At 62.1% G+C, this 55,991-nt stretch carries 56 protein-coding genes, 2 tRNA genes and 1 riboswitch (1 of these 59 running past the window's edge); of the genes, 35 read left to right on the top strand and 23 right to left on the bottom strand.

Translation table 11 applies throughout. The annotated features are described in order from the left end of the window. Positions 1-1,267: the 3' portion of a PqiB family protein gene (locus tag EGJ27_RS12815; protein ID WP_125831107.1), read on the top strand. Its footprint begins 1,043 nt before the window's first position; 1,267 of the gene's 2,310 nt are visible here — the last part of the coding sequence; its start codon lies beyond the left edge, outside the window; it ends in the stop codon at positions 1,265-1,267. 30 nt (positions 1,268-1,297) lie between these two features. Then, positions 1,298-1,642, top strand: coding sequence for a hypothetical protein (locus tag EGJ27_RS12810; RefSeq protein ID WP_125831106.1), 345 nt, complete (start codon positions 1,298-1,300; stop codon positions 1,640-1,642). 42 nt (positions 1,643-1,684) lie between these two features. Here EGJ27_RS12810 and EGJ27_RS12805 read toward each other — a convergent pair whose 3' ends face one another. Next, positions 1,685-3,106: a sugar porter family MFS transporter gene (locus tag EGJ27_RS12805; protein ID WP_125831105.1), complete on the bottom strand. Its 1,422-nt coding sequence runs from the start codon at positions 3,104-3,106 to the stop codon at positions 1,685-1,687. A gap of 269 nt (positions 3,107-3,375) precedes the next feature. On the opposite strand from EGJ27_RS12805, the gene EGJ27_RS12800 reads away from it, so the two are divergent. Next, entirely contained in the window at positions 3,376-4,611 is a 1,236-nt protein-coding gene (locus EGJ27_RS12800; protein WP_125831104.1) for a M20/M25/M40 family metallo-hydrolase, read from the top strand. An 86-nt stretch (positions 4,612-4,697) separates the two neighbouring features. Here the strand turns inward: EGJ27_RS12800 and EGJ27_RS12795 are convergent, their stop codons facing one another. The 4 genes from EGJ27_RS12795 to EGJ27_RS12780 all read right to left on the bottom strand — a co-directional run bounded on the left by EGJ27_RS12795 (position 4,698) and on the right by EGJ27_RS12780 (position 9,493). Next, entirely contained in the window at positions 4,698-5,861 is a 1,164-nt protein-coding gene (locus EGJ27_RS12795) for a GGDEF domain-containing protein (RefSeq protein ID WP_125831103.1), read from the bottom strand. 258 nt (positions 5,862-6,119) lie between these two features. Further along, a complete protein-coding gene (locus EGJ27_RS12790) occupies positions 6,120-6,842 on the bottom strand; it encodes a pirin family protein (protein WP_125831102.1) in 723 nt (240 codons plus the stop codon). A 135-nt stretch (positions 6,843-6,977) separates the two neighbouring features. Further along, positions 6,978-8,405, bottom strand: a complete 1,428-nt coding sequence (locus EGJ27_RS12785) for a mechanosensitive ion channel family protein (RefSeq protein ID WP_125831101.1) — start codon at positions 8,403-8,405, stop codon at positions 6,978-6,980. Between the two features lie 68 nt (positions 8,406-8,473). Further along, a complete protein-coding gene (locus EGJ27_RS12780) occupies positions 8,474-9,493 on the bottom strand; it encodes an alpha/beta hydrolase (RefSeq protein WP_125831100.1) in 1,020 nt (339 codons plus the stop codon). Between the two features lie 141 nt (positions 9,494-9,634). Here EGJ27_RS12780 and EGJ27_RS12775 point away from each other — a divergent pair, with 141 nt between their 5' ends. Continuing rightward, entirely contained in the window at positions 9,635-10,543 is a 909-nt protein-coding gene (locus EGJ27_RS12775) for a LysR family transcriptional regulator (RefSeq protein WP_125831099.1), read from the top strand. 22 nt (positions 10,544-10,565) lie between these two features. Here EGJ27_RS12775 and EGJ27_RS12770 read toward each other — a convergent pair whose 3' ends face one another. After that, on the bottom strand, positions 10,566-11,861 hold the full coding sequence (locus EGJ27_RS12770) for an OprD family porin (protein ID WP_125831098.1): 1,296 nt from the start codon (positions 11,859-11,861) through the stop codon (positions 10,566-10,568). 122 nt (positions 11,862-11,983) lie between these two features. Between EGJ27_RS12770 and EGJ27_RS12765 the strand changes: the two genes are divergently transcribed. After that, positions 11,984-12,277, top strand: coding sequence for a SelT/SelW/SelH family protein (locus tag EGJ27_RS12765; RefSeq protein ID WP_125831097.1), 294 nt, complete (start codon positions 11,984-11,986; stop codon positions 12,275-12,277). On the opposite strand, the gene EGJ27_RS12760 is transcribed toward EGJ27_RS12765, so the two are convergent. Next, a complete protein-coding gene (locus EGJ27_RS12760) occupies positions 12,274-13,155 on the bottom strand; it encodes a DMT family transporter (RefSeq protein WP_125831096.1) in 882 nt (293 codons plus the stop codon). The two genes, EGJ27_RS12765 and EGJ27_RS12760, sit on opposite strands and share 4 nt — an antisense overlap. Positions 13,156-13,395: 240 nt before the next feature. Between EGJ27_RS12760 and EGJ27_RS12755 the strand changes: the two genes are divergently transcribed. After that, positions 13,396-14,229, top strand: a complete 834-nt coding sequence (locus EGJ27_RS12755; RefSeq protein WP_125831095.1) for a UDP-2,3-diacylglucosamine diphosphatase — start codon at positions 13,396-13,398, stop codon at positions 14,227-14,229. Here the strand turns inward: EGJ27_RS12755 and EGJ27_RS12750 are convergent, their stop codons facing one another. Together EGJ27_RS12750 and EGJ27_RS12745 are read right to left on the bottom strand one after the other, a co-directional pair. Further along, positions 14,230-14,541, bottom strand: coding sequence for a DUF962 domain-containing protein (locus EGJ27_RS12750; protein WP_125831094.1), 312 nt, complete (start codon positions 14,539-14,541; stop codon positions 14,230-14,232). It lies immediately after the preceding gene. Positions 14,542-14,591: 50 nt separating this feature from the next. Continuing rightward, complete coding sequence (locus EGJ27_RS12745; RefSeq protein ID WP_125831135.1) at positions 14,592-16,046, bottom strand: TrkH family potassium uptake protein; 1,455 nt, start codon at positions 16,044-16,046, stop codon at positions 14,592-14,594. Between the two features lie 176 nt (positions 16,047-16,222). Here EGJ27_RS12745 and EGJ27_RS12740 point away from each other — a divergent pair, with 176 nt between their 5' ends. Then, entirely contained in the window at positions 16,223-16,783 is a 561-nt protein-coding gene (locus tag EGJ27_RS12740) for a nitroreductase family protein (RefSeq protein ID WP_125831093.1), read from the top strand. Here EGJ27_RS12740 and EGJ27_RS12735 read toward each other — a convergent pair whose 3' ends face one another. The 6 genes from EGJ27_RS12735 to EGJ27_RS12710 all read right to left on the bottom strand — a co-directional run bounded on the left by EGJ27_RS12735 (position 16,784) and on the right by EGJ27_RS12710 (position 21,079). After that, entirely contained in the window at positions 16,784-18,127 is a 1,344-nt protein-coding gene (locus EGJ27_RS12735; RefSeq protein ID WP_125831092.1) for a HAMP domain-containing sensor histidine kinase, read from the bottom strand. Between the two features lie 76 nt (positions 18,128-18,203). After that, positions 18,204-18,662: a Spy/CpxP family protein refolding chaperone gene (locus tag EGJ27_RS12730; RefSeq protein WP_125831091.1), complete on the bottom strand. Its 459-nt coding sequence runs from the start codon at positions 18,660-18,662 to the stop codon at positions 18,204-18,206. A 279-nt stretch (positions 18,663-18,941) separates the two neighbouring features. Continuing rightward, positions 18,942-19,619 carry a response regulator transcription factor gene (locus tag EGJ27_RS12725; protein ID WP_125831090.1) on the bottom strand — a complete coding sequence of 226 codons (678 nt, stop codon included), beginning with the start codon at positions 19,617-19,619 and terminating at the stop codon, positions 18,942-18,944. 7 nt (positions 19,620-19,626) lie between these two features. Then, a complete protein-coding gene (locus EGJ27_RS12720) occupies positions 19,627-20,040 on the bottom strand; it encodes a translation initiation factor 2 (protein WP_125831089.1) in 414 nt (137 codons plus the stop codon). A gap of 138 nt (positions 20,041-20,178) precedes the next feature. After that, positions 20,179-20,478, bottom strand: coding sequence for a YciI family protein (locus tag EGJ27_RS12715; RefSeq protein ID WP_125831088.1), 300 nt, complete (start codon positions 20,476-20,478; stop codon positions 20,179-20,181). A gap of 1 nt (position 20,479) precedes the next feature. After that, positions 20,480-21,079 carry a septation protein A gene (locus EGJ27_RS12710; RefSeq protein ID WP_125831087.1) on the bottom strand — a complete coding sequence of 200 codons (600 nt, stop codon included), beginning with the start codon at positions 21,077-21,079 and terminating at the stop codon, positions 20,480-20,482. 67 nt (positions 21,080-21,146) lie between these two features. On the opposite strand from EGJ27_RS12710, the gene EGJ27_RS12705 reads away from it, so the two are divergent. The 8 genes from EGJ27_RS12705 to arfB all read left to right on the top strand — a co-directional run bounded on the left by EGJ27_RS12705 (position 21,147) and on the right by arfB (position 28,029). Continuing rightward, complete coding sequence (locus EGJ27_RS12705) at positions 21,147-22,010, top strand: PHP domain-containing protein (protein ID WP_125831086.1); 864 nt, start codon at positions 21,147-21,149, stop codon at positions 22,008-22,010. Between the two features lie 13 nt (positions 22,011-22,023). Then, a complete protein-coding gene (locus EGJ27_RS12700; protein ID WP_125831085.1) occupies positions 22,024-22,653 on the top strand; it encodes an L-threonylcarbamoyladenylate synthase in 630 nt (209 codons plus the stop codon). A 119-nt stretch (positions 22,654-22,772) separates the two neighbouring features. Next, positions 22,773-23,471, top strand: a complete 699-nt coding sequence (locus EGJ27_RS12695) for a ScpA family protein (RefSeq protein ID WP_177523017.1) — start codon at positions 22,773-22,775, stop codon at positions 23,469-23,471. 15 nt (positions 23,472-23,486) lie between these two features. Then, positions 23,487-24,242, top strand: a complete 756-nt coding sequence (gene scpB, locus EGJ27_RS12690; RefSeq protein WP_125831083.1) for an SMC-Scp complex subunit ScpB — start codon at positions 23,487-23,489, stop codon at positions 24,240-24,242. Positions 24,243-24,399: 157 nt separating this feature from the next. Beyond that, positions 24,400-24,591, top strand: coding sequence for a DUF1289 domain-containing protein (locus EGJ27_RS12685; RefSeq protein ID WP_125831082.1), 192 nt, complete (start codon positions 24,400-24,402; stop codon positions 24,589-24,591). A 185-nt stretch (positions 24,592-24,776) separates the two neighbouring features. Then, positions 24,777-26,003, top strand: a complete 1,227-nt coding sequence (gene rluB, locus EGJ27_RS12680) for a 23S rRNA pseudouridine(2605) synthase RluB (RefSeq protein WP_125831081.1) — start codon at positions 24,777-24,779, stop codon at positions 26,001-26,003. Positions 26,004-26,201: 198 nt separating this feature from the next. Next, entirely contained in the window at positions 26,202-27,581 is a 1,380-nt protein-coding gene (locus EGJ27_RS12675) for an amino acid permease (protein WP_125831080.1), read from the top strand. Positions 27,582-27,615: 34 nt separating this feature from the next. Beyond that, complete coding sequence (gene arfB / locus EGJ27_RS12670) at positions 27,616-28,029, top strand: alternative ribosome rescue aminoacyl-tRNA hydrolase ArfB (protein ID WP_125831079.1); 414 nt, start codon at positions 27,616-27,618, stop codon at positions 28,027-28,029. A 114-nt stretch (positions 28,030-28,143) separates the two neighbouring features. On the opposite strand, the gene EGJ27_RS12665 is transcribed toward arfB, so the two are convergent. The 7 genes from EGJ27_RS12665 to EGJ27_RS12640 form a co-directional block, all read right to left on the bottom strand. Beyond that, positions 28,144-29,346 (bottom strand): MFS transporter, encoded by a 1,203-nt coding sequence (locus EGJ27_RS12665; protein ID WP_125831078.1) that lies wholly within the window; start codon positions 29,344-29,346, stop codon positions 28,144-28,146. 154 nt (positions 29,347-29,500) lie between these two features. Then, positions 29,501-29,680: a hypothetical protein gene (locus tag EGJ27_RS12660; protein WP_125831077.1), complete on the bottom strand. Its 180-nt coding sequence runs from the start codon at positions 29,678-29,680 to the stop codon at positions 29,501-29,503. A gap of 93 nt (positions 29,681-29,773) precedes the next feature. Beyond that, positions 29,774-29,905, bottom strand: a complete 132-nt coding sequence (locus EGJ27_RS25065; protein ID WP_256672790.1) for a hypothetical protein — start codon at positions 29,903-29,905, stop codon at positions 29,774-29,776. 164 nt (positions 29,906-30,069) lie between these two features. Next, positions 30,070-31,266 carry an amino acid aminotransferase gene (locus EGJ27_RS12655; RefSeq protein ID WP_125831076.1) on the bottom strand — a complete coding sequence of 399 codons (1,197 nt, stop codon included), beginning with the start codon at positions 31,264-31,266 and terminating at the stop codon, positions 30,070-30,072. After that, positions 31,266-31,625 carry a 4a-hydroxytetrahydrobiopterin dehydratase gene (locus tag EGJ27_RS12650; RefSeq protein ID WP_125831075.1) on the bottom strand — a complete coding sequence of 120 codons (360 nt, stop codon included), beginning with the start codon at positions 31,623-31,625 and terminating at the stop codon, positions 31,266-31,268. The genes EGJ27_RS12655 and EGJ27_RS12650 overlap by 1 nt, the downstream gene beginning before the upstream one ends. Positions 31,626-31,641: 16 nt before the next feature. After that, positions 31,642-32,439 (bottom strand): phenylalanine 4-monooxygenase, encoded by a 798-nt coding sequence (gene phhA, locus EGJ27_RS12645; RefSeq protein ID WP_125831074.1) that lies wholly within the window; start codon positions 32,437-32,439, stop codon positions 31,642-31,644. A 243-nt stretch (positions 32,440-32,682) separates the two neighbouring features. Next, positions 32,683-32,949: a DUF2790 domain-containing protein gene (locus tag EGJ27_RS12640; protein ID WP_125831073.1), complete on the bottom strand. Its 267-nt coding sequence runs from the start codon at positions 32,947-32,949 to the stop codon at positions 32,683-32,685. Between the two features lie 322 nt (positions 32,950-33,271). Between EGJ27_RS12640 and acs the strand changes: the two genes are divergently transcribed. The 14 genes from acs to astE all read left to right on the top strand — a co-directional run bounded on the left by acs (position 33,272) and on the right by astE (position 49,047). Beyond that, positions 33,272-35,227 (top strand): acetate--CoA ligase, encoded by a 1,956-nt coding sequence (gene acs, locus EGJ27_RS12635; protein WP_125831072.1) that lies wholly within the window; start codon positions 33,272-33,274, stop codon positions 35,225-35,227. 523 nt (positions 35,228-35,750) lie between these two features. Then, positions 35,751-36,527 (top strand): ABC transporter substrate-binding protein, encoded by a 777-nt coding sequence (locus EGJ27_RS12630; RefSeq protein WP_125831071.1) that lies wholly within the window; start codon positions 35,751-35,753, stop codon positions 36,525-36,527. Between the two features lie 82 nt (positions 36,528-36,609). Next, entirely contained in the window at positions 36,610-37,299 is a 690-nt protein-coding gene (locus EGJ27_RS12625) for an ABC transporter permease (RefSeq protein WP_125831070.1), read from the top strand. Then, complete coding sequence (locus tag EGJ27_RS12620; protein WP_125831069.1) at positions 37,296-37,994, top strand: ABC transporter permease; 699 nt, start codon at positions 37,296-37,298, stop codon at positions 37,992-37,994. The genes EGJ27_RS12625 and EGJ27_RS12620 overlap by 4 nt, the downstream gene beginning before the upstream one ends. 1 nt (position 37,995) lies before the next feature. After that, positions 37,996-39,108 carry a succinylglutamate desuccinylase/aspartoacylase family protein gene (locus EGJ27_RS12615; RefSeq protein ID WP_125831068.1) on the top strand — a complete coding sequence of 371 codons (1,113 nt, stop codon included), beginning with the start codon at positions 37,996-37,998 and terminating at the stop codon, positions 39,106-39,108. Between the two features lie 22 nt (positions 39,109-39,130). Continuing rightward, positions 39,131-39,895 (top strand): ABC transporter ATP-binding protein, encoded by a 765-nt coding sequence (locus EGJ27_RS12610; RefSeq protein WP_125831067.1) that lies wholly within the window; start codon positions 39,131-39,133, stop codon positions 39,893-39,895. 134 nt (positions 39,896-40,029) lie between these two features. Continuing rightward, complete coding sequence (argR, locus tag EGJ27_RS12605; RefSeq protein WP_125831066.1) at positions 40,030-41,022, top strand: transcriptional regulator ArgR; 993 nt, start codon at positions 40,030-40,032, stop codon at positions 41,020-41,022. 326 nt (positions 41,023-41,348) lie between these two features. Continuing rightward, a complete protein-coding gene (locus EGJ27_RS12595; protein ID WP_125831065.1) occupies positions 41,349-42,566 on the top strand; it encodes an aspartate aminotransferase family protein in 1,218 nt (405 codons plus the stop codon). A 130-nt stretch (positions 42,567-42,696) separates the two neighbouring features. Beyond that, the gene (aruF, locus tag EGJ27_RS12590) at positions 42,697-43,728 is read left to right on the top strand and encodes an arginine/ornithine succinyltransferase subunit alpha (RefSeq protein ID WP_125831064.1); all 1,032 of its coding nucleotides are present in this window, start codon (positions 42,697-42,699) and stop codon (positions 43,726-43,728) included. A gap of 63 nt (positions 43,729-43,791) precedes the next feature. Then, positions 43,792-44,817, top strand: coding sequence for an arginine N-succinyltransferase (astA, locus tag EGJ27_RS12585; protein WP_125831063.1), 1,026 nt, complete (start codon positions 43,792-43,794; stop codon positions 44,815-44,817). Further along, complete coding sequence (gene astD / locus EGJ27_RS12580) at positions 44,817-46,283, top strand: succinylglutamate-semialdehyde dehydrogenase (RefSeq protein WP_125831062.1); 1,467 nt, start codon at positions 44,817-44,819, stop codon at positions 46,281-46,283. The genes astA and astD overlap by 1 nt, the downstream gene beginning before the upstream one ends. Before the next feature lie 51 nt (positions 46,284-46,334). Continuing rightward, positions 46,335-47,681 carry an N-succinylarginine dihydrolase gene (gene astB / locus EGJ27_RS12575; protein WP_125831061.1) on the top strand — a complete coding sequence of 449 codons (1,347 nt, stop codon included), beginning with the start codon at positions 46,335-46,337 and terminating at the stop codon, positions 47,679-47,681. Between the two features lie 54 nt (positions 47,682-47,735). Then, complete coding sequence (locus EGJ27_RS12570; protein WP_125831060.1) at positions 47,736-48,023, top strand: topoisomerase II; 288 nt, start codon at positions 47,736-47,738, stop codon at positions 48,021-48,023. Positions 48,024-48,048: 25 nt separating this feature from the next. Continuing rightward, positions 48,049-49,047 (top strand): succinylglutamate desuccinylase, encoded by a 999-nt coding sequence (gene astE / locus EGJ27_RS12565; RefSeq protein WP_125831059.1) that lies wholly within the window; start codon positions 48,049-48,051, stop codon positions 49,045-49,047. Between the two features lie 132 nt (positions 49,048-49,179). Here the strand turns inward: astE and EGJ27_RS12560 are convergent, their stop codons facing one another. After that, a complete protein-coding gene (locus EGJ27_RS12560) occupies positions 49,180-49,692 on the bottom strand; it encodes a 6,7-dimethyl-8-ribityllumazine synthase (RefSeq protein WP_125831058.1) in 513 nt (170 codons plus the stop codon). Positions 49,693-49,816: 124 nt separating this feature from the next. Further along, positions 49,817-49,981, bottom strand: a riboswitch (FMN riboswitch). Positions 49,982-50,195: 214 nt separating this feature from the next. Here EGJ27_RS12560 and ltaE point away from each other — a divergent pair. The 6 genes from ltaE (at position 50,196) to EGJ27_RS12530 (ending at position 55,990) form a co-directional block, all read left to right on the top strand. Then, complete coding sequence (gene ltaE / locus EGJ27_RS12555; protein WP_125831057.1) at positions 50,196-51,200, top strand: low-specificity L-threonine aldolase; 1,005 nt, start codon at positions 50,196-50,198, stop codon at positions 51,198-51,200. A gap of 144 nt (positions 51,201-51,344) precedes the next feature. Continuing rightward, positions 51,345-53,969 carry an alanine--tRNA ligase gene (gene alaS / locus EGJ27_RS12550; protein WP_125831056.1) on the top strand — a complete coding sequence of 875 codons (2,625 nt, stop codon included), beginning with the start codon at positions 51,345-51,347 and terminating at the stop codon, positions 53,967-53,969. A 91-nt stretch (positions 53,970-54,060) separates the two neighbouring features. After that, positions 54,061-55,293, top strand: a complete 1,233-nt coding sequence (locus EGJ27_RS12545; RefSeq protein ID WP_125831055.1) for an aspartate kinase — start codon at positions 54,061-54,063, stop codon at positions 55,291-55,293. 171 nt (positions 55,294-55,464) lie between these two features. Continuing rightward, entirely contained in the window at positions 55,465-55,653 is a 189-nt protein-coding gene (gene csrA, locus EGJ27_RS12540) for a carbon storage regulator CsrA (protein WP_125831054.1), read from the top strand. A gap of 62 nt (positions 55,654-55,715) precedes the next feature. Continuing rightward, positions 55,716-55,806, top strand: a tRNA-Ser gene (locus EGJ27_RS12535). 110 nt (positions 55,807-55,916) lie between these two features. After that, positions 55,917-55,990: transfer RNA gene (locus tag EGJ27_RS12530), tRNA-Arg, on the top strand. The last annotated feature ends 1 nt before the right edge of the window (position 55,991 follow it).

Below are 55,991 nucleotides of genomic sequence, written 5' to 3'. Positions count from 1 at the left end.
GCCGAGCATTTCCCTGGCGGGCATCAGCGGCCTGGAAGCGCTGGTCAAAGGCAATTACATCGCGGTACGGCCCGGCAAGAAAGGCGCGCCGCCGGCCCGGGATTTCGTCGCCCGCGCCAAGCCGCCGCCGCTGGACCCGCGCGCGCCGGGCCTGCACCTGGTGCTGTACGCCGGCGCGCTGGGCTCGCTGGAGGTCGGCAGTCCCGTGCTCTACAAGCAGATCAAGGTCGGCTCGGTGCAGAGTTATCAGCTGAGCCGGGACCGCAGTCAGGTCGCGTTCGGCGTCCACATCGAGCCGGACTACGCGACCCTGGTGAACAGCTCGACGCGTTTCTGGAATGCCAGCGGCGTCACCCTCACCGGCGGGCTGTCCGGTATCAAGCTCAAGAGTGAATCGCTGCAAAGCCTGCTGGCCGGCGGCATCAGTTTTGAAACGCCGGACCCGACCGCCAGAACGTCAGCCCGCAAGGTGCAGCGCTTCAACCTGTTCGCCGACCGCGAGAGTGCCATGAAGCCCGGAATGCTCATCGACATTCACTTGCCCGATGGCGAAGGGCTGCGCCCCGGCGCGCCGATTCGCTACAAGGGGCTGGATATCGGCAGCGTCGAGAAGATGGAGTTGACGGCCAATTCCGCCGGCGTGGTGCTCAAGGCGCGCATTACCGAAGGGGCCGAGCGGGTGGCGCGGGCGGGGACGCAGTTCTGGGTGGTCAAGCCGCAACTGGGGCTGACCCGCGCCGCCAACCTGGAAACCGTACTCACCGGGCGTTACGTGCAGGTCATGCCTGCGCCGCGGCCCGGCGCGGTGCAGACCACGTTCAACGTGTTGCCCGCGCCGCCCGCGCTCGATGAGCCGGAGCCGGGTCTGAACCTGATCCTCAGCGCCGCGCGACGCCGCTCCATCAAGCCCGGCGTGGCGGTGACCTACCGGGAAATACCGGTGGGCAAGGTCACGCGGGTCGAGCTGGGTTCCACGGCCGACCGTGTGCTGATCCACATCGTGATCGAACCGCGCTACGCCGTGCTGGTGCGCACCGGCAGCCGCTTCTGGCACGCCAGCGGGTTCGGCTTCGATTGGGGACTGACCAAAGGCGCGAGCATTCGCACCGAATCGGTCGAATCGTTGCTTGAAGGCGGCATTGCCTTCGCCACGCCCGACACGCCGCAGATGGGCAAGCCTGCCCAGCCACGGCAGATCTTCGCCCTGATGGACGAGGCCGAAGACGAATGGCTGGGCTGGGCACCCAGAATCCAGCTCGCCCCGTGAGCATCGGGCCGTCACCCACAGGTCAAGTCGATGAAGAAGTGGTGGAAGCAGTACCTCGCCTTGCTGGACCAGGACCTCAGCGCCAAGGTGTTCGACAACATCAAGAACCTGCTGGTCTGCGCGCTGCTGTTCGCCGCTGGAACCAGTGCATTGCACGGCGAACATTCGGTGTTTCTCGGCCTGCTCGACGTGCGCGTTACCGGTTGGGGGCTGATCGTCATTTCGGCGATCCTGATGCTGCTCAACATCAGCGACGGCTTGCACCGCGTGGCCCGGCTGCGTTACCACACGGTGATTCAGGTCGGGGTGGGTATTGCCTACCTGATCATCGCCTTGAGAATCGTCGAGATCGTGTGGAGTTTTCGTGCGCAATGAAGGGGGCGGCCCTTGCCGGCGCCGACCCCTTCGAGGCGGGATCTACAGCTCTTTCTTGAGGTGCTTTTCGATCTGTTCGAGGGTCTTGCCCTTGGTCTCGGGCAGGCACAGGAACACGAACACCAGCGAGCCGACGTTGATCGCCGCGAAGATGAAGAAGGTGGTGTTACCGATGGTATCGGCGGCAATCGGAAACGAGAAGGCAACCGCCGCGTTGAACAGCCACTGGGCCGACACCGCGATACCGGTCAGCAGACCACGGACCTGCATCGGGAACAGTTCGGACATCAGCAGCCAGTAGACCGGCGCGATGCACGCTTGCATGAACAGCAGGAAGACCAGAATGCAGGCCAGGGCGGCATAGCTCTGGGTCAGATTCTGCGGCATGAATTCCAGCACGCCACCCAACGCGGCTTGCATCAGGACGACCATGACCAGACCGGTCATCAACAGATGGCGGCGGCCGTAACGGCCAATGGCCCAGATGCCCAGCAGCGTCGCCAGGACCGACACCACGCCGTTGCCGATGGTGGCGGTCAGCGCAGCATTGGTGCCCATGCCGGTGGTCTTAAGGATGATCGGCGTGTAGTACATGAACGCATTCACGCCAGTGAACTGCGCGGTGAAGCCCAGCCCGATGCCGATCAGCAGCAGCTTGATGACCCAGCTCTGACGCAGCAGATCCCTGGCTTTCGGGCGATGGCGCGCCTGTTCGTCCTGCGCCTTCATCTCATCGATTTCACGCTGCGCATCGGCTTTGCTTTCGCGCAGCTGTTCGAGCACTTCGTGGGCCTCGTCGAACCGGCCCTTGGCCGCCAGCCAGCGCGGGGAAGCCGGTACGAAGAAGGTCCCGACAAACAGCAACACACCCGGCACCATCGCGATGGCCAGCATGTAACGCCAGATGCCATTGGTGTGGAGTAGCGCGGCCATTACGGCGCTGAGCACGTAGGCGAGCAACTGGCCGCTGACGATCATCAGCTCATTGCGGCTGACCAGTCGCGCACGACGTGAAGGACCGGCGATCTCGGAGATGAACACCGGCACGGTGGCCGAGCCGCCGCCCACCGCGATACCCAGCAGCAAGCGCGCGGCGATCATGAAATCGACACCCGGCGCCATGGCGGTGCCCAGTGCGCCCGCCACGAACAGGATCGACAGCAGACGCAGCGTCAGACGCCGGCCGTAGCGGTCGGAAATGTAGCCGCTGGCCAGCGAGCCAAACGCCGCGCCGACAATCAGTGACGCAGTAATCAGGCCTTCACTGAACGGGTTGAGGCCCAAACCACCCTGATCGATCGGCAAGGTCATGAACGGCAGGGCGCCGGCGATGATCCCGGTGTCGTAGCCGAACGCCAGCGCACCCATGGTTGCAACGAGGACGGAGATGAAAATCAGACGGCGCGCCGAAGCGCGTTGCCGACCGTGATGGTCGATTTTGGATGAGGTAATGCTTGCAGACATGAACTGTAACCCTTCTCACGGAACTAGCGTCGTGCCAGTACACGGAACTGATGCGTTAGGGCCATGTGCGGCGTGCTAGTTCCCTTGCGTGCAAACATATTGAGCATTGTTTTCTGCGATGCAGGGTGTCTGGCACTGTGGATGCAAGGTGTCTGGAATGGGCTTGGCCGGGCTGTCAAGCCTGCCGTTCACCGGACCGGCGGTGGCGCCGGGCGCCGCATTCGAGTAAAGATGCAGGCTCCACCTCGCATAGATCTGAAGGAACCAGCATGCCTATTCGACGTTTTCCCCTCGTCACTGCAATTGCCTTTTCCGTTCTATCCACCACGGCTTTTGCCGCCGATCCGGCACCTGATGGCTTGCTGAAGCAGGCCGAGGCCGAACAGAAGTCCTACCTCGCCACCGTCAAACAACTGGTGGACGTGGACACCGGCACCGGCCAGGCTCCGGGCCTGCAAACCGTGAGTGCGATGCTGGTGGATCGGCTGAAAGCGCTGGGTGCGCAGGTCACCACAACACCGGCCAGCCCATCGGCAGGCGATAACATTGTGGGTACGTTCAAAGGCACCGGCACCCGGTCTTTCCTGCTGATGGTTCACTACGACACGGTGTTCGGGCCGGGAACGGCTGCCAGGCGTCCGTTCAAAGTCGAGGGCGAGCGTGCCTACGGGCCGGGTGTGGCCGACGCCAAGGGTGGCGTGGCGATGATTCTGCATTCGCTGAAGTTGCTTGAAGATCAGAAATTCAAAGGCTTCGGCACGCTGACCGTTCTGTTCAATCCGGATGAGGAAACCGGTTCCAGCGGCTCGAAGAAAATCATCGCCGAACTCGCTCGCCAGCACGACTACGTGTTCTCGTACGAGCCGCCGGACAAAGACGCCGTCACCGTCGCCACCAACGGCATCAATGGCGTGATGCTCGATGTGAAGGGCAAGTCTTCCCATGCCGGCTCCGCACCTGAAGCCGGACGCAACGCGGCCATGGAACTGGCCCATCAAATGTTGCAACTCAAGGACCTGGGCGACCCGGCCAAAGGCACGACGGTCAACTGGACGCTGGTCAAGGCGGGAGAAAAGCGCAACATCATCCCGTCCAGCGCCTCGGCCGAGGCGGACATGCGCTATTCGGACCTGACCGAAAGCGACCGCGTTCTGGCCGATGCACAACGCATCGTGGAACAGAAACTCATCGATGGCACCGAAGTCAGCGTGCGTCTGGAAAAGGGTCGCCCACCGCTGGCCAGGAACCCCGGCTCCGACCAGTTGGCCAAGACCGCGCAAGCGATCTACGGCAAGATCGGCCGCAGCATCGAGCCCATCGCCATGCGCTTCGGCACCGACGCCGGCTACGCTTTCGTACCCGGCAGCGCCAAGCCGGCCGTGCTGGAAACCATGGGTGTCGTGGGTGCCGGGCTGCATGCCGATGACGAATACATCGAACTGTCCAGCATCGCGCCCCGGCTGTATCTGACCGTGTCGCTGATTACCGAGTTATCCGGGAAATAGCCGTAGATCCATGTAGGAGCGGACCGGGCGGCGCTCCGCGCCCACACCTATCCGAGCGTGCAGGAGCCGCCGTACCATAAAATTTTCTACATCAGGCTTTCCAACGTCCGGTCCACCAGGCGCAGGCTGTTGCGTCCGCCGCGCTTGGACTGGTACAGCGCCGCGTCGCCTTGCTCGATCAGCTCGGTCAGGCCGGCGGGCGGGCGGTTGAACAGGTTGGCGCCGATGCTCAGGGTCACCGCTTGCGGGGTGGTGAAGGTCTGGGACGCGGCCGCATGAAACTGTTCCCGCAGGGTATCGCCCAGCGCCACCACTCGTTCGTTCGACGCATCGCTCATCAGAATCACGAACTCATCACCGCCCAGCCGCGCAGCGAGGGAACCGGCCGGCAGCACCTTGCGGATCATCTCGCTCAAGCTGACCAGCAACCGGTCGCCGGCAGTATGGCCATAGAGATCGTTGACCAGTTTGAAATTGTCGACATCGATCAACAGCAAAGCCCCGGGGCGTTCGGTCGAGACTTCGTTGAACACGCGGGGTGCGCGCACTTCCAGGGCGCGGCGGTTGTACAGGGCGGTCAACGGGTCACGCGCCGCCAGCCGTTCGATACGTTTCTCGCGCCGATAACGCTCGGTGCCGGTCATGGACAATGCAATCAGCATGATCGCCATCACGCCTTCCACTAGCGACAACTTGATGATCTCTCCGCGAAAAGCGGCGAGGTCCAGCAGTGCGCCGGGAATGACCGCTGAAATGCCCTTGGCGTAATAGAACAGCGCATGGCCCAGCAGCACGTAGCGCAGCTGCACCGCCCCGACGCTCAGCGAGCTGCCGTGCGGGCGTAGCAACAGGCTGGCGCGCAGCGTCACCGTGGCGACCATCAGCGAGTTGACCAGCAGCATGACTTTCGACCATTGCTGACCTTCCGGCAGCAACAGCATGCCCAGCCAGACAGCCGCCAGCACATACCAGCCGCGGGACAACCGTGTCTCGGTGAAGCGCGCGACGCCCAGCAGGAAAAGACAATGGGCCACCACCAGCATGCCGTTGGCGAACCAGATACCGATCAGCAACAGGCCGCTGCTGCGCAGCAGGGCGAGTGTCGAGCCTACGGAAATGGTGGCAAAGCCTGCGCTCCAGAACAGCAGTGAGGATTCGCGAACACTACGCCACTCGACCGCCAGGTACAGCGCCGCAGCAGCGGCCAGGGCAATGGAAATCGTCAACATCGTGAGTGGGTCGAGCGCCATAAACGGACTGGCCTATAGATTCGCGGTGGGGAAGCGCGATTGTAGATGCTTGGGGGGATTATCCGAAGATTTCACCACGCCTTATCGGCCTTGAATGTATGTTCATGAGACAAATGGCCAAATGATGGCCATGGGGCCGGAAGCCAGCCTGGGACAGGAATGTAAACGTCGCGAGTGCGCAAACGCCGCTCAATAGAGCGGCGTTCTTGTGCACAGCGTAGCTGCCATGGGAGCGGACCCCATGAGCACGGCCAACCATCAAGGCATCTGCGGCAATTCTTGAGGGCGCAGGTCGAAGATCAGCACTTCGGCCTCCACCCCTTCGCTCAATTGCAACCGTTGCTCGTCACGTACCCGCACACCGTCACCTTCGCTCAGCCGTTGGCCGTTGAGCACCACGCTGCCGCGTGCCACGTGAACGTAGGCGTAGCGGTCGGCGGCCAGTTCCAGCGTCGCGCTTTCGCTGCCGTCGAACAACCCGGCGTAAACCCGCGCATCCTGGCGCACGTTCAGCGAACCCTCGGCGCCATCGGGCGAGATGATCAACTGCAGGCGGCCGCGTTTCTGTTCGGGCGTGAAGTGCTCCTGCTGATAGCGCGGTGTAGCGCCGGCGACTTCAGGCACGATCCAGATCTGCAGGAAATGCACCGGCTCGCTGCCTGAATGGTTGTACTCACTGTGCGCCACGCCTCGGCCGGCGCTCATCAACTGCACGTCGCCCGGACGGATCACCGACCCGGTGCCCAGCGTGTCTTTGTGTTCCAGCGCGCCTTCGAGCACATAGGAGAAAATCTCCATGTCCCGGTGCGGGTGCTGGCCGAAACCCTTGCCTGCCGCCACACGGTCATCGTTGATCACCAGCAGGTCGGAAAAGCCCTGCTCATTCGGGTCGCGGTAACCGGCGAAGGAAAAGGTGTGGAAGGATTTCAACCAACCATGATCGGCCGCACCACGGTCGGAAGCTTTGCGAAGAGTCAGCATGATTCGTTCTCCAGAAGGTCGATGCCGTTCATTCAGCCGTCGACTTGATGAAGCTAGGTTACTGTTTATCCGCAGTCGCAATAAGTAGATGAAAAACGAATCACTGTCTTGTTCAGGTGGACAATTGCGCGCCTGTCAACGGCTCTGCAACCACTTCAAAAAGCCGCCTTTCTTGACCTGCGGTGGCCGGGCAAGAAGGGCTGCATGGCTGCTCTTCTGCCGAACCGCCTGCAGCTTGTGCAGCGCCCGATCAACCTCGTTGCACTGCTGCATGAAGGTGCGGGCGACGGATTTGTCGATGCGATAAATGATGCTGGAGGTCAGCGCGGTGAAGCAGCCTTCCGACGGCGTATCGGCAATGATGCTTTGCTCGCCCATGACTTCGCTCGGCCCCATGCGTCCGGCCTCGATGCGTCGCTCGCCGTCGGGCACCGCGACGCTGACCACGCCAGTGGCGATGACGAACAGGCAATCCGGCACTTCGTTGAGGTCCAGCACCACCTGGCCGGCGCTGTATTGCTGCGCCGTCATGCTCTGCGCCAGCCGGTCGCGCTCTTCACTGCTCAGCGAGCGGAACACCTTCACCTCGTCGAGCAATGCCCGGGCCCTGGAGATCGGCTCGCCGCCGCCATCCTGCTGGCGCACAATGCCTGCTGCCTCCAGATGCCGGTGTGCCAGGTCGAACAGCTGATTGCGCACCTCACCCTTGCTGCCCAGCTCGGCAATGAAACCGCTGGCCACGTATTCGGACATGGTTTCCCCGGCCTCCTTGAGCACGGCCTTGGGCGGCGGGTTCAGCAACAGGCTGCTGCTGCCTTGCAGGGTGCGCTCCAGGGCGTCGAGCACGCGGCGCGGGCGGATGTGGTTAGGCACCTGGATGCTGATCGACACCCCGTGCATGTTCACCGGTCGGCTAAGGTTGACGATCTTGGCCTTGGCCGCCACCGAGTTGGGCACCACGGCGGTCGTGCCCTGGCCGGTCAGCAGATGGGTGGCGCGCCAGTCGATGTCCACCACTTTGCCTTCGACCCCGTCGATCGATACCCAGTCGTCTACTTGATAAGGCTTGGTGGTGTTTAGCACGATCCCGGAAAACACATCGCTCAAGGTGCTTTGCAACGCCAGGCCGACGATGATCGCCACTGCGCCGGAGGTTGCCAGCAGGCCCTTGACCGGCAGTTCCAGCACATAACCGGCCGCAGCCACCACCGCGATCAGAAACACCAGCGCGCCGATCACGTCCTGCAACAGGCGTCCGCTGTGGCCGATGCGGTGCATCAGTGCCAGGCCGATCAGCACGGTCAGGACGCGGGCGGCATACATCCACCAGACAATCGCCATGGCCGTCGCGCCCAACTGCATCACGCTGTCATCCGGCCAGGCCGGCGCCAGCAGTGGGCTGATGCCGGCGTTGATGATCAGCGAGCTGAACGCCAGGAACAGCGCCAGGCGAATCGCGACCCGGGCCACGCGCTGCTGCATCGGCGCGATGTGCCAGATCAACACATCGACCAGCAGCAGGACTGCACTCCACAGCAAGGGATGGCTCAACACAAAAGGCATGGCAAAAACTCCGGGCATGGACGTGAAAGAACCTGCCGCAGCAGGTTCTTTATGAGGTGCAGGTGACCTTAGTTCAGGTGCGCCTTGAGTTCGCCGGCGGCCTGACGCATTGCGGCACGCACTTCCGGGATCTGGTTGAGCGGGTTGAGCAGGCCGTAGTCATGGATCATACCGTTGTAACGCACCGCCGTGACGGGCACTCCGGCCGCGTCGAGCTTGCGGGCATAGGCTTCGCCTTCATCGCGCAGCACATCGAACCCGGCGGTCTGCACCAGCGCCGGCGGCAGGCCGCGCAACTGTTCGGTGGAAGCCCGCAGCGGCGAGGCATGGATGTCTGCCCGCTGGCCGGCATCGGTGGTGTAGTTGTCCCAGAACCACTTCATCATGTTGCGGGTCAGGAAGTGGCCTTCGGCGAACTGCTGGTAGGAACCGTCATCGAAGCGGGCATCGGTCACCGGCCACAACAGCAGCTGGAAGCGCAGGGCCGGGGCTTTCTGCTCCTTGGCCATTAACGCGACCACCGCTGCCATGTTGCCGCCAACGCTGTTGCCGGCGACCGCCAGGCGTTTGCCATCGACGCCGATCTGCTGGCCATGCTCGGCCACCCAGCGCGTTGCGGCGTAAGCCTGGTTGATGGCGGTCGGGTAGCGGGCTTCCGGCGAAGGCGTGTAGTCGACATAGACCGCAACGGCGCCGGAGCCGACCACCAGGTCGCGAATCAGGCGCTGGTGCGTCGGGAAGTCACCCAGCACCCAGCCACCGCCGTGGAAAAACATGAACACCGGCAGGTCACCCTTGACGTCGGCCGGGCGAACGATCTTCAGCGCCACTTTCTGGCCGTTGACGTCGATCGAACGCTCGCTCACCTCGATACCCGACAAATCCACCTTCACCGACGCCTGGGCGCCGGTCAGCACCGCACGGGCATCCTTGGGGCTCAACTGTTCCAGAGGTTTGCCACCGCCGGCAGCCAGAGCTTCGAGAAACGCCTGGGTGTTGTGTTCCACGCCGGGGCTGCCGGCGGCGAACGCGCTGTTGACGCAGAGGGCGAGCAGGCTGGTGGTCAGGGTTTTTTGCAGAGCGTTCATGAATAAATCCTTTTTTGATGAGTGCGGGGGAATGTGCAGTCCGGGTTTCGGGCCTCGGCTGCACCATGCGCACAGATTAATAGGATGTCTGGGCGCGAAAAAGCCGGTATAAAGCGTTTAACTGTCAACAAGGACGGGACAATGAACCCCTTCGAAGATATGCGTATTTTCTGTCAGGTCATGGAATCAGGCAGCTTTACGGCCGCCTCGGACAAACTGGGCCTGTCCAAGCAGTTCGTCAGCCGCCGCCTCATGCAACTGGAAGACCGGCTTGGCGTGCGCCTGCTCAATCGCTCGACCCGGCGCCTGGACGTGACGCCGCTGGGCCAGAGCTATTACGAATCGGCCTTGCGCCTGTTGAGCGAAGTCGAACAGGTGGAGCAGGGCATCACCGGCCAGAACAGCGAACCGCGCGGCACCATCCGCCTCAGCGCGCCCCTGTCATTTGCCGTGGCGCATTTGGGCTGTCTGTTGCCGCAATTCCTGCAACGCTACCAGGATGTGTCGGTAGAAGTGGACCTCAGTGACCGCCCCGTGGACCTGCTCAGCGAAGGCTACGATCTGGTGCTGCGCATCGGCACCCTGGAAGACTCGACCCTGATCGCCCGGCGTATTGCCAATATCGACCGCGTGTATTGCGCCAGCCCGGCGTACCTGGCCGAGCGCGGCACGCCCGCCAGACCCGACGACCTGCACAGTCACGACTGCCTGCCTTACGGCCACGGGCGCCAGGTGCAGTGGCGTTTTCAGGGGACCGGTAAGCCGGTGAACCTCAGCGTCAGCGGGCGAATGCGGGTCAACAATGGCGAACTGCTGCGCGACGCCGCCGTGGCCGGACTCGGCATCACTTATCTGCCCACTTTCATCGTCGGTGCCGCGTTGCGTGACGGCCGGCTGGTCAAAGTGCTGGACGATCTGCGCCCCGAGCCGTTGACCCTGTCGGCGGTCTATCCGCAACATCGCCAGGCGTCCCGGCCGGTGCAGGCGTTCATCGAGTTTCTCCGCGAGCGGCTCAGCCCGAATGTCGATCTGGATGATCGCCAAAGTTGAAGCAACGCAGGCGTGCCGTGCCTCAGCGGCCGGCGCGCAGGAGATCGAACGGGTATTCGACCACGATGTACAGCCGGTCGATGTCATTGTTGCCTTGAGCCGTGTTGCCGCGGTGGCTGACATGCGAGAGGTTCAGCGTCAGGTCCTTGGCCGCGCCGGATGGCACGGTGTAGGCCAGGGTCACGTCGCGCTCCCAATGGCGTCCGTCCTTGCCCTGGGTTGGGACATAGCGTTGCCGGGCAGCGTCGAACGGGTTGTACGCCCCGCCTTGCGGCGCGCCACTGCCATCGATCCCGCTGCCACGCACGTAGCGCGTCATGAAGCTCAGGCCGGGCACTGCCTGAGTCAGGTCCAGGTCATAGCGCAACTGCCAGGACTGTTCGTTGGCGCCGTTGAAATCGCCGTATTTGATCGAGTTGGCCAGATAGATGGAATCGCCACCGACAAAATCGAACGGCGTGTCGCCATGGATCTTTTGATAACCCAGGCTGAAGGTCTGGCCGCCGGTTTTCAGGCGGCTCATCAGGCTCGACGCGGTGGTGGCGATGGCCCCGGCGCTGGCCTGGCCGGCGTCCACGGTGCGGTAGAGGTTAGCGTCCCATGACAATCGGGTGTCGCTGCTCAGCTGTTGTTTCAGATTGAGGTTGGCGTAGTACTGGCGCCAGGTGTCGCTCAGTTGCGAGGCATACAGCGCGCCGCCGAGCGGTCCGGCGCTGTCGGTCTGGACACCCGCCAGACTGATGCTGCGGCCTCGCGTCGTTGCGCCATAGCCCTCGAAATCATCGTGGGCCGAGCTTTGTGCCTGATTCTTGAACGCGGTGAAATGGCCGGCCACCCATTTGAAGCCCGGCATGGCCTGGCTTTCCAGCAGCAGGCCGGTGGCGTACTCGGGTTGCAGGCGCTTGTCGGCGGTGTCGAACACCGGTGTCTCGACTTCCATTTCGCCGATCTTCAATACGCTGTCGGCGGCACGCCATTTCAGGGCCATGCCGGCGCTGGAATAGTCGGGTTCGGCCCGACCGTCGCTGTCCAGCGGCAGCAGGCCGGTGCCGGAGGTTCCCCGGCCACTGTCCAGTCGCAGGCCTAGAAAACCGTGGGCCTCCACGCCGAATCCGACCGTGCCGGGTGTGAAACCGGAACTGAAACGGCCGATGAACCCTTGAGCCCATTCCTGCTGATAACTTTTGTCGCGCTGGGCATCGTGCCGATAGTCGTTGTGCAGAAAATAATTGCGCACCAGAACATCGGCGGATGCGGCCATGGCCGTCGCCGGGAACGTGGAGATCGAAAGCAGGGACAACCACAGGAAGACGCGCATGAATCAGACCGGATTTCAAAACCTGACTGTGAGCGTCCTGCGCCGGCCTGGCTTGTAGGATTGTGCTGTCACCGTTACCGAGGCGAGTATGATGGACGCTTTCCGTTCAGAGGGTAGTGTCCATGTCCGTCGCCAAAGCCGAAGTCGTCATCACGTACTGCACCCAGTGCCAATGGCTGTTGCGTGCCGCCTGGCTGGCGCAGGAATTGTTGAACACCTTCTCGAACGACCTGGGCAAGGTATCGCTGGAACCGGCTACCGGCGGTGTGTTTCGCATCACCTGCAACGACGTGCAGATCTGGGAGCGCAAGGCCGACGGCGGCTTTCCGGACGCCAAGGTGCTCAAGCAGCGTGTCCGCGACCGGATCGACCCGCTGCGCGACCTGGGTCACAACGACAAACCCTCGACCCATTAAAGGGTGGTTTTGGCCGGGCTCGCGCCTTTCGCGCCTTTGAGTCCCGACACTATGATCGCCATCACGATCAAGCCGCCGCCCAGCAGCATGCGCGAAGTGGGCGCCTCGGCAAACAACAGCCAGGCAAAGGCGATGCCGTAGACCGGCTCCATGGCAAACACCACCGCAGCGGTGCGCGCCTTGATGACCGCCAGGCTGGCGACGAACAGGCTGTGGGCAAGGCCCGTACACAACACGCCGAGCAGGGCGAGCCACAGCCAGTCCATAGCTGCGACGCTGCCCAGTGCCGGCGCCACCCATGGCAGCACGAACATCGCGACCAGCAGGTTCTGGCACAACGCGGCCTGGACCGGTGGCACGTCGGTGGAACTGGCCCGGTTGACCAGCGACAGCAACGAAAACGTCAGCCCGGAAAAGACCGCCCATAGCAGGCCGCCGGTGGCCTGGCTGGCGAGGTCGAAATCCGGCGTGACCAGCACCAGCCCGAACGTGACCGCCAGCACCAGCAGGACTTCCGTGAGGCGAATCCGTTCGCGGAAAAACAGCCCTTCGAGCAGTACGGTAAAGGCCGGGAAACTGGCGAAGCCCAGCGTCGCCATCGCCACACCGGCAATTTTCACCGCCATGAAAAACGTCACCCAGTGTGCAGTGAGCAATGCCCCGCTCAGGGCCAGTGCCGCCCAGGTCTTCAGACGCAGCGATACCCACCTGCGCTGCCCGGCAAAGCGAATGAACAGCGCCAGCGCTGCCACCGCAAACGCGGCCCGGCCAAAAACAATCATGGAAGGCGAAGCCGCCGCCAGCTTGCCGAACACGCCGGAAAGCCCGAACAACAATGCGCCGGCATGCAGCGCGCCCAATGCGAAACGAGGGGTCATCGTGATCCTTGATGGTGCCGAGATCTCATTGCAGGAGCGAGCTTGCTCGCGAAGACGTACTTACAGACAGATAAATCTGTTGTCGGTGCACCGGCCGTTCGCCAGCAAGCTGACCCCGACAAGTTCGACAGCGAGGATAACTTACCCCATTCGGCCACTGTCATCACCGTGCCACGCACCTGTCATATGGAATTAACCGGCCTGTCGCACTCTCATCGAAACCCTGCCGGAGGTCGTGCCATGAGCAGTGCTCAGCTTGCCAAACCCAGCCGTAAGCAACGCGTGCGGACCCTGTGGATTTCCGATGTGCATCTGGGCACACGGGATTGTCAGGCAGAACGGCTTTCCGCGTTCCTCAAGGGTTACCAGGCCGACAAGGTTTACCTGGTGGGCGACATCATCGACGGCTGGAAGATGCGCAGCGGCGCGTACTGGCCCCAGGCGCACACCAACGTGATCCGTCGCCTGCTGACCATGAGCAAGCGCGGCACCGAGGTGATCTACATCACCGGCAACCACGATGAATTCCTGCGCCGCTACTCGAAACTGATTCTGGGCAATATCCAGCTGGTGGACGAGGCCGTGCACACCACCGCTGACGGTCGGCGGCTGCTGGTGATTCATGGCGACCAGTTCGACGTCATCACCCGCTACCACCGCTGGCTGGCCTTTCTCGGCGACTCCGCCTATGAATTCACCCTGACCCTCAATCGCTGGCTCAATCATTGGCGGGCGAAGTATGGCCTGGGTTATTGGTCGCTCTCGGCCTACCTGAAGCACAAGGTCAAGACCGCGGTTAACTTCATCAGCGACTTCGAGCAGGCGATTGCCCACGAATGCGTCAACCGCGGCCTGGACGGCGTGGTCTGTGGGCACATTCACCACGCCGAAATCAGCCAGGTCGGCGGTGTCGAATACCTCAATTGCGGCGACTGGGTCGAATCCTGCACAGCCTTGATCGAACACCTGGACGGCACCATCGAGCTGTATCGCCTGGCCGACGCCCAACTCAAGGCTTCCCAAGCTGAAGCCTCACCTGTCGCTGCCGAGCCGGTCAGCGAACCGGTGAGCTGATCAGAAGGGAATCCGGCCCAGCAGCAGGTCGCGGTACATCACGAAATCGCCGAGCAGGCTGTAGAACGGATGCTGGAAAGTTGCCGGGCGGTTCTTTTCGAAAAAGAAATGCCCGATCCAGGCGAAGCCGTATCCGGCCACCGGTACCAGCCACAGCAACCACCAGCGCCCGCTGCCCACGGCGAACGCCAGCAGGAAAATCACCAGGCTGGTGCCGACGAAATGCAGGCGTCGGCTGGCGCTGCTGCGATGTTCGTTGAGATAGAACGGATAGAACTCCGCAAAGCTGTTGAAGCGCTTGACCTGATCCATCGACAAGATCCTCATGTTCGCCTTTCGACAGTCTAGCCGCAGTCGCCCGGTCAGTGCCGCCAGAATGCAGGCATACACAGCACCAGCACGGTGATGATCTCCAGGCGCCCCAGCAGCATGCCGCCGGACAGAATCCATTTGGCGGCGTCCGGCAGGGTCGAGAAGTTGCCGGCCGGGCCGATCACTTCACCCAGGCCCGGGCCGACGCCGGACACGGTACTGGCGGCGCCGGTCAGCGCGGTCATCCAGTCCAGGCCCAGCAGCGACAGCATCAGCGCGATGATGCAGATGGTGATGGTGAAGAAGAACGAAAAGGTCAGGATCGAGCGCACGATCTCGTCGTCCAGACGATGGCCGTTGTAGCGCTGCTTGATCACCGCCCGCGGGTGAATGAGCTGGTTGAGGTTGGCCTTGAGCAGGATGTAGGCCACCTGGAAACGGAAAATCTTCACGCCACCGGCCGTGGAGCCTGAACAGCCGCCGATGAAGCCCAGATAGAAGAACAGCATCAGCGAGAAATTGCCCCACAGGCTGTAGTCACCCAGGGCAAAACCGGTGGTGGTGACGACTGACGTCACGTTCAGCGCCACGTGCAGCAGCGCCTCGCTCCACGGCAGGTCGGTGGTGTTGGCGTACCAGACGGTCATCACCAGCCAGGTCACCAGCAGCAGGCCGATCAGGCCCTGGACCTGTTCGTCCTTGAACAACGCCATGCGATGGCCGCGCATGGTGGCGACGTACAGGGTGAACGGCAGGCTGCCGAGGATCATCACCACAATGGCGACCCAATGCACCGCCGGCTGTTTCCATTTGGCCAGCGACAGGTCCGAGGTGGAAAAACCGCCGGTGGAGATCGCCGACATCGCATGGTTGATGGCATCGAACGCGCTCATGCCGGCGAGCCAGAACCCCAGGCTGCCCAGCGCCGTGAAGCTGACATAAGCCAGCACGATAAACTTGGCCACCATGTGCGAGCGCGGCATGACCTTTTCCGAACGGTCGGAGGATTCGGTCTGGAACAGGCGCATGCCGCCGATCCGCAGCAGCGGCAGGATCGCCACCGCCATGCCGATGAAACCGATGCCGCCCAGCCAGTGCAGCATAGAACGCCAGATCAGGATTCCCGGCGACATGCTGTCCAGGTGACTCAGGACCGTGGAGCCGGTGGCGGTGATGCCGGACATGCTTTCGAAAAACGAGTCGGTGTAGCTGATGTGCTGGGTCAGCAGGAACGGCAGGGCGGCAAAGATGCACACCACGATCCAGCTGGAGACCGTCAGCATGTACATGTCCCGTGGCCGCAGATGAACCTGGGCCGGCCGTCCCGGCGCCACCAGCGCCAGGCCCGCCACGAACGTGATCACGCTGGCCCACAGAAACGAGCGCAGGTCTTCGAAACGGTCGTATATCACCAGCGTGACCATGGGCACGATCATGGCAACAGCCAGAGTGATCAGGAAGATGCCGATAATGAAACCGATGATGCGCAGGGTCGGCAACGCCATGTAATGCTCTGACTTGAAGGGAAAGGCGGCCATTTTACCTGCGCCGGATGGCAAGTAAACCGAAGTGCATATCTGTGTGCTCGATAAGCGCCTTGATCGGTCGCGGTCAAGAGAATGGCCGCACCCGACAACAAACCCTAGAATGCCCCTCAACATTTTCCACAAGGAGGTCGCCCATGGAGGCGCTCGACGTATTGCTCAATCGAGTCTCGGTCCCACGCCTGGTCGACCCGGCCCCGGACGCCGCGCAGCGGGAGATCCTGTTCGAGGCTGCCTTGCGTTCGCCCGATCACGGTCAATTGCGGCCGTTTCGCTTCATCACCGTCGAAGGCCAGGCCCGCGAGAAAATGGGTGAACTGCTGGTCCAGGCGCTGGAGCAGGGCGGCGGCGAAGTGAATGAAAAAACCGTGGAAAAGGCCCGGCTTGGCCCATTGCGGGCGCCGCTGATTGTGGTGGTGGTCGCCCGATTGCAGGATCACTTCAAGGTGCCGCGCAAGGAACAGCTAATCACCGCCGGCTGTGCGGCGCATGGCGTACTGCTGGCGGCGTATGCCCAAGGCATCGGGGCAGTGTGGCGCACCGGCGAACTGTGTTATTCGCCGGTCGTGGCCGAGGGCTTCGGGTTGTCGGCGGATGAAGAGGTCATCGCCTTCCTGTATCTGGGCACTGCGCTGAACCCGCCTCGCGAGGCGCCGAAAGTCGACGCCGGCGAGTGGGTCTCGGCTTGGCAGGGCTGATCAGCCGGCCACCGGCAGCGTGGGTTCCAGTGGCAAGTCCAGCACGGCGATAAAGCCGCCATCCGGATGATTGCCCAGGCTCAGACTGCCGCCATGGCGTTCGGCGGCGCGCCTGGCGATCGCCAGTCCCAGGCCGTGCCCCGGCGCGGTCTGGCCGGGCGCGCGGTAGAACGGTTCACCCAGTTGCGCCAGGTGCTCCGGTGCCACGCCGGGGCCGTGGTCGCGAACGCTCAGTTGCACGCGGCCGTCCGATAACTGTGCCTGTACCTCGACTGGCTGACCTTCGGGACTGAAGCGCACGGCGTTGCGCATCAGGTTGTCGACGGCGCGTTCGATCATGTCCGGCCAGCCGCGCAGTTGCAGGTCATCGGTGATCCGGATGTCGATGGGCGGCCGCGATTCGTCCAGCTGCGTGTCGTTCTTCAGCCGTTGCAGCAGTTCCTTGAGGTCCACCGGCTCGGGGCTGCCGAAATCCGCGTCCAGGCGCGCCAGCGCCAGAATCTCGCTGATCAGCGCTTCCAGACGATCACATTCGCGACTCAGCCGTGGCCAGAGCTTATCCCGCTCGGCCGGCTCCGCGCGTTCAGCCAGGGCCAGGGCGATGCGCAAACGGGCCAATGGCGAGCGCAGTTCATGGGACACGTCGCGCAGTAGCTGCCGCTGGCTGCCGATCAGGCTTTGCAGGCGCGCGCCCATGCGGTTGAAGTCGGTCGCCAGTACGCCGAACTCGTCACGGCGGTTCGCCAGTTGTGCCAGGCTGTGCTGTTGATAACTGGCCTGACCCAGATCATGCACCGCACCGCGCAGGCGGCTGAGCGGGCGAGTGATGGACAGCGTGACGAGCAGGCTGAACAACGTCAGCACCACCAGCGCAATACCCAGTGCGCTGAGCGGCCACAGCAGGCTCTGGCGGTGCCAGTCTTCCAGCTCCGGATGGGGAATGCGGAAGATCAGCAGGTACGTGTCGCCAGTGCGTTCGCTGGTGTATTCGGTGGTCAGCCGGCGCCATGGCAACTGGCGCGGGTCGCCGTCCTGCTGGCGGGCTTCGAAGGCGGCGGCACGGGGCGGAAAGGTACCGCGTACCACGGGCTCGCCGTTGTCGTTGAGCACCTGCACGTCGATGCGGTGGCGACGTTTGATGTTCTGCAGGAAGTCCTGAGCGCTGTCTTCGCCTTTTTCTTCATAGAGACTGGCCCATTCCTGGGGCAGCTCCTTGAGTACCGGATGACGGCTGAGGATCCAGGTGTCCTGATTGAGCATATGACCCAGCAGGATCGACAAGCCTGCCACCAGGGCTATGGCCAGCCAGAAGCTGGCCAGGATTCGCCAGAACAATGAGCGCACGAGCTTTCCTCAATGGAGAAACCCGACATGCGAGGCATGTCGGGTCCGGGTGATGGATCGGATGACCGGGCGCCGATTATTGCGCTTTTTTGGCCTTTTCCGCTTTCCAGGCCTTGAACTCGGCCCATTCGGCACGGCGTTCATCCTGCTTTTTCTTCATCTCGTCGAACTGCTTTTGCTGTTCAGGCTTGAGGACGGCGCGGATTTCGCTGTCGGTCTTGGCCTTCTTCGCGGCGATTTCGTCTTTCATGGCTTTCTGGTCCGCATCGGACAGCTTGGCCAGGTAGCGCTTGGTGATGTCGCGATGCTCATGTCTCTGTTCGCCCAGCAACTTGCCGATCTGCTGGCGCTGTTCACGGCTCAGGTCCAGTTTGTCGAACGGGCCTGGACCGCGGTGCAGGCCAGGGCCGCGATGGTCGCGGTCCTGATGCATGCCGGGTGCATCGAAATCAGGACCTGGGCCACCGGCAGGTGCGGCCATGGCGACGGTTGGCAGTGCAGCGGCGAACATCAAAGCGATCAGGGTCTTGCGCATGGTGAATCTCCTTGTCTCTAGTCCGGCTCGTTTGCCGTTGGAGCCCAGTTTAGGGAGATCAAGGTCAAGCGCGGTCAGGAGAGGGTAAAGGCTTTGTAAAGCCAGCACCTGCCAATACTCCTGTAGGAGTTGGCTTGCGGATACAGTTGTGAAGTACGCCACCCTTTCCGTGGGAGGGAGCTTGCTCGCGACGGCTGGAGGTCAGACGCTGCCGAACCGACTGAACAATCCCTGTCGTCAGCAAGCTGCCTCTTACAAAAACATCAAGCCCCGCAGGTTTCACAGACTGTAGAAATACCCACGGCTGCGCAGGGCCACGATGCGTGGACGGCCGTCGGGGTGGGGGCCGATCTTCTTGCGCAGGTTGCTGACGTGCATGTCCAGGCTGCGGTCGTAGAGGGTCAATTTGCGGCCCAGCGCCAGTTGCGCCAGTTCCTGCTTGTCCAGCGGCTCGCCGGGTTGACGCAGCAGCGCTTCGAGCAGGCGGCTTTCCGACACCGTCAGGGTCAGTTCCTTCTCATCGATGCTGACCACGCCACGCACCGGGCTGAAGGTCAGGTCGCCCAGCTCCAGCTGGGTCGCCGACGCCACCGGATGGCTGCGGCGCAGCACGGCGCGCAGGCGGGCGGTCAGCTCGCGGGGGTCGCAAGGTTTGGCCAGATAATCGTCGGCGCCCAGTTCCAGGCCCAGAATCCGGTCCAGCGGTTCGCCACGGGCCGACAGCATGACCACCGGCAGGTCCGGGTGCTCGCCGCGCAATTGCTTGAGCAGTTCCAGACCACTGCCATCGGGCAGCATGACGTCCAGCACCACCGCCGCGGGTGCCATTTGCGCCAGGGCGCTACGGGCGCTGTTGCCGTCATGGCAGGCCCGTACCTGAAACCCTTCCTGGCTCAGCCAACTGACCAGCAGCTCACAGAGCTCCTGGTCATCATCAATCAGTAACAGCTCGCTCATGAATCACTCAATTTAGCCATTGCCGGCGTTGCCTACGCCTACCGCCGGCAAATATACCGCACAACACGGCGATCATCGCAACGCCACCCCCGGTGACGAACCATTGTTGCTGTTCGGAGAGCATGCGCTGCGGCGCCGTGGCCTGTGCTTCCTTGAGTTGCAGCTTGAGCCGCTGGTTCTCCTGACGCAGGCGCGTCAGTTGAACGCTGTCCCGCTCGGCATCGGCATTCTGCACCTGACGTTGCAGCGCTTCACGCTGGCGCTCGCTTTCCTGAAGCCGCTGCTGAAGATCGATCACCTGGCTGGCCGGACCCGGCAGATGCAGCGGTGGCACCGCGCTCGAACCATTCATGTCGTCGGCCTGGACCTTGCCACCCAACGCCAGCACTACCGTTAACAGACACACTGAACCTGAACGCATCTGAGTTCCCTTGTACAGATCGGCGATTCTTCAAATAGTGAGCAGTTTGTCGGCAGGCGGTTGCGAATGATTAGCGGGGGAGGCTGGCAGGTGGCGATCCTGCCGCGATGTGCAGGATCGCCAGGGTATCGCGAGGTACTACGGCAGGACTTGCTTGAACGGCTTGACCACCACATTGCCGTAGACGCCGGCGGCCACGAACGGGTCAGCCTTGGCCCAGGTTTCAGCGGCGCTGAGGGACTCGAACTCGGCGACGATCAAGCTGCCGCTGAAGCCCGCCGGCCCCGGATCGTTGCTGTCCACCGCCGGGTGCGGACCGGCCAGCACCAGACGACCGGCGTCTTTCAAGGCGTTCAGGCGCTCCAGGTGCGCAGGACGCACGCTCAGGCGTTTTTCCAGCGAGTTTTCGACGTCGGTGGCAATGATGGCGTAGAGCATGTCAGTCCTCGGTTTTCGTCGTAGATGAAGGAGCGCCGTCCTGCATGTGGCGGGTCAGGTAGATGCCTTGGGCGACCAGGAATACCAGGGTCATCGCCAGGCTGCCGAAGACTTTGAAATCGACCCAGAAATCCTGGTAAGTAAAGGCCACGTACAGGTTGGCTGCGCCGCAGAACAGGAAGAACAGGATCCAGGCCACGTTCAGGCGTACCCAGACGGCGGCCGGCAAGGTCAGGGCATGGCCCATGACCCGCTGGATCAGCGGACGATCACCAATGAAGTGGCTGCCGGCGAAGGCCAGGGCGAACAGCCAGTTGACCACCGGCGCCTTCCACTTGAGGAAGGTTTCGCTGTGGAAGGCCAGGGTCAGGCTGCCGAAGACCAGGCAGGCGATCAGCGTCAGCCACTGGCTTTTCTCCAGCTTGCGCTGTTTGAGGTAGAGAATGCCGTAGACCACCACGGAACTGATGATCAGCATCGCAGTTGCGCTGAAAATGCCGCCTACTGTGTAGCTGTGGCCCAGAATATCGACGTTGCGAGGGTCGGTCTTGTAGACGATGAAAAACAGGAGCAGCGGGATGAAGTCGATGAATTGTTTCACAGTGGCAGCCAGAAGCAGGATGTGGCGGCATAATAACAAACATCAATGACTGCGAAAGCACTACACCATGAATGTTGACCTGCACTGCCACAGCACCGCTTCCGATGGCGCCCTTGCGCCCGCTGCACTGGTTGCCCGTGCTCATGAAAACGGCGTGCGCGTCCTTTCGCTGACCGATCACGACACCCTCGAAGGCCTCGATGAAGCCCGCGAAGCCGCCCATGCGTTGGGTATGCAGCTGGTCAACGGCGTGGAATTGTCCTGCACGTGGGGCGGGGCGACCATCCATGTCCTGGGCTACGCCTTCGACACCCAGGCGCCTGCGCTGACCGCCGCCATCGCCCGTCTGCACGAAGGTCGCTGGCTGCGTGCCGAGGAAATCAGTCAGAAATTGGCGACCAAAGGTATGCCCGGAGCGCTGGAAGGTGCCCGCGCCATCCAGCAGGAACTGGGCGACAGCGGCAATGCACCGGCTCGACCGCATTTCGCGGACTTCATGGTCCGCGCCGGTTACGTCAAGGATCGCGCCGAGGCTTTCCGCAAATGGCTGGGCGCCGGCAAGCTGGGCGACGTCAAGCAACACTGGCCGACCCTGGAAGAAACCGTGGCCACCTTGCGGGCCTCCGACGCCTGGGTCAGCCTGGCGCATCCTTCACACTATGACTTCACACGCACTAAACGGCGTAGACTGGTCGCCGACTTCCTCCAGGCGGGCGGACATGCCATCGAGGTCGTCAACGGTATGCAGCCGGCCGATCAGGTCGGCACCTTGTCCATCCTGGCGCGCGAGTTCGGGTTGCTGGTCACCGCCGGCAGCGATTTCCATGGCCCCGGAGCCTGGGGGGAAATCGGTACATACCGCCCCGTACCTGAAGATTTGCCGCCCCTGTGGTGCAGATTCAAACATGAACAGCCTACTGCCGACGTCTGAACAGGAAAGAACCGTGAGTCAATTTTTCCAGGTCCACCCGGAGAACCCGCAACCGCGCCTGATCAAACAAGCCGCGGAAATCATCAAGGCGGGCGGGCTGGTGGTGTATCCCACAGATTCTTCCTATGCACTGGGTTGCCAGATCGGCGACAAGAGCGCCATCGAACGCATCCGTCGCCTGCGCCAGCTGGACGACAAGCACAACTTCACCCTGATGTGCTGCGACCTGTCCCAGCTGGGGCTGTTCGCCAAGGTCGACACCGGTGCATTCCGTGCGCTCAAGGCCCATACGCCGGGGCCCTACACCTTTATCCTCAACGCCACGCGCGAAGTGCCGCGCCTGATCCTGCACCCCAAGCGCCGCACCATCGGCCTGCGGGTGCCGAGCCATCCCATTGCCCAGGCACTGCTGGAGCAACTGGGCGAGCCATTGATGAGCGTCAGCCTGATCATGCCCGGCGACAGCGTGCCGTTGAGCGATCCCTATGAAATGCGTGAATTGCTCGAACACCACGTCGATCTGATCATCGACGGCGGCATGGGCGGTATTTCCGCCTCGACGGTCATCAACCTGTCCGAAGGCGAGCCGCAGGTGATCCGCGTGGGCTGTGGCGATCCTACGCCGTTCCAAGAGCAGGCGTAATGACCGTCGTTGAAACGATGGATCCCCAGGCCGACGCCCAGCAGGAGCTGCCGTTTGCGCTCGTCTACGGCCAGGCGGTCACCCAGATGCCGGTGGATCTGTATATTCCGCCGGACGCGCTGGAGGTGTTCCTCGAAGCGTTCGAGGGGCCGCTGGACCTGCTGCTGTACCTGATCCGCAAGCAGAACATCGACATCCTCGACATCCCGGTGGCGGAGATCACTCGCCAGTACATGGGCTATGTCGAACTGATGAAAACCGTGCGCCTGGAACTGGCCGCCGAGTACCTGGTGATGGCCGCCATGCTCGCCGAGATCAAGTCGCGCATGCTGCTGCCGCGCTCTGCGGAAATCGAGGAAGAAGAGGGCGACCCCCGCGCCGAACTGATTCGCCGCTTGCAGGAATACGAACGCTTCAAGGCCGCCGCCGAGGGTATCGACGGCCTGAAACGTGTCGGCCGCGACGTGCTGGTGCCCAGGCTGGACGCGCCTGAAGCCCGAGCCCGCAAGCTGCTGCCGGACGTCAGTCTCGAAGAAGTATTGATGTCCATGGCCGAGGTGCTGCATCGCGGTGACATGTTCGAAAGCCATCAGGTCAGCCGCGAGGCGCTGTCGACCCGCGAGCGCATGAGCGATGTGCTCGAACGCCTCAAGAGCGGTGGTTTCGTGCCGTTCGCCGAGTTGTTCACCGCTGAAGAGGGCCGCCTGGGTGTGGTCGTTACCTTTATGGCGGTGCTGGAGCTGGTCAAGGAATCCTTGGTCGAACTGGTCCAAAACGAGCCGTTTGCGGCGATCCATGTCCGGGCGCGAGCCGAGTAGAGCCATAACCGAATCATGAATTTGAACGAACCCCGTGACCTGGCGCCCCTGCTCGAAGCGTTCCTGCTGGCCTCCGGCAAACCGCAAACCCTGGAACGGCTCTACGAATTGTTCGAGGAGGGCGAACGGCCTGGTCCGCAGGTGTTCAAGAAAGCGTTGGACGTACTGCGCAAGTCCTGTGATGGCCGTGCCTTTGAACTCAAGGAAGTGGCGTCGGGTTACCGCCTGCAGATCCGTGAGCGTTTCTCGCCGTGGGTAGGACGTTTATGGGAAGAACGCCCGCAGCGCTATTCACGGGCCATGCTGGAAACCCTGGCGCTGATCGCCTATCGCCAGCCGATCACCCGTGGTGAGATCGAAGACGTGCGGGGCGTCGCGGTCAACAGTCATATCGTCAAGACCTTGCTGGAACGTGAGTGGATTCGGGTGGTGGGCTACCGCGACGTCCCCGGCAAACCGGCGATGTTCGCCACCACCAAAGGTTTTCTCGACCATTTCAACCTGAAGAACCTGGACGAGCTGCCGCCGCTGGCTGAGTTGCGCGAGATGGAAACCGAGCCGGAACTGGACTTCGAAGATGCCCCGGTGCCCGCGCATCTCCAGGCCCTGGCCGACGCGAGCCTGGGCGACGAAGAAGAACCCGAGTCGCCCAAGGACGAAACCAGCTTCCGCAGTTTGCTGGTCGAACTCGACACGATGGAGCAGGGTCTCAAGACCGATTTCGACGATTTGCTGCGGATCGAGCCTGAAGAGGATGATCGCCTGGAATGATCTTCTGCACGGAGCAATGGTCTCGATAGTGTGCGGCAGGCAGCTTGGCGGCGACAGAGCGGGTACATTCGCAGCATGTCCACAGGTGCAACGCCGCTGTCGCGAGCAAGCTCCTGTCACGCCATCTCTTCGCTCTATCCCATGAGACCCGTCATTCATGAGTTCGACTAAAAACCCTTGCATCAGCCTGTGCAAATTCGATGACGACATCTGCCTGGGCTGCGGGCGCAGCAAGCGTGAGATCAAGGCCTGGAAGAAGCTCGACAAGGACGACAAGCGTGAAGTGCTGGCCGCATCGGCAAGCAGGCTGAAACAGCTCAAGACCGCCGGTCGCAAAAAGAAGAAGTGACGCGGCGAAATTCAACTAGCCTTGGATGCGCATTACGCTGCATGAGCGTATGATTCGCGACCCTTCGGCGATCCATCATCGCCAGGGCTTTCAAGTATTTCGTCCCGCGATGCTACGCGCACGCCGGGCAGCAGGTCCGGCCGGTTCGCGGCGGGCCCTGATTCGACACACCGGGAGGTGCCCAGATGAGTGAAAAAGACAAGCAGGACAGCCAGGAAATCGGACCTGCAGGCGAAAAGCTGCAGAAGGTACTGGCACGTATCGGCGTCGGCTCGCGCCGTGACGTCGAGGCCTGGATCAGCCAGGGCCGCATCAAGGTCAATGGCAAGGACGCTACCCTCGGTCAGCGCGTCGACATGCACGATGCCATTACAGTCGATGGTCGCGTCATCAAGCGCGAAGAGGCGGCCGAAACGGTCCGCCGCGTCATCATGTACAACAAGCCGGACGGCGAAATCTGCACCCGTGACGACCCTGAAGGCCGTCCGACCGTATTCGATCGCCTGCCGCGCCCGAAAGAAGGCCGCTGGATCAACATCGGCCGCCTGGACATCAACACCACCGGTCTGCTGATGTTCACCACCGACGGTGAGCTGGCCAACCGCCTGATGCACCCGTCTTTCGAAATGGACCGCGAGTACGCGGTGCGGGTCCGCGGCGAAGTCGATGACGACATGCTGCTGCGTCTCAAGAACGGCGTGATCCTGGAAGACGGTCCTGCACGTTTCACCGACATCCAGCAGGCGCCGGGCGGCGAAGGCTTCAACCACTGGTATCACTGCGTGGTGATGGAAGGCCGCAACCGCGAAGTCCGTCGCCTGTGGGAATCCCAGGGGCTGGTGGTCAGCCGTCTGAAGCGCGTGCGTTACGGGCCGGTGTTCCTCAACTCCGACCTGCCGATGGGCCGCTGGCGCGAAATGAGCCAGTACGAAGTCGACGTGCTGTCCGCTGAAGTCGGCCTGACGCCTGTGGCCCAGCCACAGATGAACGCCAAGACCAAGGACAAGCTCGAGCGCCTGCAACGTCAGTCGTCGCGCCCGTTGGGCAAAGGCGAGCGCGTTGTTCGTACCCCACGTCCGGCCGCAGGTGCTGCGGCGCCTGCGAACCGCGCGCCGCGTCAGCCGCAAGTGACCGGCAGCGAACGTGATCGTCCGCGTGGCGACTCCACCCAGCGTCCATCGCCGCGCAAGGACTCCGGCAAGCCGGGTTCCCGCTCGCCGCGTCCGGCCGAAGGTGGTCGCGGTACGCCGGTAGCCGAGCGTCCGAGCGAGATGAACAAGCGTCCGGCCAAGCCATCGCCCAAGCGCGTCGGCATCAAGCTGGTCGATGACGATGCGCCATCGGGCAAGCGTCGTGGCCCGCCGGCCGGTTCCGGTCAGCGTCCGGGTTTCGGACGTCGCAAGCCGCAGTAACCGCATGACCTCACGAAGCGCCAGTCGAAAGACTGGCGTTTTCGTTTGTGCCGCAGCCTCAACCTTGCGTGCAACCCCGCGTGGCGTGAGGGGTGTACAATGCGGCGCTTTTTTCGCGATACCGCTCGGGGCCTTTGCGGTCCGGATGCGCAGCAGTTCGTTCCTGCCTGGAGCGAGAAAAATCAGGTGGCTATTTCCATGAGTGACAAAATCTCGCCGTCGGGTGAGTTGAAACGCGGTCTCAAGAACCGGCACATCCAGTTGATCGCCCTGGGCGGCGCCATCGGCACCGGCCTGTTTCTCGGCTCGGCGGGCGTGCTCAAATCCGCCGGCCCGTCGATGATCCTCGGTTATGCGATTTGCGGCTTTATCGCCTTCATGATCATGCGCCAGCTTGGCGAGATGATTGTCGAAGAGCCGGTCGCCGGCTCGTTCAGCCATTTCGCCCACAACTATTGGGGCGGCTTCGCCGGCTTTCTGTCCGGCTGGAACTGCTGGCTGCTGTACATCCTGGTGGGCATGTCGGAACTGACCGCCGTCGGCAAGTACGTTCATTACTGGTGGCCCGAGATCCCGAGCTGGGTGTCGGCGGCCGCGTTTTTTGTCCTGATCAATGCGATCAACCTCACTAACGTGAAAGTGTTCGGCGAAGCCGAGTTCTGGTTTGCGATCATCAAGGTGGTGGCGATCATCGGCATGATCGCCCTGGGCAGCTACATGCTGGTCAGCGGCAGCGGCGGCCCGCAGGCGTCGGTCAGCAACCTCTGGGAGCACGGCGGATTTTTTCCCAATGGTGTCGGCGGGTTGGTGATGGCCCTGGCGATCATCATGTTTTCGTTCGGCGGCCTGGAAATGCTCGGGTTTACCGCAGCCGAAGCGGAACAACCCAAGACCGTCATTCCGAAGGCGATCAACCAGGTCATCTACCGCATTCTGATTTTCTACATCGGTGCGCTGGTGGTCCTGCTGTCGCTGACGCCGTGGGACACCTTGCTCGGCACGCTCAATGCGTCCGGCGACAGCTACAGCGGCAGCCCGTTCGTCCAGGTGTTCTCGATGCTGGGCAGCGACACCGCGGCGCACATCCTCAACTTCGTGGTGCTGACCGCTGCGTTGTCGGTGTACAACAGCGGCACCTACTGCAACAGCCGCATGCTGGTGGGCATGGCCGAGCAGGGTGACGCGCCGAAAGCGCTGGCTCAGGTCGACAGGCGCGGCGTGCCGGTCAAGGCGATCTTCGTCTCCGCCGCGGTGACGCTGGTGGCGGTGCTGCTCAACTACCTGGTACCGCATCAGGCGCTGGAGTTGCTGATGTCGCTGGTGGTCGCCACCCTGGTCATCAACTGGGCGATGATCAGCTACTCGCACCTCAAGTTCCGCCAGCACATGAATCGCACGCAGCAGGTGCCGACGTTCAAGGCGCTGTGGTATCCGTACGGCAACTACGTCTGCCTGGCGTTCGTGGTGTTTATCCTGGGCATCATGCTGATGATTCCGGGGATCAAGGTATCGGTGTATGCGATTCCGGTCTGGCTGGTGGTGATGTGGGTGTGTTACCTGCTCAAGACCAGGCGGTGAGCTGCATCACAGCCTCAAATGGGAACATGCATTCATGCTGGTGATTTCCAATAACGTCCAGATCCCGGACGCTGAAATCGAACTGACCGCCATCCGCGCCCAGGGTGCGGGTGGACAGAATGTCAATAAGGTGTCCAGCGCGATGCACCTGCGTTTCGACATCAACGCCTCATCCCTGCCGCCGTTCTACAAGGAACGGCTGCTGGCGCTGCGTGACAGTCGCATCACCGGCGACGGCGTCATCGTGATCAAGGCCCAGCAATACCGTACCCAGGAACAGAACCGCGCCGATGCGCTGTTGCGCCTGAGTGAATTGATCGTCAACGCCAGCAAAGTCGAAAAGAAGCGCCGCCCCACCAAGCCAACCCTGGGCTCCAAGACCCGCAGGCTGGAATCCAAGACCAAGCGCGGCTCCATCAAGGCCGGGCGCGGGAAGGTGGATTTCTAGACTGCGGACGCACCCCGAATCCGTAGGAGCGACCTTGGTCGCGAAAGCACACGGTCAGGCGATGCAGATGCAGCGTCTGCTACGGCCTCTTCGCGACCAAGGTCGCTCCTACCGTCATTGCGCGCGTAGCGCTTGCGCCTGTTTATACAGATAAACGCTCAGACCCAGCCCGGTCAGCGACGCCAGCGCCGCGAACAGGAAGATCGAGACAAAGCCGAAACCGGCGGCAATCGCCCCGGCCAGTGGCCCGGTGATGCCCAGCGACAGGTCGATGAACAGGGAATAGGCACCCACCGCCGCGCCACGACTGGACGCCGGGACCAGGTTCACCGCTTCCACCCCCAATGCCGGGAACACCAGCGAGAAGCCGAAACCGGTCAGCGCCGCGCCCGCCAGCGCCAGGCCCGGCGTGGGCGCCATCCACAGCAGCAACAGGCCCAGGGTTTCCACCGACAGGCAAACGATCGCTACCCGAAAGCCGCCCAGGCGGTTGATCAGCTTGCCGAACAGCAGCCGTGCCGCAATGAAGCTCGCACCGAACAGGCTCAGGCACAGCGCCGCATCCGGCCAATTATTGCTGGCGTAGTAGAGGGTGATGAAGGTAGCGATGGTGCCGAAGCCGATGCCGCCCAGCGCCAGGCCCATGCCGTGGGGAAACACGCGGCCCAGCACATGCAGGAACGGCAAGCGCTCGCCATGCACGATCGGCGCGGCCGGCTTGTGCCAGGTCAATGCCAGGCCGATGGCGCACAGCAGGATGATGCTCACCCCCATGGTCCACAGGCCGAACGACTTGACCAGCCAGACCCCCAGCGGCGCGCCGATTGCCAGCGCGCCGTAACTGGCGATGCCGTTCCAGGAAATTACCTTCGCGGTGTTCTGCGAACCTACCCGGCCGATGCCCCAACCGATGGAGCCCGAGCCGACCAGGCTTTCCGCGCTGCCCAGAATCACCCGGCCGATGAACAGAATGGTCAGGCTAAGGACCGGCCAGTCGCCGAGCCACACCGGCAGCAACATGAACACGCCGCTCAAACCGCAGCCTGCCAGCCCGAACTGCACGGCCTTCTTGCTGCCCATGTTGTCGATGATGCGGCTGGCCCAGGGTCGGCTGACCAGCGTCGCGAGGTATTGCACGCTGATCACCAGACCGGCCACCACCGCACCGAAACCCAGGTCGGTATGGACAAAACCCGGCAGTACGGCAAGGGGAATGCCGATATTGAGGTAGCCGATGAAAGTAAACAGGACGATGGAAACGACCAGCAGCGTGACCGCCATCGGGTCTTGCGCAGGGGCTTCTTTTGTATCAGACATGGGGAAAACGACCATTCGGGCAGCGGATCAGACAGGACATTCGAGTACCGGGTGGGGAAAACCCTTAGCAAGCTCTCGAAGTTGCCATGATAACGGCGCACAAGGCGTTAGAGGGGTTACAGATTGAAATAAAAACGCAGGTACAGCCCACGCTTCATTCTGCAGGCGGCGCGACCAGCCGGGTGGTGATCAAGGCTGCCAGCGCATTTTCCTGCGTCCCGAAGCGAGCCAGCAGGGCGCTTTGCTTCTCCGGACTCAAATGGTTCCAGATCTCGATCATCTGTTCAGCGGCGTCGATCAGCGCGGCGGCTTGGGGTTCGTCGAAATCGGTCATGGCGGGGCCTTCTCAGGTGGGTATTCCAGGCGTATTGAAATTCGGCCAGACCGGATTTCGATACGCCTGAAAACAATCGCCTTCAGGCATTGCTCAAGGCTTGGTGGCCAGTTTTTCCTTGGCCGGTGCTGCTTTCATTGCGACAGCCTGACCCAGCTCTTGTTGCGCCAGCGTCGACTGTTGTGGTTCCTGTTGGCCTGGTGGGAAGTTTGGGATTTCATGCATCGTCGTCGCTCCTCGCAAGGGGTTTCAGATAGAACCGTGCTTAAAAAAGCCTGCGCAGGATACCCCAGAGAAAATGACAATCCGGATTTTTTTTGCCCCGTTGGTCATCTCGCGCAAACAGAAACCGCTTTTCACTGTCCGCGCGAGAAGCGCCGGCCTGCGGCTCAGCCCTTGCAGACCGCCGCTATCGCCTGGGCCAACTGATCGAGGCGAGAGGCATCGATCCCGGCGATGTTCGCTCGCCCCGCATTGACCATGTACACGCTGTGCTCATGGCGCAGGCGTGCCACCTGCTCGTCGCTGATACCTGTGTAGGAAAACATGCCGCGCTGCCGGGCGATGTGGGCAAAGCGTTCCCCCAGCCCCAGCGGCGTCAGCGCTTCGACCAGGCCGATGCGCAGTTGCGCAATGCGCTGGCGCATTTCTTCCACTTCCTCGACCCACAGGCTCTTGAGCTCCGCATCGCCGAGAATCTCGGCCACCACGGCGGCGCCATGGTCCGGCGGGTTGGACCAGAGGTTGCGGGCAATGTTGGCCAACTGGCTGCGCACATCCGCCAGCTTTTCCGCGTCGCCGGCGGTGACGATCAGCGCGCCGGTGCGCTCGCGATACAGGCCGAAGTTCTTCGAGCAGGAGCTGGTGATCAGCAGTTCCGGCAGCGCGGCAGCGAACAGGCGCACCGCCCAGGCATCCTGCTCCAGGCCATCGCCGAAGCCCTGGTAAGCGAAGTCGATCAGTGGCAGCAGGTTGCGGCTGCGCACGATCTCCAGCACTTGCTGCCATTGTTCGTGGGACAGGTCGAAGCCGGTCGGGTTATGACAGCAAGCGTGCAACAGCACCACGTCGCCTTCCGGCACCTGACGCAGGGTGTCGAGCATGCCTTCGATATTCAGGCGATTGTCGGCGCCAACATAAGGGTAATGGCTGACCTTGAGGCCGACCTTGTTGAAGATCGATTCATGGATCGGCCAGGTCGGGTCACTGAGCCAGATGCCTTTGCCCGGCAGGCACTGGGCGATGAATTCACCGACCAGGCGCAACGCGCCGGTGCCGCCCGGCGTCTGGGTCGCGCCCACGCGCCTGGCTGCCAGCAAAGGCGAATCAGTGCCCAGTACCATTTCGCTGAGCAGGGCGCCGAAACGCGGCTCGCCGTGGCCGCCGATGTAGGTCTTGGTCAGTTGCGTGTCCGCCAGCCGCTGCTCGGCCAGCTTCACTGCGCGGGGAATGGTGGTCAGGCCCTGCGAATCCTTGTAGACGCCAACCCCCAGGTCGAACTTGGCGGGGTTGGTGTCATTGGCGTAGGCCTCGATCAAACCCAGGATCGGGTCACCCGGCACACGCTGGATATCCTTGAAATGCATTACTTGCGGCCCTCGGCACTCTTGGCCACCTCGTCGGTGCGGGCGGCCATGATGAAGTCGTTGCGGTGCAGCCCCTTGATCGAATGGCTCCACCAGGTCACGGTCACCTTGCCCCATTCGGTCAGAAGACCGGGGTGATGACCTTCGGCTTCGGCAATTTCGCCGACCGCGTTGGTAAACGCCAGCGCAAATTTGAAATTCTTGAACAGAAAGACTTTTTCCAGCTGCATCACGCTGTCGCGCACCTCGATGTTCCAGTCCGGGATCTGGCGCAACAGCTCAGGCAATTCGGCCTCGCTGACGTGTGGGGCGTCGGCGCGGCAGGCTTCGCAGCTGGCTTGATGGAGTGGGGTCGTCATGAATCGGCTTCCTTGATCAGGCCGTCGCTTTGGACGGGCGCGGGGCGAATTTCGGAGCGTGCAGGCCCAGCAGCATACTCTGGCGGACCATGCCCATGATGTCTTCATGGGCCAGGTCAAACAGGCGCTTGAGGTCCGGCAGCACGAAGTACAACGGTTGCAGAATGTCGATGCGGTAGGGCGTGCGCATGGCTTGCATTGGGTCGAACGGCTGATGTTCCGGTTCGCCGGACAGACTGTACACCGCTTCTCTGGGTGACGAGAGGATGCCGCCGCCATAGATGCGCCGGCCTTCAGGCGTATCCACCAGGCCGAACTCGATGGTCATCCAGTACAGTCGCGCCAGGTACACGCGCTCTTCCTTGCTGGCGCTCAGGCCCAGCTTGCCATACGTGTGGGTGAACTCGGCGAACCACGGATTGGTCAGCAGCGGACAGTGACCGAAAATTTCGTGGAAGATGTCCGGCTCTTGCAGGTAATCGAGTTCCTGTTCGCTGCGGATAAACGTCGCCACCGGAAAGCGCTTGCTGGCCAGCAGCTCGAAAAAAGTCTGGAACGGAATCAGCGCCGGGACGCGTTCGACCTTCCAGCCGGTCGTGGCCCCCAACACCTTGTTGATATCGCTCAACTGCGGGATGCGCTCATGGGGCAGGCCCAGTTGCGCGATGCCGTCGAGGTATTCCTGGCAGGCCCGGCCTTCGATGACGTTCAGTTGTCGAGTGATCAAGGTATGCCACACCGCATGCTCGGCTTGCGGGTAGTCGATAAACCCCGTGGCGTCTGGCTCGCGAGCCACGTACCGGGTGCAGGACATGTCGATCTCCTCTGGCGGAGTTATTGTCCTGCAAGCGTAGTTCATTACCGCGACCCAAGCCGTCGGTTTTTTTGCATATCACTTGTGGGTAAATAAATGCTGCATATGAATTAACGTGGCCATATAACGCAGACGCTTCATTGCTACAGCAGGGTGAAACATTATTCATGAAGCGGATCGAACATGAAAAAGCCCGCCTCTCGAACAACTCGGGAGGCGGTGGCTTATAAGGGGGCGGTTATATCAGCCGTTGCTGCAACCGTTGCCCATCACCTGATAACTCATGATATGTCGCTGCCCTTGGTGATCTTCATAGATCATACGGGCCGGCACCACCTTGCAGACGCTCGGAATGGGGTCGATGCTCAGCACACGGGCGATATCCGGGTGGGAATCGTAAGTGTATTGCTCGATACGCGCCTGTTGCGCCGCCACTTTGGTTTCCGATTCTTCAGCCAGGGCCAGAGTACTGAAACCGCAAAGTGCGATAACCAATAACGAAACTCTCATGTTGATGACCTTCTTTAAGTCGAGCAGGTGCGCCTCCCGAATGGTTCAGGCGTTCACTGCGGGAATGAATGTTTTATAAAGCCTTCGTGGGGGCTGCCAACTGTTGCCGTTTTGGCGAAGAGAATTCTAGGCCGGTTGCCGGAAGTTATATACGAGCGCTTTTGATAATGCTCTTTAGCAAAATTGCAACAATCCCCCGTTGCCCACCCTGGGTGCGCGGCCAGGTTCGCCCTGCCGGTAAGACCATCGTCGAATGGCCCGGCATCAGGTGGCGGGATACAACAGGGTCATAAAACAACAACTATCCACCGAGGTAACCAAGATGAGTGCAGCTCCCCTGTATCCCGTCCGCCCAGAAGTCGCAGCGACTACGCTGACGGATGAGGCCACCTACAAGGCGATGTACCAACAGTCGGTGGTCAACCCCGACGGTTTCTGGCGCGAGCAAGCCCAGCGCCTCGACTGGATAAAACCGTTCACCCACGTCAAGCAGACCTCTTTCGACGACCACCGCGTCGATATCAAATGGTTTGCCGACGGCACCCTCAACGTGGCCTACAACTGCCTCGACCGCCACCTTGAAGAGCGCGGCGACAGCATCGCGATCATCTGGGAAGGCGACGATCCGTCCGAGCACCGGGAAATCACCTATCGCGAACTGCACGCCGAAGTCTGCAAGTTTGCCAACGCCCTGCGCGGCCAGGATGTACACCGCGGTGACGTGGTCACCATCTACATGCCGATGATTCCCGAAGCCGTGGTCGCCATGCTGGCGTGCGCGCGGATCGGCGCGATTCACTCGGTGGTGTTCGGCGGCTTCTCGCCCGAAGCCCTGGCCGGGCGCATCATCGATTGCGCGTCCAAGGTGGTCATCACCGCCGACGAAGGCCTGCGCGGCGGCAAGAAGACTGCGCTCAAGGCCAACGTCGACCGCGCCCTGACCAACCCGGAAACCAGCAGCGTGCAGAAGGTCATTGTCTGCAAGCGCACCGGCGGCGATATCGAATGGAACCGCCATCGCGACATCTGGTATCACGCGCTGCTGGAAGTCGCTTCCAGCACCTGCGCGCCGAAGGAAATGGGCGCCGAAGAATCGCTGTTCATCCTCTATACCTCCGGCTCCACCGGCAAACCCAAGGGCGTTCTGCACACCAGCGCCGGTTACCTGCTGTATGCCGCGCTGACCCATGAGCGGGTGTTCGACTACAAGCCAGGCGAAGTCTACTGGTGCACCGCGGACGTGGGCTGGGTCACCGGTCACAGCTACATCGTCTACGGTCCGCTGGCCAACGGTGCGACCACCTTGCTGTTCGAAGGCGTGCCGAACTATCCGGACATCACCCGTGTGTCGAAGATCATCGACAAGCACAAGGTCAACATTCTCTACACGGCGCCGACCGCGATCCGCGCCATGATGGCCGAGGGCACCAAATCGGTGGAAGGCGCCGACGGCTCCAGCCTGCGCCTGCTCGGTTCGGTCGGCGAGCCGATCAACCCCGAGGCGTGGGGCTGGTACTACGACACGGTCGGCAAGCAGAAATGCCCGATCGTCGACACCTGGTGGCAGACCGAAACCGGCGGCATTCTCATCAGCCCGCTGCCGGGCGCCACGGCACTCAAGCCCGGTTCGGCGACGCGCCCGTTCTTCGGCGTGATTCCCGCGCTTGTGGATAACCTGGGCAACCTCATCGAAGGCGCGGCGGAAGGCAATCTGGTGATTCTCGATTCCTGGCCGGGTCAGTCGCGCTCGCTCTATGGCGATCACGACCGCTTCGTCGACACCTATTTCAAGACTTTCCGCGGCATGTATTTCACCGGCGACGGCGCCCGCCGCGACGAAGATGGCTACTACTGGATCACCGGCCGGGTGGATGACGTGCTCAACGTCTCCGGCCACCGGATGGGTACCGCCGAAATCGAAAGCGCGATGGTGGCGCATCCGAAAGTCGCCGAAGCGGCGGTGGTCGGCGTGCCGCACGATCTGAAAGGGCAGGGCATCTATGTCTACGTGACGCTCAATGCCGGGGAAACGCCGGACGAAGCCCTGCGCATCGAACTGCGCAACTGGGTGCGCAAGGAAATCGGGCCGATTGCCTCGCCGGATTTCATCCAGTGGGCGCCGGGCCTGCCGAAAACCCGTTCGGGCAAGATCATGCGCCGCATCCTGCGCAAGATCGCGACCGCGGAATACGATTCGCTGGGCGATATCTCGACCCTGGCCGATCCGGGCGTGGTCCAGCATCTGATCGACACCCACAAGACCATGAGCGCCGCGTGATCCGCTGAGTGGCTGACAACGCCCCGCGCGGTAGCTGCTGCGCGGGGCGTTGTCGTTTCCGAAGACACTGTCGGCGCAGGGGCCGGCCCTCGCCTGTTACCGGCTGCCTGGGTAGGCGGTTCATCTGCTTCTTCAGGAAACGTGCGAAGCGAAAAAACGCGAGTGCTGTGGGTTCCGCAAAGCAAATCCAGCCAATCGGCACGCTGGGCTTGCCGGATCACAAGGCTGCGCGAATAATGGGCGCGTTTTTTGCTGCTTTAATCGGTTGTCCCGAATTTGCGTAATCACATAATCTTTTCTGCGTCAAGCTGCGTGCAGGGTGTTGCTGGCGGTTATGTAACTAGTTGTCGCATTGAAGAAATATCGACTTCGGGCCTGCCGTTAAAATGCCCCCTCATTCGCCACAGGCCTGCCGGTTGATGCTATGCCATCCTGTGCCCGGCGACGCTCTCTCTAGATGTCCTTCGCATATTGGGCTTTTGCTCACTCTGCCATTTGTCGTGCTTCACCGATGGAGTCCTAAATGAAAAAGCTCATGCTTCTTGGCGCGCTCGCCTTGTCCGTGCTTGCGCAGCCGACCTTCGCAGACGAAAAGCCCCTGAAAATCGGTATCGAGGCTGCTTATCCTCCGTTCGCTTCCAAGGCGCCGGACGGCAGCATCGTGGGCTTCGACTACGACATCGGCAACGCTCTGTGTGAAGAGATGAAAGCCAAGTGCACTTGGGTCGAGCAAGAGTTCGACGGCCTGATCCCGGCACTCAAGGTTCGCAAGATCGATGCGATCCTGTCGTCGATGTCCATCACCGACGACCGCAAGAAGTCGGTCGACTTCACCGGCAAGTACTACAATTCCCCGGCTCGCCTGGTCATGAAGGAAGGCACCGTGGTCAGCGACAACCTGACTGAACTCAAGGGCAAGAAGATCGGTGTGCAGCGCGGTTCGATCCACGAGCGCTTCGCCCGTGAAGTCCTCGCGCCGCTGGGTGTGGTCGTGACGCCGTATGGTTCGCAGAACGAGATCTACCTGGACATCGGCGCGGGTCGTCTGGACGGTACCGTCGCCGACGCCACGCTGTTGCAGGACGGTTTCCTGAAAACCGATTCGGGCAAAGGCTACGCGTTCGTCGGCCCGTCGTTCGCTGATCCGAAATACTTCGGCGAAGGCATCGGCATTGCCGTGCGCAAGGGCGACAAGGCCAACCAGGACCGGATCAACGCGGCTATCGCGGCAATCCGTGCCAACGGCAAATACAAGGCAATCCAGGACAAGTACTTCGACTTCGACATTTACGGCAAGTAAATCGTCAGGTACTGACCCAGATGGCGCAAACAGGTCAACCTGGTTTGCGCCATTTTTATTACACGCTTGAGGACCGCACATCATGTTGAAAGGCTACGGGGCTGTGATCCTCGAAGGGGCCGGGCTGACATTGCAGCTGGCACTGTCTTCGATGGCCCTGGCAATCGTCCTCGGTCTGATCGGCGTGGCCTTGCGTCTGTCGCCGGTGCGCTGGCTGGCGTGGCTGGGCGATCTGTATTCGACCGTGATCCGCGGTATTCCCGACCTGGTGCTGATCCTGCTGATTTTCTACGGCGGCCAGGACCTGCTCAATCGCGTCGCGCCGCTGTTGGGTTACGACGAGTACATCGATCTCAATCCGCTGGCCGCCGGTATCTGCACCCTGGGCTTCATCTTCGGCGCCTACCTGTCGGAGACGTTTCGCGGTGCGTTCATGGCCATTCCCAAAGGGCAGGCCGAAGCCGGTATGGCCTACGGGATGAGCGGTTTCAAAGTGTTCTTCCGGATTCTGGTTCCGCAGATGATTCGCCTGGCGATTCCCGGCTTCACCAATAACTGGCTGGTCCTGACCAAGGCGACGGCGCTGATTTCCGTGGTCGGCTTGCAGGACATGATGTTCAAGGCCAAGCAGGCGGCCGATGCCACCCGCGAACCCTTTACCTTTTTCCTGGCGGTTGCGGCCATGTACCTGATCATCACCAGCGTCTCGCTGCTCGCCTTGCGTTTCCTTGAAAAACGTTACTCCGTGGGCGTAAGGGCGGCTGACCTATGATCTTCGACTACAACGTCGTCTGGGACAGCCTGCCGCTGTACTTCAGCGGAATGTTGATGACCCTGAAGTTGCTGGCCATTTCCCTGGCCATCGGCCTGCTCGCCGCGTTGCCGCTGGGCCTGATGCGCGTCTCGAAACGGCGCTGGGTCAATCTTCCCGCCTGGCTGTACACCTATGTGATTCGCGGCACGCCAATGCTGGTGCAACTGTTTCTGATCTACTACGGGCTGGCTCAATTCGAAGCGGTGCGCGACAGCTTCCTGTGGCCCTGGCTGTCCAGCGCGACGTTCTGCGCGTGCCTGGCCTTTGCGATCAACACCAGCGCCTATACCGCCGAGATCATCGCCGGCAGCCTGAAAGCCACGCCGGCCGGTGAAATCGAAGCGGCGCGGGCGGTGGGCATGTCGCCGATGAAAATGTACCGGCGCATCCTGCTGCCCTCGGCATTGCGTCGTGCGCTGCCGCAGTACAGCAACGAGGTGATCATGATGTTGCAGACCACCAGTCTGGCCTCCATCGTGACCCTGATCGATATCACCGGCGCGGCGCGAACCGTCAACGCCCAGTATTACCTGCCTTTCGAGGCCTATATCACCGCAGGCGTGTTTTACCTGTGCCTGACTTTCATCCTCGTGCGGCTGTTCAAGCTTGCCGAGCGCCGCTGGCTGGGTTACCTGGCCCCACGGAAGGTCTGACATGCAAAGAATCGATCACGTATTGCCCTGGAGCAGCCTGGGCACCCAGCGCCAATTGAGCGTCTTCAGTTTCGGCAGCGGCGAGCGCAAGGCCTACATTCAGGCCAGCCTGCACGCCGACGAATTGCCCGGCATGCGCACCGCGTGGGAACTGAAAAAGCGTCTCGCCGAACTGGAAAGCCAGGGCGCGCTCAAGGGCGTCATCGAGCTGGTGCCGGTGGCCAATCCGTTGGGCCTGGGTCAGTTGCTGCAAGGCGCCCATCAAGGGCGTTTCGAATTTGGCAGCGGCAAGAATTTCAACCGGGACTTCACCGAGTTGAGCGAGCCGGTGGCCGAGTTGCTCGAAGGCCAGCTGGGCGACGACCCGCGGGCCAATATTCATCTGATCCGTCAGGCGATGAGCACCGCGCTGGACAACCTGCCGCCGGCCCAGAGCGAATTGCAGGGCCTGCAGCGCCTGCTGATCGGCCACGCCTGCACGGCCGATGTGGTGCTGGATCTGCACTGCGATGCCGATGCCGCGCTGCACATGTATGCCTTGCCGCAACACTGGCCGCAGTGGCGTTCGCTGTCGGCGCACCTGAACGTGCAGGTCGCGCTGCTGGCCGAGGATTCGGGCGGCAGTTCGTTCGACGAAGCCTGCTCGTTGCCCTGGCTGCGCCTGTCCCGGATTTTCCCTGAGGCGCAGATTCCCCTGGCGTGCCTGGCGACCACGATCGAGCTGGGCGGTCAGGCCGACACCGGCAAGGCCCAGGCCCAGGCCCATGCCGACGGCATACTGGCGTTCCTGGCCGAGCAGGGCTTCATCGGTGGCGACTGGCCGCCGGCGGCTCATGAACCTTGCGAAGGCATGCCGTTCGAAGGAACTGAATTGTTGTACGCGCCGCATCCGGGCGTGGTGACCTTCCTGCGTGCCGCCGGCGATCAGGTCGAAGTCGGCGATCCATTGTTCGAAGTCATCGACCCGCTGTCCGATCAGGCCAGCACCATTTGTGCGAATACCGCCGGCGTGTTGTTCGCCATCGAGCGGCTTCGCTACGCCCAACCGGGTTTCTGGCTGGCCAAAGTGGCGGGCCGCACTGCGCTGCGCCAAGGGCGCCTGCTCAGTGATTGACTGTTTTGTGAGAACCGAAAGCATGAACAAACTGGAAGTCCTGGACCTGCACAAGCGTTATGGCAGTCATGAAGTGATCAAGGGCGTGTCCCTGACGGCCAAGGCAGGCGATGTGATCAGCATCATTGGCTCCAGCGGCTCGGGCAAAAGTACCTTCCTGCGGTGCATCAACCTGCTCGAGCAACCTCATGCGGGCAAGATCCTGCTCAACAACGAGGAACTCAAGCTGGTGCCCAACAAGGAAGGTGGCCTGAAAGCCGCCGACCCCAGACAGTTGCAGCGCATGCGCTCGCGGTTGTCCATGGTGTTCCAGCATTTCAACCTGTGGTCACACATGACCGCGTTGCAGAACGTGATCGAAGCGCCGGTGCATGTGCTCGGCGTTTCCAGGAAGGAAGCGCTGGAAAAGGCCGAGCATTATCTGGCCAAGGTCGGCGTCGCGCACCGCAAGGACGCCTATCCGGGCCACATGTCCGGCGGCGAGCAGCAGCGCGTGGCGATTGCCCGGGCGCTGGCGGTAGAGCCGGAAGTCATGCTCTTCGACGAACCGACCTCCGCGCTCGATCCCGAACTGGTGGGCGACGTGCTCAAGGTGATGCAGGGCCTGGCCCAGGAAGGCCGGACCATGGTGGTGGTGACTCACGAAATGGGCTTTGCCCGTGAAGTGTCCAACCAGCTGATTTTCCTGCATCAAGGCGTGGTGCTGGAACGCGGCAATCCGCGCGAGGTGCTGGTCAATCCGCAGTCCGAGCGTTTGCAGCAGTTTTTGTCCGGCAGCCTGAAGTGATCGTCGGCACCGTGCGAGCGGTGCCTTTTGCGGCAGAACAGGGCATGCTGCGCAGCACGCCACCTGTCCTGGATGTTTGAGACCTGGCCTGTTGAGGTCCGGCTTTTTGCGGTGATAAGTATTCGGATGCCCCAATGACTGCCCATCGAATAGGTTTCCTGGTATGGCCCGGCACCAAGGCGCTGACCCTGGCGCTGGCCGAGGAAGCCTTGCGTGTTGCCCAGAGCGTTCACCCCGAAGTCGTCTATGAACTGACCTTCCTGCAGGCCGAGCCTGCCAGTGCGCCGGCGGCCGAGGCTGCATGGCGATTGCCGGGCGAACCCTGGACGGGGCGTCTGGAAGGCTTCCAGAAACTGTTCCTGCTGGCCGACGAGCCGCCGGCGCCCATGGCGGCGCCGCTGGCGACTGCGCTCAAGCAGATGGTCCGCGCCGGCTGCTCCATCGGCGGCTTGTCGGCCGGCGTCTATCCGCTGGCCCAACTGGGCCTGCTGGATGGCTACCGCGCTGCAGTGCATTGGCGCTGGCAGGATGATTTCAACGAGCGCTTCCCCAAGGTCATCGCCACCAGCCATCTGTTCGACTGGGATCGTGACCGGCTCACGGCCTGCGGCGGCATGTCGGTGCTGGACCTTTTGCTGGCGGTCCTGTCCCGGGATCACGGTGCGGAACTGGCCGGTGCCGTCTCGGAAGAGCTGGTGGTGGAGCGCATTCGCGAAGGCGGCGAGCGCCAGCGCATTCCGTTGCAGAATCGTCTCGGTTCCAGCCATCCGAAGCTGACCCAGGCGGTCCTGCTGATGGAAGCCAATATCGAAGAACCGCTGACCACCGACGAAATCGCCCAGCATGTGTGCGTCTCGCGGCGCCAGCTGGAACGGATCTTCAAGCAGTACCTCAATCGCGTGCCGAGTCAGTATTACCTGGAGTTGCGCCTGAACAAGGCGCGCCAGATGCTGATGCAGACCAGCAAGTCGATCATCCAGATCGGCCTGTCCTGCGGATTTTCCTCAGGGCCGCACTTCTCCAGCGCCTACCGCAACTTTTTCGGCGCCACGCCTCGCGAAGACCGCAACCAGCGCCGCAGCAGCAGTCCGTTCGAATTGTCGTCGGTACCTGCCGAGCGGGGATAACCCCTACAGATTTTGCTGCCGCTGCGCGCCAGCTGCAGGAGCCACCGGGGCGGCGTTCCGCCTTGCTGGCGAACAGGGGCATCAGCCGCATCATCGGCGTCGGTTGAAATACCGTCTTCGCCAGCAAGCTGGCTCCTACCGGCCAGGCAAACGGTTTAAACTGCGCCTTTGTGACGCAATATGTCGCATTGCCGAAAGCCTTGAAAAAACCCGGTTATGCGCTGTAACAAGTTGTCGCTTGGCGACAAGGTGCAGGCCGGTTCTGTCCTTACAATCCTTCAATCGCTCGCCAGTTCCAGGCAAGCGTTCCTCTTCAGGAGACTCCGATGTCCGTTGAGCATGCTGCGGTGCAACGCGCCGATTTCGACCAGGTAATGGTCCCCAACTACGCGCCGGCCGGGTTCATTCCGGTTCGTGGCGCGGGCTCCCGAGTCTGGGACCAGGCGGGCCGTGAACTGGTGGATTTCTCCGGCGGTATCGCCGTCAACGTGTTGGGCCACTGCCACCCGGCGCTGGTCGGTGCCCTGACCGAGCAAGCCAACAACCTGTGGCATGTCTCCAACGTGTTCACCAACGAGCCGGCCCTGCGCCTGGCGCAAAAGCTGGTGGATGCGACCTTTGCCGGGCGGGTGTTTTTCTGCAACTCCGGTGCCGAAGCCAACGAAGCAGCGTTCAAGCTGGCACGTCGGGTGGCCCACGACCTGTATGGCCCGGAAAAGTACGAAATCATCGCTGCGGTCAACAGCTTCCACGGCCGCACCCTGTTCACCGTAAGCGTCGGCGGTCAGCCGAAATATTCCGATGGTTTCGGGCCGAAGATCACCGGCATCAGCCATGTGCCGTACAACGACCTGGAAGCCTTGAAGGCGGCGGTTTCGGACAAGACCTGCGCAGTCGTCCTGGAACCGATCCAGGGTGAGGGCGGCGTGTTGCCGGCTGAACGCGAATACCTGCAAGGCGCCCGTGAATTGTGCGATCAGCACAACGCGCTGCTGGTGTTCGACGAGGTGCAGAGCGGCATGGGCCGCAGCGGCCAGCTGTTCGCCTACATGCACTACGGCGTGACTCCGGACATTCTGTCCAGCGCCAAGAGCATCGGCGGCGGCTTCCCGTTGGCGGCCATGCTGACCACCGAAAAACTGGCCAAGCATTTCGCGGTCGGCGTCCATGGCACGACCTACGGCGGCAACCTGCTGGCCTGTGCGGTCGGCGAAGCGGTGATCGATGTGGTCAACACGCCACAAGTGCTGGCCGGCGTGCAGGACAAGCACCAGCGTTTCAAGGCTCGTCTGGAAAAGATCGGCCAGCAGTACGGCGTATTCACCCAGGTGCGCGGCCTGGGTCTGTTGATCGGTTGTGTGCTGACCGACGCCTGGAAGGGTAAGGCCAAGGACTTCTTCAATGCTGCCGAAGCCGAGAACCTGATGATTCTCCAGGCCGGCCCGGACGTGATCCGCTTCGCGCCAAGCCTGGTGATCGAAGACGCCGATATCGAAGAAGGCCTGGACCGCTTCGAGCGCGCCGTCGCCAGATTGACTGCCTGATTGCTGCAAACCCCGGTGCGCGCCACGGTGCGGGCACTGGTCATTTTCCTGCGCCGGGCGGTGGTTGCCGCGCGGCGCAATTTATCTGTGACGGGCCTTGTGTCCTGTCGAGCTGTTAAGGAGTGGCACCATGCTGGTGATGCGCCCCGCGCAAATGGCTGATCTGGCCGAGGTTCAACGCCTCGCCGCCGACAGCCCGATTGGTGTCACGTCCTTGCCCGACGATGCCGGCCGCCTGAGCGACAAGATCGGCGCTTCGGAAGCCTCGTTCGCTGCGGAAGTCAGCTTCAATGGCGAAGAAACCTACTTCTTCGTGCTGGAAGACACCGACAGCGGTCGTCTGGTCGGGTGTTCGGGCATCGTCGCGTCGGCCGGCTATTCCGAGCCGTTCTATAGCTTTCGCAACGAGACCTTCGTGCATGCCTCCCGCGAACTGAAGATCCACAACAAAATCCACGTGCTTTCCCAATGCCACGACCTGACCGGCAACAGCCTGTTGACCAGCTTCTATGTGGTGCCGGAGCTGGTCGGCACAGCGTGGTCGGAACTCAATTCCCGGGGTCGCCTGCTGTTCGTCGCCAGCCACCCCGAGCGGTTCGCCGATTCGGTGGTCACCGAGATCGTCGGTTACAGCGACGAGAACGGCGATTCGCCGTTCTGGGATGCCATCGGCCGCAATTTCTTCGACCTCAACTACGCCGAGGCCGAGCGCCTGTGCGGGCTGAAAAGCCGGACCTTCCTTGCCGAACTCATGCCGCATTATCCGATCTACGTGCCGCTGCTGCCCGACGCCGCCCAGGAAGCCATGGGCCAGGTGCATCCGCGGGCGCAGATCACCTTCGACATCCTGATGCGCGAAGGCTTCGAGACCGATCATTACATCGACATCTTCGACGGCGGGCCGACCCTGCACGCGCGGGTGTCGGGAATCCGTTCCATCGCCCAGAGCCGGCTGGTGCCGGTCAAGGTCGAGACCGGGCAAAGCGCGGACGTCGGCAAAGGCGGGCGCCTGTATCTGGTCGCCAACGGCTTGTTGCAGGACTACCGGTCGGCCTTGCTGGAGCTGGACTGGGCGCCGGGCAGGCCGGTGGTGCTCAGCCTGCAGGCGGCTGAAGCCCTGGGTGTCGGTGAAGGTGCCAGCGTGCGGATCGTGGCGGTCTGAGCCCCGCGTTGCAGCTGATTAGCGAGTTTCTTGGGCTCAAGAAGGGCCTGATGAGGAGAGAAGATGATCGTTCGTCCCGTACGCAGCAGTGACTTGCCGGCGCTGATCGAGTTGGCGCGCAGCACGGGCGCCGGCCTGACGACCCTGCCTGCCAACGAAAAGCGCCTGGCGCATCGGGTGGATTGGGCGGAAAAGACCTTCCGCGGCGAGGCCGAGCGTGCCGATGCCGACTACCTGTTCGTGCTCGAAGACGACGACGGGCGCGTGGTCGGGATCTCCGCGATTGCCGGTGCGGTCGGCCTGCGCGAGCCCTGGTACAACTACCGCGTTGGCCTGACCGTCAGTGCCTCGCAGGAACTCAACATTTACCGCGAAATTCCGACCCTGTTCCTGGCCAACGACCTGACCGGCAATTCGGAGTTGTGCTCGCTGTTCCTGCGCAGCGACGCCCGCACCGGCCTCAACGGTCGCCTGCTGTCCAAGGCGCGGATGCTGTTCATCGCTGAATTCCCGCGCCTGTTCGGCAACAAGATCATCGCGGAAATGCGCGGCATGTCCGATGAAAACGGTCGCTCGCCGTTCTGGGAAAGCCTGGGTCGGCATTTCTTCAAGATGGAGTTCAGCCAGGCGGACTACCTGACCGGCGTGGGCAACAAAGCATTCATCGCTGAGCTGATGCCCAAGTTTCCGCTGTACTCGTGCTTTCTTTCCGAAGATGCACGCAACGTGATCGGCCGCGTGCATGCCGATACCGAGCCTGCCTTGACCATGCTCAAGGCCGAAGGCTTTACCTATCAGGGTTACGTCGACATCTTCGATGCCGGCCCGGCCATCGAATGCGAAACCGGCAAGATCCGCGCGGTGCGCGACAGCCAGGCGTTGGTGCTGGCAATCGGTACGCCAGGTGACGATGCGCCGCAATTTCTGATCTACAACCGCAAGCGCGAAGACTGCCGGATCACCGTGGCGGCGGCACGCTTCGCCGCCGGTACGCTGGTGGTCGATCCGGCCACCGCCAAACGCTTGCGCATGAGCGCGGGCGACAACGTGCGGGCTGTGCCACTGTCGCCGGGCAAGGAGGCTGTGTAATGGCTTCGCTTTATATCGCAGGCGCTTGGGAGAACGGGCAGGGCGCGGCGTTCGAATCGCTGAACCCGGTGACGCAACAAGTCCTTTGGGCAGGCAATAGTGCCTCGCCGGCTCAGGTCGAGGCCGCCGTCAGCGCGGCGCGTCAGGCTTTTCCTGCCTGGGCTCGGCGTTCCCTGGACGAGCGTATTCAGGTGCTGGACGCGTTCGCCGCCGGCCTCAAGGCGCGTGCCGACGAACTGGCCTACTGCATTGGTGAAGAAACCGGCAAGCCGCTGTGGGAATCGGCGACGGAAGTGACCAGCATGGTCAACAAGGTCGCCATCTCGATCCAGAGCTATCGTGAGCGTACCGGCGAGAAGAGCGGCCCGCTGGGCGACGCCACCGCCGTGCTGCGCCATAAACCCCACGGCGTAGTGGCGGTCTTCGGTCCTTACAACTTTCCGGGCCACTTGCCCAACGGGCATATCGTTCCGGCGCTGCTGGCCGGCAATTGCGTGCTGTTCAAACCCAGTGAGCTGACCCCGAAAGTTGCGCAGCTGACGGTCGAGTGCTGGATTGTCGCGGGATTGCCGGCCGGTGTGCTCAATCTGTTGCAGGGTGGTCGCCAGACCGGCATCGCGCTGGCGGCCAACCCCGGCATCGACGGGTTGTTCTTCACCGGGTCGAGCCGTACCGGCAATGCCTTGCACCAGCAATTCGCCGGCCGTCCGGACAAGATTCTCGCGCTGGAAATGGGCGGCAATAACCCGTTGGTCGTCGACCAGGTGCAGGATGTGGACGCTGCGGTGTACACGGTGATCCAGTCGGCATTCATCTCTGCCGGACAACGCTGCACCTGTGCGCGCCGCCTGCTGGTGCCGCAGGGCGCCTGGGGCGACGCGTTTCTCGAACGGCTGGTGGCGGTGACGGCGACCATCGAGGTCGGTGCCTTTGACCGGCAGCCCGCGCCGTTCATGGGTTCGGTCATTTCCTTGCAGGCCGCGCAGGACTTGCTCAGCGCCCAGTCGCAGTTGATGGCCAAGGGCGGCGTCGCGCTGCTGGCGATGACCCAGCCCGAGCCGGACGCCGCGCTGCTTACGCCGGGCATCCTAGATGTCAGCGCAGTCAGCGAGCGCCCCGACGAAGAGTTGTTCGGACCGTTGCTGCAAGTGGTGCGCTACGCCGATTTCGACGCGGCCATCGCCCAGGCCAATGCCACGCAGTACGGCCTGGCCGCGGGCTTGCTGTCGGATTCCCAGGAGCGCTACCAGCAGTTCTGGCTGCAAAGCCGGGCCGGTATCGTCAACTGGAACAAGCAGCTGACCGGCGCCGCCAGCAGCGCGCCGTTCGGCGGTGTCGGCGCATCGGGCAACCACCGGGCCAGCGCTTACTACGCGGCCGATTATTGCGCGTATCCGGTGGCGTCACTGGAAACCGGCAGCCTGGCTTTACCGACCACGCTGAGCCCCGGCATCCGCCTGCCCTGAAAGCGATGCCACTTGTATGCCTATAAGAAACAGATCCACGGAGCCACGCCGATGAAATCCTGCGAAGTCAATTTTGACGGTCTGGTCGGGCCGACCCACAACTACGGCGGGTTGTCCTACGGTAACGTCGCGTCCCAGAGCAACAGCCAGCAAAGTGCCAACCCTCGTGAAGCCGCGCTGCAAGGCCTGGCGAAAATGAAGGCGCTGATGGACATGGGTTTCACCCAGGGTGTGTTGGCTCCCCAGGAACGGCCCGACATCGCCGCGTTGCGCCAGCTGGGCTTTAGCGGCAACGATGCGCAGGTCATCGAGCAGGCGGCGCGCCAGGCCATGCCGTTGCTGGTCGCCAGCTGTTCGGCATCCAGCATGTGGGTGGCCAACGCCGCCACCGTCAGCCCCAGCGCCGACACCCGTGACGGGCGCGTGCACTTCACGGCCGCCAACCTCAACTGCAAGTATCACCGCAGCATCGAACACCCGACCACCAGCCGCGTGCTGGGCGCCATGTTCGCCGATTCGACGCATTTTGCTCACCATCCGGCGCTGCCGTCGGTGGCGCAGTTCGGCGACGAAGGCGCGGCCAACCATACCCGGTTCTGCCGCGACTATGGCGCGGCCGGCGTCGAGTTTTTCGTGTTCGGCCGCAGCGCTTTCGACACCCGCTACCCGATGCCGCAGAAGTACCCGGCGCGCCAGACCCTCGAAGCGTCCATGGCCGTGGCGCGGCTGCACGGCCTGAGCGAGCAGGGCGTGGTGTATGCCCAGCAGAATCCGGCGGTGATCGATCAGGGCGTGTTTCATAACGACGTGATCGCAGTCGGTAATGGCGAAGTGCTTTTCTACCACGAGGACGCGTTTCTCGATGCCGAGCGGGTGCTGGCCGAACTGCGGGACAAACTCGCGGCGGTGGGCGCGCGCTTCCAGCCGATCTGCGTACGGCGTGCCGACGTATCGGTGGAAGACGCCGTGCGTTCCTACCTGTTCAACAGCCAGCTACTCAGCCGCGCCGACGGTTCGATGCTGCTGATCGTCCCGCAGGAATGTCAGGCCAACGAACGGGTCTGGCAATACCTGCAATCGCTGATCTCCGGCAACGGCCCTGTGAATCAGGTGCAGGTCTTCGACCTCAAGCAAAGCATGCAGAACGGCGGTGGCCCGGCGTGCCTGAGGCTGCGCGTAGCGTTGAATGAAAACGAATTGGCGGCAGTCAACCCCGGCGTGATCCTCACTGCACCGCTGTATGACAACCTGACCCGCTGGGTCGACCGGCACTATCGCGATCGCATGAGCGAAACCGATCTGGCCGACCCGCAATTGCTGACTGAATGCCGCACGGCATTGGATGAACTGACGCAAATCCTTAAACTGGGCGCCGTTTATCCTTTTCAGCTCGGCTGACAACCTGTGCGCCGCAAACGGCGCACGATTTTTCCTTATTCAGAGAATCCGACCATGAGCGACGCCCTGCAGTTAATCCTTGAAGACACCGACGGCACCCAGCTGGAAACCTCCTGTACCCGCGTGGCGGTGGTCTGGCAGGGTAAGGAAATCTGGATCCAGCAGGACGGCCGCGGCCAGTTGCTGATCGGTGTGGATGTCGAAGAAGGTGACGCCGAATACGCCAACCTGCTGCTGCGTCCGCTGGCAACCAACCTGGTCAGCCTGCAACTGGAGATGGAGCCGGCTGACCTGGGCGCCGAAGAAGACGATCACGTCCACGGCCCGGACTGCAACCACTAAGGTCTGCGCATCAAGGAGGCGGCCCATGCTTGCCCTCGGCAAATTGCTTGAACTGACGCTGGCCGGACGCGAGCCGGCGCAAAAGACGCAAATGACCGTGGGCGGGGTTCGCTTGCGCTGGTTGGGGGAGGGCGCTCTGGAAGTCCGCCCGCCCGAGGACCGGGACACTGGCCGCGACCTGCTGCTGTCAGCCGGTATCCATGGCAACGAAACCGCCCCCATCGAGCTGCTGGATGAGTTGATCCGTGCCATCGCCCGTGGCGACCTCAAGCCACGCGCCCGTATCCTGTTCCTGTTCGGCAACCCCGAAGCCATGCGCCGCGGCGTGCGCTATGTCGAACAGGACGTCAATCGCCTGTTCAACGGCCGTCACCAGCTCAGCGGCGGGCCGGAAGCGCTGCGGGCCTGTGAACTGGAGCGCCTGGCGGCAACGTTCTTCAGCCTGCCGGATCGTGACCGTCTGCACTACGATCTGCACACTGCCATTCGCGGCTCGCGTATCGAGCAGTTCGCGTTGTATCCCTTCAAGGAAGGGCGGGTGCATTCCCGCACGGAACTGGCGCGGCTTCGTGCGGCGGGCATGAACGCAGTGCTGTTGCAGAACAAACCGTCCATTGTGTTCAGCGCCTACACCTATGACCAGTTGGGCGTAGAGGCTTTTACCCTGGAACTTGGCAAGGCACGGCCGTTCGGCGAGAACCAACAGGTCAACCTTTCGGCACTTCGGTTGCGGCTCGAGCAGATGATTGAAGGGCGTGAGCCTGAAGCGCTGGTCGATCTGACCGGTATGCAGTTGTTCAGCGTGGCCCGGGAGATCATCAAGCGCAGCGAAGCGTTCACTTTCAACCTGGCTGATAACGTCGAGAATTTCTCCCCGCTGGCGCAGGGCTATGTGCTGGCCGAAGACGCCGGTGGTGAACGCTGGGTGGTGGAGGAAGAAAACGCGCGGATCATCTTTCCCAACCCCAAGGTGGCCGTGGGGCTGCGTGCCGGGATCCTGATAGTGCCTACGCCGGACCTCTAGCAGCAACCGGATTCGCAAAGAGATCGGTACAGGCGCTACAAGCGGGTTTTTTGTAACGAGCCGGCTCCTACAGCGATTGCGGGGCACCCATCAGCTGTAGGAGCGACCTTGGTCGCGATCCGGCGTGCAGCGTCAGCTCGCCGCTTTCTGCTGCGCATCCAGACGACGTATCGCCCGGATCTTGTTCAGGGTGTCGGCGCAGGTCTTGGCGGCTTCTTCGCCTTTGTGCACGAAGTGGTCGTAGAAGAACTTGTAATGCTCTTCTCCTGAGTGGAAGTGATGAGGCGTGAGGCTTACGGAAAAGACCGGTACTTCGGTTTCCAGCTGCACTTGCATCAAGGCACTGACGACCGCCTGGGCCACGAATTCGTGACGGTAGATACCGCCGTCAACCACCAGCGCCGCACCGACGATGCCGGCATAGCGACCGGTCTTGGCCAGCAGCTTGGCGTGCAGCGGAATCTCGAAGGCGCCGCCGACTTCAAAAAAATCGATGTCGGTTTCGGCGTAGCCCTGTCTGGCCATTTCGGCGACGAAGCCTTTGCGGCTCTGGTCGACGATTTCCTTGTGCCAGCTGGCCTGGATGAACGCGACGCGCTCGTGGGGAAGGGTCTTGCTCTTGCTGTCGATGGCAGTGGGTTGCACGTGTTCTGACTCCTGTTTATGAAAAAAACAGGGCATTGGATCGAAAGGGATTCAGGTTCCGTATGAAATGTCTCCAGGCGATGTAGCTTCACCTGAGGCTTGCAAACGGATCTGTAGACGCTGATCCCGCTCTCTCTTCATCCGGACTATGACCGTCGGCTCCGGAATCACACCGGATCTGCTGACCTTGAAGGCGCTGCCGAAGCGGCCGTCTCCAAGCGCTCGCGGGCTGGACGCGTGTTGCGTCATCACCGCCGGTGGGGAATCTCACCCCGCCCTGAGAACGTTGCCGAGCGTAGTGTTGCGCCGACGCGGGGATTTTTATCACAGTTTTTTCCAACCTGCATGGACAGTTTCATACAGCCTTCCTACCTTTTTCGTATAAGGCGGTGCAGTATCGAGGGTCGCGGACCTCGATTATCATGTCGTGCAGCGTCGCAAAGCCTTGTTGCAAGCGTCTTGTGGCAAGAGCATCTTTGATCATCGAATTCAGGGAGTACTTCATGACCGCCATCGACCTGCGCAGCGACACAGTGACCAAACCCACGGCCGGGATGCTTGAGGCCATGTCGGCCGCGCCGGTGGGCGACGATGTCTACGGCGAAGATCCGACCGTCAACCTGCTGGAAACGACGACCGCGCAACGGCTGGGTTTCGCGGCGGCGCTGTTCGTGCCCAGCGGCACGATGAGCAACCTGTTGGGACTGATGGCGCACTGTGAACGCGGCGAGGAGTACATCGTCGGTCAGCAGGCGCACACCTACAAGTATGAAGGCGGCGGTGCCGCAGTGCTTGGCTCGATCCAACCGCAACCGCTGGAGGTGCAGGCCGACGGTTCGCTGGACCTGGACCAGGTGCTGGCGGCCATCAAGCCGGACGACTTCCATTTTGCCCGCACGCGTTTGCTGGCCCTGGAAAACACCCTGCAGGGCAAGGTGCTGCCGCTCGATTACCTGGCCGCAGCCCGCAAACTGACCCTCGACCACGGCCTGGCGCTGCATCTGGATGGCGCACGGGTGTTCAATGCGGCGGTCGGGCTGGGTGTGGACATCAAGGACATTACCCGGCATTTCGATTCGGTGTCGGTGTGTCTGTCCAAGGGGCTCGGCGCGCCGGTAGGTTCGGTGCTGTGTGGCTCGGAACAGTTGATCGGCAAGGCGCGGCGGCTGCGCAAGATGGTCGGCGGCGGCATGCGTCAGGCCGGAATTCTCGCGGCGGCGGGGCTTTACGCCCTGGAGCGCAACGTGGACCGGCTGGCGGACGATCACGCCCATGCGGCCCTGCTGGCGCAGGGCCTGAGCGAACTGGGCTACAGCGTCGAGCCGGTTCAGACCAATATGGTCTATGTCCGGATCGGAGACCGCGCCGCTTCGCTCAAGGCTTATTGTGCCGAGCGTGGTATCAGCCTGAGCGCCGCGCCCCGGTTGCGCATGGTCACGCATATGGATGTATCCGCTGCGCAGATCGAAACGGTCATTGCCGCATTCGCCGGGTTCCGCAACCAATAGCACACCGGTAATCCAGTAACTTGTCTCTATCGTACAAACACACTGTACCGAGGACGCAACGCCTATATAATGCGGCCCTTTGCCGTCGCTACGTCATCTGACGTTTTGCACTTGCCTCTGGCCGCAGTCTCCGTGGAAGAACCTATGAAAAGCGCAGAAATCCGTGAAGCCTTCCTTGGCTTCTTCGAAGAGCAAGGTCACACCCGTGTTCCTTCAAGCTCCCTGATTCCGGGCAACGACCCAACCCTGCTGTTCACCAACGCAGGCATGAACCAGTTCAAGGACTGCTTCCTGGGTCAGGAAAAACGCGCCTACACCCGCGCCGTCTCCAGCCAGAAATGCGTGCGCGCCGGTGGCAAGCACAACGACCTGGAAAACGTCGGCTACACCGCACGTCACCACACTTTCTTCGAGATGCTGGGCAACTTCAGCTTCGGCGACTATTTCAAGCGCGACGCAATCACCTACGCCTGGACTTTCCTGACGTCGGAAAAGTGGCTGAACCTGCCCAAGGAAAAACTCTGGGTGACGGTCTACGCCACCGACGACGAAGCCTACGACATCTGGACCAAGGACATCGGCGTGCCGCCGGAGCGCATGGTGCGCATCGGTGACAACAAAGGCGCGCCTTACGCGTCCGACAACTTCTGGACCATGGGCGATACCGGCCCGTGCGGCCCTTGCACCGAGATATTCTTCGACCACGGTCCGGAAATCTGGGGTGGCCCACCCGGCTCGCCGGAAGAAGACGGCGACCGTTACATCGAGATCTGGAACAACGTGTTCATGCAGTTCAACCGTACCGCCGACGGCGTGCTGCACCCGTTGCCGGCGCCGTCGGTGGACACGGGCATGGGGCTGGAGCGTGTCAGTGCCGTGTTGCAACACGTTCATTCCAACTATGAAATCGACCTGTTCCAGAGCCTGCTGAACGCATCGGCCAAGGCCATCGGTTGCACCAACGATAACCAGGCCTCGCTCAAGGTGGTGGCCGACCATATCCGTTCGTGCGGCTTCCTGATCGCCGACGGCGTGCTGCCCTCCAACGAAGGTCGCGGCTACGTGCTGCGCCGGATCATCCGTCGCGCTTGCCGTCACGGTAACAAGCTGGGCGCCAAGGGCAGCTTCTTCTATCAGATCGTCCCCGCGCTGATCGGCGAAATGGGTGCTGCGTTCCCCGAGCTGGTTCAACAGCAGGCGCACATCGAGCGCGTACTGAAAGCCGAGGAAGAGCAGTTCGCCAAGACCCTGGAGCAGGGCCTGAAAATTCTCGAGCAGGATCTGGCCGAGCTCAAGGGTTCGGTGGTTCCGGGTGAAGTGGTGTTCAAGCTGTACGACACCTACGGTTTCCCGATGGACCTGACCGGCGACATCGCCCGCGAACGTGAGTTGACCCTCGACGAGGAAGGTTTCGAGCGCGAGATGGAAGCCCAGCGCGTGCGTGCCCGTTCGGCCAGCTCCTTCGGCATGGACTACAACAGCCTGGTCAAGGTCGATGTCGCCACCACGTTTACCGGCTACGCCGCCACCAGCGGCAGCGCCTCGGTGGTTGCCCTGTACAAGGACGGCCAGGCGGTGGAGCACCTGAACGAAGGCGAAGAGGGCGTCGTGATTCTCGACACCACGCCGTTCTACGCCGAGTCCGGCGGCCAGATCGGCGACTGCGGTTTCCTGCAGGCCGGTGACGTGCGTTTCGACGTGCGCGATACCACCAAGACCGGCGGTGCATTCCTGCATCACGGCGTCGTGGCTTCGGGCAGCCTGAAAGTGGGTGCTGCCGTTGAGACTCAGGTTTCCGACGAGGTCCGCAAGGCCACCGGCCTGAACCACTCGGCCACTCACTTGCTGCACGCGGCCCTGCGCCAAGTGCTGGGCGATCACGTTCAGCAGAAAGGCTCGCTGGTCGACAGTCAGCGCCTGCGCTTCGACTTCAGCCATTTCGAGGCGATCAAGCCTGAGCAGTTGCGTGAGCTGGAAGATATCGTCAACGCCGAAGTGCGCAAGAACACGCCGGTGCTGACCGAGGAAACCGACATTGAAAGCGCTCGCAAGCGCGGCGCCATGGCGCTGTTCGGCGAGAAGTACGGCGATACCGTGCGTGTCCTGAGCATGGGCGGCGATTTTTCCGTCGAGTTGTGCGGCGGTATCCATGCCAGCCGTACCGGTGATATCGCACTGTTCAAGATCGTCAGCGAAGGCGGCGTCGCTGCCGGCGTGCGGCGTATCGAAGCGGTCACCGGCGCTGCGGCGCTGGCCTGGCTGAACTCGGCCGAAGACCAGCTCAAGGAAGTCGCGACCCTGATCAAGGGCAATCGCGACAACCTGCTGGACAAGCTGTCGGCCGTGCTGGAGCGCAATCGTCTGCTGGAAAAACAGCTGGAGCAATTGCAGGCCAAGGCCGCCAGTGCCGCAGGCGACGATCTGTCGTCCGCAGCCCTGGAGGTCAAGGGTGTGAAAGTCCTGGCCAGGCGCCTGGATGGTCAGGATGGCAAGGCGCTGCTGGCGCTGGTCGATCAGTTGAAGAACAAGCTCGGCCGCGCAGTGATCCTGCTCGGCAGTGTGCATGAGGACAAGGTCGTCTTGGTTGCAGGCGTGACCAAGGACCTGACTGGCCAACTCAAAGCCGGTGATTTGATGAAGCAAGCGGCTGCCGCCGTAGGTGGTAAAGGCGGCGGGCGTCCTGACATGGCTCAGGGTGGCGGTGTTGACGCAGGCGCTCTGGACGCTGCGCTGGCACTGACCGTTCCTTTTGTAGAGCAGGGTATCTGAGTCGTACTGGCCGGCCCGTCGCCTGACGGCGGGTCGGCAGCGTGCGAATGTTTTTATGGGTGCCCATAACGGGTTCTGAGGCGGCTTTGAGATGGCTTTGATCGTACAGAAATTTGGCGGCACCTCGGTGGGCTCGGTAGAGCGCATCGAGCAGGTGGCCGACAAGGTCAAGAAATTCCGTGAGGCGGGTGACGACCTGGTGGTCGTACTGTCGGCCATGAGCGGGGAAACCAACCGTCTGATCGAGCTGGCCCGGCAGATCAGCGATCAACCGGTTCCCCGTGAACTGGATGTGATCGTGTCTACCGGCGAACAGGTGACCATTGCGCTGCTGGCGATGGCATTGATGAAGCGCGGTGTGCCGGCGGTGTCCTACACCGGCAATCAGGTGCGGATTCTCACCGACAGTGCGCACAACAAGGCGCGCATCCTGCAGATCGACGACCAGAAGATCCGCACCGACCTCAAGGCCGGGCGAGTCGTCGTAGTCGCCGGGTTCCAGGGCGTCGACGAGAACGGCAACATCACCACGCTGGGCCGTGGCGGTTCCGACACTACCGGTGTGGCGCTGGCCGCAGCGCTCAAGGCGGATGAGTGCCAGATCTATACCGATGTGGATGGCGTCTACACCACTGATCCGCGTGTCGTGTCCCAGGCCCAGCGCCTGGACAAGATCACCTTCGAAGAGATGCTGGAAATGGCCAGCCTCGGTTCCAAGGTGTTGCAGATCCGTGCGGTCGAGTTCGCCGGTAAATACAACGTCCCGCTGCGCGTTCTGCACAGCTTCAAGGAGGGGCCGGGCACCCTCATTACTATTGATGAAGAGGAATCCATGGAACAGCCGATCATTTCCGGCATCGCTTTCAACCGCGATGAAGCCAAGCTGACTATCCGTGGCGTGCCAGACACCCCGGGCGTGGCTTTCAAGATTCTCGGCCCGATCAGCGGCGCGAACATCGAAGTGGACATGATCGTGCAAAATGTTGCGCACGATAACACCACCGATTTCACCTTCACGATTCACCGCAACGACTACCAGTCGGCCTTGCAGGTGCTGGAGACCACCGCCCGCGAAATCGGCGCACGTGAAGTCTCGGGCGATACCAAGATTGCCAAGGTGTCGATCGTTGGTGTCGGCATGCGTTCCCACGCAGGTGTCGCCAGTCGCATGTTCGAAGCGCTGGCCAAGGAAAGCATCAATATCCAGATGATCTCGACGTCGGAGATCAAGGTTTCGGTCGTGATCGAAGAGAAGTATCTGGAGCTGGCGGTACGCGCGCTGCACACCGCTTTCGAACTGGACGCTCCCCGCCAGGGTGAATGATCCATTCCGGGCAGGCCTGCTGGTGTAGCGCCTGCGGGTATCGCCGCGCCAGAGCTGTGGTTTTCCTGGCGCTGGTCGATACTCTGGTCAGGCGTGTGGCGATTTCGTCGCAGGCTGGTGCCTGCTGGTTTGCAGAGTGTTGTCCCTGAATGAATGCGTAAGGAGAAAGGTATGCTGATTCTGACCCGTCGGTGTGCAGAAAGCCTGATCATCGGTGACGGCGAGATCACCGTGACAGTGCTCGGCGTAAAGGGTAATCAAGTACGCATTGGTGTCAACGCGCCCAAGGAAGTCGCGGTTCACCGCGAAGAGATCTATCTGCGTATCAAGAAAGAGAAGGACGAAGGACCAAGCCATTAATTTTATTTGAATTTTTGGTTTGCAAACGGGGAAAAGGGTGGTTATTATACGCCCCGTGTTGCGGAGAGCTGGCCGAGTGGCCGAAGGCGCTCCCCTGCTAAGGGAGTACACCTCAAAAGGGTGTCGGGGGTTCGAATCCCCCGTTCTCCGCCATTATTTATGTAGTGCGTTAGATTTGGCTTGATCGGTAAGTTGTTGAATTTACTAGAAAAAGTGCTTTACAAAAGAATTTAACGACCTATAATGCGCGGCACCAACACAATGCACTCGTAGCTCAGCTGGATAGAGTACTCGGCTACGAACCGAGCGGTCACAGGTTCGAATCCTGTCGAGTGCAC

The sequence above is a fragment of the Pseudomonas sp. v388 genome, assembly GCF_003935425.1.
Classification (GTDB): Bacteria; Pseudomonadota; Gammaproteobacteria; order Pseudomonadales; family Pseudomonadaceae; genus Aquipseudomonas.
The sequence above is the reverse complement of the archived record's forward strand: the minus strand, read 5'-3'. Positions and strand labels throughout refer to the sequence as shown.

Bases quoted from the DNA above. Each gene is read 5' to 3' on its own strand.
- EGJ27_RS12730 (WP_125831091.1), bottom strand. From the start codon at position 18,662: ATGCGCAAGACCCTGATCGCTTTGATGTTCGCCGCTGCACTGCCAACC.
- EGJ27_RS12665 (WP_125831078.1), bottom strand. From the start codon at position 29,346: ATGTCTGATACAAAAGAAGCCCCTGCGCAAGACCCGATGGCGGTCACG.
- EGJ27_RS12775 (WP_125831099.1), top strand. From the start codon at position 9,635: ATGAACCCCTTCGAAGATATGCGTATTTTCTGTCAGGTCATGGAATCA.
- phhA (WP_125831074.1), bottom strand. From the start codon at position 32,439: ATGTCCTGCACCCGGTACGTGGCTCGCGAGCCAGACGCCACGGGGTTT.
- EGJ27_RS12610 (WP_125831067.1), top strand. From the start codon at position 39,131: ATGAACAAACTGGAAGTCCTGGACCTGCACAAGCGTTATGGCAGTCAT.
- aruF (WP_125831064.1), top strand. From the start codon at position 42,697: ATGCTGGTGATGCGCCCCGCGCAAATGGCTGATCTGGCCGAGGTTCAA.
- EGJ27_RS12625 (WP_125831070.1), top strand. From the start codon at position 36,610: ATGTTGAAAGGCTACGGGGCTGTGATCCTCGAAGGGGCCGGGCTGACA.
- EGJ27_RS12760 (WP_125831096.1), bottom strand. From the start codon at position 13,155: ATGACCCCTCGTTTCGCATTGGGCGCGCTGCATGCCGGCGCATTGTTG.
- argR (WP_125831066.1), top strand. From the start codon at position 40,030: ATGACTGCCCATCGAATAGGTTTCCTGGTATGGCCCGGCACCAAGGCG.
- EGJ27_RS12615 (WP_125831068.1), top strand. From the start codon at position 37,996: ATGCAAAGAATCGATCACGTATTGCCCTGGAGCAGCCTGGGCACCCAG.
- EGJ27_RS12720 (WP_125831089.1), bottom strand. From the start codon at position 20,040: ATGCGTTCAGGTTCAGTGTGTCTGTTAACGGTAGTGCTGGCGTTGGGT.
- EGJ27_RS12655 (WP_125831076.1), bottom strand. From the start codon at position 31,266: ATGCATTTCAAGGATATCCAGCGTGTGCCGGGTGACCCGATCCTGGGT.
- EGJ27_RS12755 (WP_125831095.1), top strand. From the start codon at position 13,396: ATGAGCAGTGCTCAGCTTGCCAAACCCAGCCGTAAGCAACGCGTGCGG.
- EGJ27_RS12620 (WP_125831069.1), top strand. From the start codon at position 37,296: ATGATCTTCGACTACAACGTCGTCTGGGACAGCCTGCCGCTGTACTTC.
- EGJ27_RS12570 (WP_125831060.1), top strand. From the start codon at position 47,736: ATGAGCGACGCCCTGCAGTTAATCCTTGAAGACACCGACGGCACCCAG.
- EGJ27_RS25065 (WP_256672790.1), bottom strand. From the start codon at position 29,905: ATGCATGAAATCCCAAACTTCCCACCAGGCCAACAGGAACCACAACAG.
- arfB (WP_125831079.1), top strand. From the start codon at position 27,616: ATGCTGGTGATTTCCAATAACGTCCAGATCCCGGACGCTGAAATCGAA.
- EGJ27_RS12630 (WP_125831071.1), top strand. From the start codon at position 35,751: ATGAAAAAGCTCATGCTTCTTGGCGCGCTCGCCTTGTCCGTGCTTGCG.
- EGJ27_RS12790 (WP_125831102.1), bottom strand. From the start codon at position 6,842: ATGCTGACTCTTCGCAAAGCTTCCGACCGTGGTGCGGCCGATCATGGT.
- EGJ27_RS12715 (WP_125831088.1), bottom strand. From the start codon at position 20,478: ATGCTCTACGCCATCATTGCCACCGACGTCGAAAACTCGCTGGAAAAA.
- rluB (WP_125831081.1), top strand. From the start codon at position 24,777: ATGAGTGAAAAAGACAAGCAGGACAGCCAGGAAATCGGACCTGCAGGC.
- EGJ27_RS12795 (WP_125831103.1), bottom strand. From the start codon at position 5,861: ATGGCGCTCGACCCACTCACGATGTTGACGATTTCCATTGCCCTGGCC.
- alaS (WP_125831056.1), top strand. From the start codon at position 51,345: ATGAAAAGCGCAGAAATCCGTGAAGCCTTCCTTGGCTTCTTCGAAGAG.
- EGJ27_RS12685 (WP_125831082.1), top strand. From the start codon at position 24,400: ATGAGTTCGACTAAAAACCCTTGCATCAGCCTGTGCAAATTCGATGAC.
- EGJ27_RS12545 (WP_125831055.1), top strand. From the start codon at position 54,061: ATGGCTTTGATCGTACAGAAATTTGGCGGCACCTCGGTGGGCTCGGTA.
- EGJ27_RS12740 (WP_125831093.1), top strand. From the start codon at position 16,223: ATGGAGGCGCTCGACGTATTGCTCAATCGAGTCTCGGTCCCACGCCTG.
- astE (WP_125831059.1), top strand. From the start codon at position 48,049: ATGCTTGCCCTCGGCAAATTGCTTGAACTGACGCTGGCCGGACGCGAG.
- ltaE (WP_125831057.1), top strand. From the start codon at position 50,196: ATGACCGCCATCGACCTGCGCAGCGACACAGTGACCAAACCCACGGCC.
- EGJ27_RS12780 (WP_125831100.1), bottom strand. From the start codon at position 9,493: ATGAACGCTCTGCAAAAAACCCTGACCACCAGCCTGCTCGCCCTCTGC.
- EGJ27_RS12770 (WP_125831098.1), bottom strand. From the start codon at position 11,861: ATGCGCGTCTTCCTGTGGTTGTCCCTGCTTTCGATCTCCACGTTCCCG.
- csrA (WP_125831054.1), top strand. From the start codon at position 55,465: ATGCTGATTCTGACCCGTCGGTGTGCAGAAAGCCTGATCATCGGTGAC.
- acs (WP_125831072.1), top strand. From the start codon at position 33,272: ATGAGTGCAGCTCCCCTGTATCCCGTCCGCCCAGAAGTCGCAGCGACT.
- EGJ27_RS12785 (WP_125831101.1), bottom strand. From the start codon at position 8,405: ATGCCTTTTGTGTTGAGCCATCCCTTGCTGTGGAGTGCAGTCCTGCTG.
- EGJ27_RS12750 (WP_125831094.1), bottom strand. From the start codon at position 14,541: ATGGATCAGGTCAAGCGCTTCAACAGCTTTGCGGAGTTCTATCCGTTC.
- astA (WP_125831063.1), top strand. From the start codon at position 43,792: ATGATCGTTCGTCCCGTACGCAGCAGTGACTTGCCGGCGCTGATCGAG.
- EGJ27_RS12640 (WP_125831073.1), bottom strand. From the start codon at position 32,949: ATGAGAGTTTCGTTATTGGTTATCGCACTTTGCGGTTTCAGTACTCTG.
- EGJ27_RS12745 (WP_125831135.1), bottom strand. From the start codon at position 16,046: ATGGCGTTGCCGACCCTGCGCATCATCGGTTTCATTATCGGCATCTTC.
- EGJ27_RS12705 (WP_125831086.1), top strand. From the start codon at position 21,147: ATGAATGTTGACCTGCACTGCCACAGCACCGCTTCCGATGGCGCCCTT.
- EGJ27_RS12800 (WP_125831104.1), top strand. From the start codon at position 3,376: ATGCCTATTCGACGTTTTCCCCTCGTCACTGCAATTGCCTTTTCCGTT.
- astD (WP_125831062.1), top strand. From the start codon at position 44,817: ATGGCTTCGCTTTATATCGCAGGCGCTTGGGAGAACGGGCAGGGCGCG.
- EGJ27_RS12725 (WP_125831090.1), bottom strand. From the start codon at position 19,619: ATGAGCGAGCTGTTACTGATTGATGATGACCAGGAGCTCTGTGAGCTG.
- EGJ27_RS12805 (WP_125831105.1), bottom strand. From the start codon at position 3,106: ATGTCTGCAAGCATTACCTCATCCAAAATCGACCATCACGGTCGGCAA.
- EGJ27_RS12810 (WP_125831106.1), top strand. From the start codon at position 1,298: ATGAAGAAGTGGTGGAAGCAGTACCTCGCCTTGCTGGACCAGGACCTC.
- EGJ27_RS12595 (WP_125831065.1), top strand. From the start codon at position 41,349: ATGTCCGTTGAGCATGCTGCGGTGCAACGCGCCGATTTCGACCAGGTA.
- EGJ27_RS12765 (WP_125831097.1), top strand. From the start codon at position 11,984: ATGTCCGTCGCCAAAGCCGAAGTCGTCATCACGTACTGCACCCAGTGC.
- scpB (WP_125831083.1), top strand. From the start codon at position 23,487: ATGAATTTGAACGAACCCCGTGACCTGGCGCCCCTGCTCGAAGCGTTC.
- astB (WP_125831061.1), top strand. From the start codon at position 46,335: ATGAAATCCTGCGAAGTCAATTTTGACGGTCTGGTCGGGCCGACCCAC.
- EGJ27_RS12650 (WP_125831075.1), bottom strand. From the start codon at position 31,625: ATGACGACCCCACTCCATCAAGCCAGCTGCGAAGCCTGCCGCGCCGAC.
- EGJ27_RS12660 (WP_125831077.1), bottom strand. From the start codon at position 29,680: ATGACCGATTTCGACGAACCCCAAGCCGCCGCGCTGATCGACGCCGCT.
- EGJ27_RS12675 (WP_125831080.1), top strand. From the start codon at position 26,202: ATGAGTGACAAAATCTCGCCGTCGGGTGAGTTGAAACGCGGTCTCAAG.